Genomic DNA, 57,671 nt, shown 5'->3' with positions numbered 1-57,671 from the left:
GGTTTTACAGCGATGATGCAGCCTAGCTGCTCAATACTTCCCTCAAGCACTATCGGCATCATCGTTTTCCGGCTCTCTTCACCGCACAGCAGCCGATAGCGGGCAGTATCAGTCGCCTCAGCTACCGCACGGTGCATCAAAACTGGCGGCGATTGATTGTAGATGTGCCCGAGTTAGAAGGTGCGAGACTGCACGATCTGCGTCATACTTTTGCGACTGAACGTGTTGGCCTAATGGGGATTGAGGAGCTTAGGGCGTTGATGGGTCATGAATCCATTCTGACCACGCTGAGATATCAAAAGGTCACCTCAGCTAGAGCTGAAACCGTGGCTCAAAGTGCTCTCAAAAAGCTAGCAAATTAGCCTGCTTTATTATCGAGCCTTACTTTCTACTTTTCAAAGCATGCGGAGTATCAAGGGTACTCTGCCTCAGCAAACTATGGCTAAGACCATATGTACTATTTGCCTGGCTCAAAGCGTCCGTTAGTTAATACTTTTCTATTAAGTCAATTTTTCGATGGCTGTAACTCAACTATCGCAGCGCTTCTAGCCTATGGCCTATTTTTGCAATAGTCGGGACCATACCCCACATAGCCACACTCCATCGCAAACGCCAGCCACGTCTGCCATAGAAGCCACACCTATCACCGCCTCATTCAGCTTGTTCAAAAACGTCTCATAGCAGCAGCGCCCCTGCCAAGCCTCTGCCAGATCAGCGCATACCCGCCGAGACGTTTCTACAATCTTTTGACCCAACAAATCCTCTTCTTCTACCTGCATCAGCAGCATCAGCCAGTACAGCTGCATCGCTTCCTCAAAAGCCAGTTGATACAAATCTCATTCCCGATACAGCCCACTCAGTAACTGTTTCATCTCTTTCACATAGCCTCATCGCGTTGACGGCCCTATCCTGCCAACCCCGTACCTGAGGCCATACCTGAGTTGTTCTATGCCATGCCTGAGTTCGCACCTGAGTTACAAGGTATTAGGGTTAGCTCGCTGGTGATGCCTATCAGCGTCCCAGATTGGATCTAGCGTTAACTCTAAGCAAGAATCAGAGTAGCCTTCTACAGCACAAACCTGGGTGTTGGTATCGAGATAGATACGATCACGAAAGCACTTGAACGCCAATATCTTTGCGAACATCCGAAGATATGCTAGTGGCAGTGGAAAGGACCGGACTTATGCAGGGCGGTAAGCAAAGCCATGCCGTAGGCTTATCACTGAAGGCGATTGACAACAACCAACCTATGCGCTCCCATAGACTGTCGTGCAGGAAATCGCCTTGAGAGTGTTAACCCGTCGCTGAATCAAGCCTCAATAACTGATTGGGCGTTTATTTTTGCCTATTCTTCTAGTGGCCCAATGTCAGGAACAACAGGCTCTGGTGGTGCTACCGATTCCGGTGGCGGCAGAGGCGGTTCCATGGGTTGTGGGGCTGGTGCTAAGGGTTCCGGTAGAGCAATATCAGGTACGTCAGGCGCTGGCGCTGGCGCTTCTTGTTCCGGTAGAGAAGTGTCGGGCACGTCAGGCGCTGCGGCAGGTGCTGGCGCTTCTGACTCAGGCTCTGGAGACTCTTCACTCGCAGTCGGCTCAGGTGTTAAGGGTTCGGGTGCAGTTGGTTCGGGTGTAGTTGGTTCGGGTGTAGTTGGTTCGGGTGCAGTCGGTTCGGGTGCAGTTGGTTCGGGTGTAGTTGGTTCGGTGGCGGGTTCGGTGGCGGATGCTGGTGGGGCTGCGGTAGGTTCTGGACTTTGAACAACTTCGCTTTCTGGTTCGGGTGGGAGAGCAGGTGTGCTGACAGATTCTCTTTCGCCTCTTCTTTGAGCGGCGCGTGATCGCTCTGATCCTTCTATGCCAAAGTCAATCTCAACAGATACCGTCCCACTGCGGCCGCCGCTGTCCATTTCGTAGTTGCGGGCAGCTTCTAGGGCAGCTCTGTCTAGCGCAGCATTACCGCTCGACTGCTCTAGCACCGCACCGATAACATTTCCATCTTCATCATATTCTAGGTTTACGGAGGGAGAGCCTTCGACACCCTCTTCTAAGGCTTCTTCTGGATATTCTGGGCGATCGCATTGACGACAGCTCACTGTGGTTGAACCACTACTATCCCCATCCCCTTCGGCGGTCCCTGATCCCGATCCTTCAGAGGGACCGTCTCTGCGAGCGGTTTCTATATCTTCTCCCGTAGCAGCGGGCGTAGCGTCACTATCTTCTCTCGTACCTTCACGCGCCTGAGCCCGTTGTAATCTATCTCGCAAAGCGGTCAGGTCAGGCGCATCAGAATCATCTTCTGTGCTGTTCGCTGCCGTTTCAATTGAATCGCTCTCTTCTTCTGACTCTGCGACTTCAGGCTCTAATTCTGTTGGCTCGTCAGCGTCTGACTCAGCAGAAGGCTCTTCAGAGTCTGCGACCTCTGGATCTGAGGTAGCGGACTCTTCAATGTGTTCTTCAATAGGCTCGGGCTCAGACACTCCCGGATCTACTACTTCTGGTTCTACAGGCTCAGAGACGTCTAGCGGTCCGACTTCCGGCTGAGGCGGTGCCGGCTGAAAAGAAGAGATAGGCGCGGAGTAGCCGCCTGAGACTTGGGAAGCCGCCGCTAATTCGGCCTGAGCAATAGCTTCTGTTAATGCTTCAACGGTTTCTTCAGGCGGAATTTCTTCTAGAGGACCGTTTTCAACGACTGCTTCTAGTGGCTCGGTCGGACTAGTCACGACCAGTTCAATCCGCTCGGGTGGTGCAGCAACGTCTGCCGGGATAAAGGCCATGAGTGGAAAGAGCCCTAGGTGCGTCCCAGCTGCGACTAAAAATCCGCGCAATAACCACTTTTTAGTCATCGCGTTCTCTTTGTCATGCTGTTCCAGACAAGATTTAGAAAGACTCATAGTCGCCAAGCTCAGTAGCAGAAGGTTTAGAGAAAATACATATATAGAGACTGGTTCTCAATAATATTACAGTAAAGGCACATTATTGAAGCCAAATGCTTTTGATTTCTTTGACATCTTTTCATAGATAATGAAAGGCATTGAATGATTCAAATTATTGAAGCGCATCAATTTTTCCCAATGCGGTAACGAGATCTAATCTCACTAATAATATTGCAAATCAACTCTTTCGCGAGTACATCTTCGTCAAGATGTTTGGACTAGATAGCTGGATGGATATTAGAGCCTAGACCTGCCGGAACTCAATCGTGGATTAGATAAGATGACTTCTGCTTCTATCTAGTCGACCAGCTTTCATGACAATGATTTGATTAGCAAAATCTAGAACTGACTGTCGATGAGAAACTGCTAAGCAAGTGAACGATTGATTGTTACTGCTTGGCCTCAGAAAGTGGTTCCATAGCTGTTCTTCTGTCTTTATATCCAACGCACTAGAAAGATCATCAAAGACTAAAAGTTGAGGTTTTCTTAGGATCATGCGAGCAGCAGCAACACGCTGTTTCTGTCCACCGGAAAGTTGGAAGCCTTGAGTGCCCACAGGGGTATCAAGGCCGTTCGGCATTGTTGAGATATCTCTATCAAGAGCAGCTGTTGCGATCGCACTATCTATTGCCATCGCCATATTGGGCTCCTTCCATCCTATTTGGATATTCTCTTGCACAGAGGCGCTAAATAGATGAGGAATCTGAGGTGTGTAGGCAGCCTGGGGTGGTACGAAAAAACTAGCCGGATCGAGAATCTTTTGCCCATTCCAGAAAAGGCGACCGCGCTGCGCACTAAGCAGCCCTAACAATGCACGGAGTAATGTTGTTTTTCCAGAGCCGACGTCCCCTGTAATGACAGTTAGACTCCCTCGCTTTATACTGAAACTGATATCTTCGATACCGTTGACGCTATTGGGATAGCGATAGGTAAGATTTTCAACCCGTAGTTCTATCAGAGCATTGGCTGGGGCCGTTTGCTCCAGTGGTGGTAACAGCGGCGGCTGTTTGAATAATGGCTTGAGGTAGAGTGGGTAAGGATGTACAAGTGCTCGTACTGGGCTGGTTTTCTTTTTTTTCAAGGTGCTCTCTTCGATTAGCGCTGCCATTCTCTCAAACGACACTTCACTGTGTTTGGTAACGGCGATAAAGCTGCCAAAGAAGGCTAGAAAAAAGGTAATAAAGGAGAGATAGTAGACAAACAAAGCAAAGTCGCCCACGCTGAGACTGTTTTGAGCGGACGTTGACTGTGAGCTCTGAGCGGCTAGCAGCAGTAAAAGAGCAGTTCCAAGACTGACGATGCCTTCAAACCCCGCATCAAGAGAGGTGGTGAATATGCGATCGCGTATGGTCAGCTTTTGGCGGCGATCGCCTTTTTTCTTCAGTTCGCGCAGTATATCCGCTTCGGCCCCAGCGACTTTAATCGCCTGCAGCGCGCTAAAGGTTTCCGTAATCAGACCAGTCACCTGCGCAGTGGCTTGACGGCTAGCACGGCGATAGCGTTTCAATCGATGTTCGGCTTTGTGAACGAGAAGGGCGATGACACAGAGCGGGACAAACACAAACGCTGTTATTCTGGCATTGACGCTGAGCAGAAGACTGATAGAGGCGATCGCGAAGACAGCCTCTGCAAAGACCTCGTTGACGCTAGCAACTGTATCTTCTATCTGCTGAGCATCATCACGAAAATAGTTGAGAATTTCGCCGGGAGAGATCTGCTGACGGGCTGCGAGTTCTGCACCCGGTCGCTTGAACAGTTCTAATAGTAAATTATGGCGGATAAGCGCACTCATCAGAAATCGATGCTGCGTCTTGGTAATTCGTCCGGTAAAGATGGCGATAACTCTAGCTAGACCAACGGCAAGCAGGAGCGCGATCCAGAGCCATGGGGAGGCAGCGAAAGGGAGCAATTGAGTCTGGCTAGACGGCTGGGTCAAACTATTAAAAAATTCGCGAATGATCACGCCTGGAACAATGGGCAAGCCCGCAATGCATAGCCATAAAAGAGTGTCTGTGCAATACAGCTTTGGCGCATAGCGAATGAGCCGACCCAATACTTGCCAGATAGAAATAGAGGCCATCGCGAATCATGGCAAACGAATGCACACTGCTTGACAGCTTATCTCAGCAGATTGCATAAAAGGAGCCGCGAAGGGATCTTTTTGACCGTTCGACGGAGTATTTGCGGTGGGTTTTGACCCAACACCAAACCTCCCTGTTAGCTTGACGAATCCGTATTTATAGATAAGAATTATTCTCAACAGCTACTTTCGCTTCCTGTAGGGATATCCGTAGTCAATATGACGATTTCGCTAATACAAGAAGACTACTGGCATTTGGTCTATGAATCTGAGCACAAAACCTGCAACCGACAAAATGAAGCGTTTGAAACAGTTTGGCAGTATCCCGTGCAGTTAGGGCAGGGCAGCTATTGTTCTATAGAGCTTCGTGATGGGCTGGAGCTAGGCATCGAACAGCGTCAGCTACACGATGAGTTGGTAATTTGTTTGCCTGAGCGAACTCACCCGATTGAATATGTGTTCTGTGTGGAGGGAAAAGGAGAGTGCATTAGTTCAATCTCGTCGGGTCAGTATGCTTTATACGGTAGTGGGATAGCACCTAAAGAAACCTTGGTATACCTGGCTGATGAACCCTCTCTAGAAATCAATGTCCATATTGAACCCTCTGTGTTGAGAAGTTTCTTAGGAAGCTCTTTCGATCCAACAGAGACGCCTTTGCAGTATTTGTTTAGAGATCAAACGCAGATCTATACCGAGCGCATTGGTGTGACCACAGCAGCTATGCAGACGGCACTACACCAGCTGTTGAACTGTCCTTTTACTGGCGTGATTAAAAAGGCTTACCTAGAAAGTAAAGTGTGGGAGCTGATGACGCTGTTAATAGACCAAGAGCTACGTCAACATGACGTGAAACAACAGGCCAACCGATTAAAAACTGATGATATTGAGCGGATTCACCACGCTAAGAAGATTCTTTTGCAGCAAGTTAGCGATCCTCCTTCGCTGCTGAATTTAGCGCGGCAAGTAGGTCTGAATGACTGCACATTGAAGCGAGGGTTTCGTCAAGTATTTGGCGAGACGGCGTTTGGCTACTTGCACAATCACCGCATGGAAACCGCCCGTCAGCTGCTGATAGAGGGAGAGATGAATGTCTCTGAAGCTGCTCGCAGCGTCGGTTTCTCTAGCCGTAGCTATTTTGCCGCTGCGTTCCGCAGAAAGTACGGTTCTTCTCCAAGAGAGTATCTACGTCAGCACTAAAATCCACATCGCAAAATCCGCACAGCGTTCAAACTATTCCGTGTAGCACTTACTACTCACTATCTTAAGTCATCTCGCCTTTGATAAGCTCCTAATCAGGAATCGATTTCAATAAGGCGCTAAGCGCTGTGTGTGAGGAGAAATGCTACATAGAATACGGCAATTGCTAATGACGACTGTGTTATCCCTGTTTGCATTGACGGCAACTGGAGCTAAAGCCGAAATAGCTGACTCTCGAATAGGAGAAGCTAGTTATACAGTAACCGCCAATTGGATGGCTCAAACTGAAACAGCGCCAGTGCAGATTGTGGGCATACAGGTTGAAGAATCTGAAACGGGCTTGCAAATTACATTAGAGACTATCGAGACAGCGCTAAATATGCGGGTAACAACAGCATCGGGCAATGCGTTGATTGCAGAATTCTCCAATGCGGTGTTGGTAGATAACCCGTTAGAACAGTTTGAACCGGCAGAAGGCATTGCGTTAGTTCAGGTGTCGGCGTTGCCGGATGAGCGTGTAAGGGTCGTTGTGACAGGCTCCAATGCGCCGCCTATAGCTGATTTTGAAAGTACAGCTAGCGGATTAGCGATAAGCATTGCACCAGGTGCTGCCCAAGCTGACGATACGAGCGATACGATCAGGCTGGTTGTGACTGGCGAAGACGATGAAGGCTACAATCCGTCAAGTGCCAGCACTGCGATTGGGACAGATACACCGATACGCGATACTCCTTTCTCGATTCAGGTCATTCCCGAAGCAGTGTTAGAAGACCGCAATGTGACTGAGCTGGGCGATGCGTTAGAAACGGCTGGAGGTATTGTGGAAAATGGTGCGAGAGGAACCAGTGCGTTTGGCCCGAACCTCCTCATTCGCGGATTTCGACTCAATGACACTATCTTTCGCGACGGTATTTCAGCGTTTTCATTAGCGCCCCTAAGCACTAACGATGTAGAAAGAATCGAGGTATTACGTGGCCCTGCATCAGTCTTGTTTGGGCAAGGTAACCCTGGGGGTGTCGTTAATTTAGTGACCAAGCAGCCGCTAAGTAAGCCTTTTCATGAAGTTTCTGGCAGTGCTGGCAGTTTTGAATCATACGACGGAGCGCTTGATTTATCTGGGCCGCTGACCGGGGCGGGCGATGTCCGGTATCGACTGAATCTATCCTATGAGAACTATGGTAGCTTTCGCGACTTTGTAGATGGAGAGCGACTGCAAGTATCTCCTACCCTCGCCTGGGACATTAACGAGAATACGTCGCTAGATGTGTTTGGGCAATATACCTATGACCGCGAGACCACAGATGAGGGCATTCCCTTCGACAGTAATGGCGAGCCGATTGACGTTCCTCGAAGTCGCTTTCTGAATGAAGATTTTGGAGAGTTTACCCAGGACCAGTTTAGTCTTGGCTACCGGCTCAACCACGACTTCAATGATAACTTGTCTTTAAGGCATAGCTCACAATACTTTCAATACGAACCCGAGAGATATTACCCGTTTGTGAACTCTTTTGACGAAGTCACGGGTGAAGCAGAGCGAGTCGAGTACTTCGCAGAGGGCACATATCAGAGATTTTTTACTAATGCGGAACTCGTTGGCCAATTCAACACAGGCAGTGTTGAGCACGAGCTTTTGTTTGGACTCGAATATCGCCACGATGCGGAAGATCCGGCCTTTCAGTTCGATAATGAATTTCCACCGATCAACGCGTTTAATCCTGTTTATACGAACGAGCCGTTTGAGAAATCTCCCACATTTTTTCGTGACGATAATGTGGATACGATTAGCGCCTACATTCAAGACCAAATTACGATTATTCCTGAGCTGATACTCCTAGCAGGACTTCGATTTGACTACGTAGATGAATTTCGAACAGAACGGAATTCGGGTGAACCCAGACAAGAATTTGAAGATCAAAGCGAAGCCTTTACGCCCAGACTGGGGATTGTATATAAGCCCATCGAACCCATTACGCTTTATGCATCCTATACCACCTCATTTTTGCCGAACGGTGCGGGCTTCTTAAATGGAAATGGTTCTACGTTTGAGCCAGAAGAAGGCAGACAGTTTGAAGTGGGCATAAAAACAGACGTCACCGATAGGCTTAGCCTCACGCTAGCCGCCTTTGACATTCGTCGACAAAATATTGTTGTTTCCGATCCTGACGATCCTTTGTTGTCGATACAGACTGGAGAAGTGGCCAGTCGAGGCATCGATCTCAACCTCAATGGCGAGATTTTACCCGGATGGAATGTTACTGCTGCCTACAACTATCTTGACGCCTTTGTCAGCGAAGATACGACCGACATTCAAGGTAACCAGCTAGAAGGTGTGCCGGATAATCAGTTTAGCCTGTGGACAACCTATGAAATTCAGCAAGGTAATTTAGCCGGACTCGGTGCAGGCTTGGGGCTGCTATATGTCGGTGATCGTCCAGGAGATATAGATAATTCCTTCACGCTGCCAGACTATTTCCGTACCGATGCCGCGCTGTTTTACAAGCGAGATAACTGGCGAGCACAGCTCAACGTCGAAAACTTGTTTGACATTGATTACTTCCCATCAACTAGCTATGGTTCGTCATTATATGTCAACCCTGGGGCGCCCTTCGGTATCTCAGCATCTTTCGCGGTTGAATTTTAAGCTATGGTCTCTTTCCGCTTTAGATTATCTCGCACAATTTTATTTTTCTTGGTCGGATTGCTTTGGGCTTATCTCCTAATTGCCTGCCAACCAGAAAATAACCTAAAGGTCGCTCAATCCGTCACTGCCTGCTACCCAGTGGAGCATGTCGCGGGTGAGACCTGCATGCCTGAGCGAGTCGAGCGACTGGCGACCTTAGATGCCGTTTCTCTGGAAAATGCGATCGCGCTAGGCATACAGCCCGTTGCCAGTACTGACATTCAGTGGATCGGTAACGACTACCCGCTAGAGAAACTAGAAGACATCGTTGACCTGGGTGAATCAAAGCGTCCAAGTTTAGAACGAATGCTGCCACTAAAGCCAGATTTGATATTGGGCTCCGATTTTCCAGTTAGCTTGTACAGACAAACCTCTCAAATTGCGCCTACCGTATTCTTTGAGTTTGAGCATAGCGGTTTGTGGAAGGATGTTTTTCAAAAGTATGCTGAGACGCTCAATAGAGAGGAGTCCGCACAGCAGGTTATGGACAACTATTATCTGCGGCTAGAGAACTTTAAGCAGCAGTTCGAGGCAAAGTATGGCGCAGATAAGCTGTCTTCGTTCACAGTTTCTGTTGTGCGTGTCTATCCAGATTCGGTCTATCAATATTTTCGAGAGTCTTTTATTGGCACAATATTACAAGATGCAGGCGTCGCTCGCCCTGAAGGTCAAGACATTAGCGCTGATCAAGCATTGCAGCGTTTTCAAAACCAAATTCAGGCACCTATTAGCTTTGAAGCGCTCGACCAAATAGATGGAGATGTCATATTTGTCTGGACGGCAGAAGATGATGCAACTGCTCAAGAAGCTCAACAAAAACTAGAAGAGCTGCAGGCTAATCCCCTATGGCAGCAGCTAAAGGCCGTGCAAAATAATCAGGTCTATGTGGTTCCTCGCTACTGGATTGGTAGCGGTCCTATCGCTGCGGACGCAGTTATTGATGACCTGTTCAAGTACCTGATAGAGAAAAACTAAGTGAACACTTAACTCAAAGGAATGAGGGCGAGAGGATGATAGCTATCATTCAGCCTACTTTAAGGGGCAAAGCATTTTGAGAAGCTCGCAAAGAATAATGATTACAGTGTGAATCGTCAAGCTGGTTCCTAAATTGGTTCGATGATGTCTATCTGATAAAGCTGGCGTTAGCTTCGGTAGTAAGCACAGACTCAAACAACATTACCAGGCCACATTGGAGTAGAAATTTCTTATCTCTTTATCGGAGGTCACAAGCGAAGCCTGATAGCTATGAGCTAGCGTAACCACAACCCGATCTGCTGGGTCTCGATGCGACCACTCTAGTCTCACGCTCTCTATCCAAGTCTTTTCATCAACTGGAACGATCCGAACAACATCAGACTTTTTAAGCGCGGCCAAATAGATATCGAGATCTACACCTAAATCTAACTTTTTGTTCTTTATTTTGATTGCAATTTCCCAGAGCGAAATAGATGAAACCAGACCGCACTTGTCTTTCTCCATCTGCTCGCAGGATTGCTTCGCGTTATCTGAGAGCTTAACCGGATCCAGACTCCACCAAATGAGCGCGCAGGTGTCGAGTACGATACTCATAGCTCTTCCCATTCATCGCTAGTTGGCGCTGTCAGGTCTTCAAAATATTGGACTTTCCCTCTCATGTCACCAAAGAGCGCTTCTGTTGAAGGCGACTCGGCGTACTTCACAATCTTGACGACGGGGTTGCCTCTGTCGGTCACCACGAGTTCTTCGCCTTCCGATTCTACGAAGCGTAAAAACTCTAACAGCTTACTTTTGAGTTTGCTTTTGGAGATAGCTTTCATTGCGAACTTTTCAAGTATTTTAGCTTGCATCAAAGTGACCGTAGTCATGACTATAGCCATAGGATTAAATGATATCACGCCAATATCAATTTTCAATCGCTTTTATCTTGAGAAAGATAAGTTCATTTGTAACTACTCAGGCTATCTACGCTTGAGAATCGCCCCACGATTGGAAATCGAGGCTATCGAAATAAAGCCCAATAAAGGGGCTAGGAGTGACGTTCGCGCTTCGCTTTGATTTGGCTATGCTAAGCCAAGCTTACCTAGTTGCATGCCATCCTATGTTGATTCCCAAATTAAGCCGGTGATGTCTAGTCTGACTACCTTATACTTTTGCCTGCAAAGCCACACAGTCAATTCAGGCTCGATAGCTGATCGAGATAGTTTTCAAGGATTGCATTGGCAGCAAGCGGACCGCGAAGGGTAGAGAGTCGGGCATCTATAAAGTAAACGCGCCCTGCCTCAGATGCGGACATTCGCTGTAAGAGAGGCGATTGCTCCCACTCCCGCTGACGGGCTTTAAGGCCTTCTATATCACTGCTGACCTCATCATCCCAGCCTACGACCATTACGATGTCAGTCTCAACGCTAGGGAGCGCTTCAATAGAGATGACAGAATCGTCACTCAGCTTGTTTTCTGCTACCTGAACCACTTCAAAACCCAAATCTTCTAACAGCCTCGAAAATTCGCTGTTGTTATAAGTGAAGATCGCGCCTGATAACTCACCAGAACTAATGACTAAAACCCGAGAATGATCTTTTACAACAGATGCTAGCTGCTGACGAACGTCTTCGATTCGGGTATCGTATTCAGCATTGATTTGTTCTATCTGCTGTTCTACGTTTAATGCCTTGGCCAAAAAGGGAAGGGTTCTTTGCCAGCCACCTTTTTTATCATCGACAAGTACAGTCGGCGCGATATGAGAAAATAGCTCATATTTACCCAGCTCGCCCTGCCAAGCTTCACCCAAAATGAGATCTGGATTTAGCTGGGCTAAGGCTTCTAAGGAAGGGTTGTGGCGATCGCCCAAATTAACGGGCGTACCAATCATCAGCTCGCCCACGTATGGAATCTGTTGACTGGGTTGGTCAAACTTAGGCTGGCCTAGCATGGCCGGATCTAAGTCTGCCGCACTGTAGCCAGCAGGTTCTTCGCCTAGTGAGAGCATTATGTCGAGAATGTAAGGGCTAAGGGCTACAACCACTTCAGGATCTCCGCAGACTTCTGTTTCGCCTGCGTCATGATCAACGAGGCGACAATCTGATGAAGTGAGTGTGATCACAGACGAATCAGACGTACGATAGTTTCCACAGCCCCAACAAAGTAAAACAACAAGGCTAAATAACCCTATAAATCTTAGAGCGCGACGAATCGACATCGTGACACTTACCATGTGAATTTGTAGGAAAGACTTAGGCTAGTGCCTGAACCCGCATAGTTTCCAGGGTCGAAAAAGGGAGCGACTGCCTGAGCCTCCACTGGAAAATAAAGCGCATTAAAGAGGTTGCGAACGCCAAGGCTCACTTCTCCATTGCCCACATCTAGCGTACTCAGCAAATCTACCGTCAGATATGCGTCAATGGGTGCGCCATCGTTACCATCGTCAAAGCCGCGACTGCGATTGCCAGAATACAAAAGCTGAAGGCGATTTCGCCAGTTTGTTGTGGTCTGATTTTCAATATAGGCAGTTGCTTTTATCGGTGAAATTGTGAAACTATCAAACGCTAAAAACTCGCTGTCATTGTCTTCATCTAGTTCACCTTCTTGCCACGACAGCGTGCTACCTAAACGCCAATTTGAAGCTGGCTGCCAGTCTACCGTGCCTTCTACCCCATACACCCGGCGAGGCGCACGCACATTCCGTAGCGTACCGTCCTCATTGAACAACAGATCAAACCCTGAATCAGAATAGTTAAAAAAGCCTGCTAGCGAAGTTTGAACAGTGTTCCAGTTTCCTCTGATACCTAGCTCGTAATTATCTACTCTAACCGGCGAGTTGAGATCAATCGTGTCGGCAAAGCTATCAATTTCACCTGGAGGTCGCCTGAGCACACGACCTAAATCAGGAAAAGAAAAACCTTGTCCGAAGCTGGCAAATGCACTCACGTTATCCGCAAAGTCGTATACGGTACCGACATTAAAAACAAATCCGTCAGCATTGACACTGCCCCCTTCAATATCTCTCGGGGGGTCTTCGCTAAAGAGACTAATCGCCTGATAGTCATCGACGCTAGCCTGAAGATTCACATAGCGAGTGCCGCCGTTGAGAGTCCACCGATCCGTCGGCTCCCATTGCATCTGAGCAAATAGCCCCAAGTCACTAAAGTCGTATGGTGGAATAAAGGCGGCTTCTTCAGTCTGCCGAAAAATTAGGCCACCGCTGTTGTCAAATTCCTCTGTGTCAAAGAATACTGAGTTTTGAAAAATCCTGTCCTGGCTATAGTCTAAGCCCCACAGTAAGCTCAAAGTTTCTTCCTCATTAAAAGGCGTATCGACCTGTAGGCGTGTGCCAAACTGCTCTGTTTCGCCTCGCTGAAATGAGATAGTGGTCCCCCCAAACAACCGATTGTCGGACGGGAATCCACCATCTGTTGAATAGGAGCGGTAATACAGCTGTCCTAAAAACTCACTACCAAAGAGATTTTCATCACTGTAGCTGAGTGATATGTTCGTATTATCAAATCGGGTGTCGTCTTCCGCGCCAATAATTTGTGTTCCATCCGGGCGGCGAATCAGTCGCGCCTTTTGTATTCCTGGAATGTCAGCAATACTTTCGTCAGAAACAAAGTCGGATACTCGTCTGGACTGGGTGTAGTTTGCTCTAAGCTGTAGGCGCTCTTGCTCGCTAAGGTTGACCCCTATATTCAACAATCCATTCAGGCTGCGGGTGTTGTCAAAGCTGAAAGCATCACCAACGCGATCGCCCTCTGCATCATACGACTGTCCCACAAAGTCAAAGGTAACACCGCCCGTGAAATCAACGGCTCCACTTCTACCTGAAATCTGTTGAGATACGGTGTACCCCTGGCCTTCATTGGCATTCGTCAGCGCTGAGCTAATGCCGAGTTCTGTGGTATGAACAAGCTCATCTTCAGCAGGCTGACGGGTGATGATATTCACCACGCCGCCAATAGCCTGCCCGCCAAAGATAGCATTAGGACCACGCACCACTTCAATCCGCTCGATGGTAGAAGGATCAAGTCCTGCTAAGGGAGCAGAGAACGTTGCATTACTATTAGTATCCTGCGGGATGCCATCAATCAGAATGCTAACCTCTTGCCCTCGCAGATTGAACGTTCCTAACGTTCTCCCAGAAGGTGGGCTAGCCCCTGGAATGAGCCGAGACAAAATATCTTCAACATTGCGGCGGCTGAGTGCCGTTTGTGCTTCGAGGTCTTCTCGGGTGATAATGGTAACCGATCTTGGGATATCGTCTAGTGTTTCTTCTCGGCGGGTCGCCGTAACCGTTAATTGGATTTCATCTTCTGAAGACTCTTCCAAAGTGTTATCTGTGATTGCAACACCCGGAAACACGCTGACTGAGAAGCCTTGAGGCCCAGAGCTAGACTCTACAACAGGCGGCGCATCTGTGCCTGTGATGGCAATTTCAACACCACCCACTGTGTTCGACACTTGCACCAGCGCAACCCCTTCTGCGGGGCTAAACTCCTCAAAGCGATCGCCCTCTGACAATGCCAGCACAGCATCCGCAATCTCCAGCACAACAGCATTACCAACTGTAGAAACAGACGCTGCAGGCAAGCTTCCTTCAGTCACTAAAACAATCTCAAAGCCAGCGTCTGTCTCAAGAATCTGCAGACCAGTAATTTCTTGCGATGTTGGCTCGCTGATCTGTGCAAACCAGTCCCCCGGGTTTTGTTCGCTTGCCCAGGCAGACCGAATGCTTATAGCTTCAACGCCGATGCATAACATTGCCCCGAGCAGTGATCTCGTCACTAGATCTATTAATCTGCGAGCCGTTAAACGCTCTTTTCCTATTGTCAACTTCATTTCTCTTGCTCCACACACCTACGCTCAAAAGCGGAAAAGTGCCGCTATTGAGAATGCTTGCTAATAGGTTACAGACAAATGAAATATATCCAGTGCGTAAAATTCTACTCAACCGGATCGTTTTTCGCCCCAACCGGATCGGCGGCTAAGGAAATAAGCCTTAGGATTGATTCCAAACTCTCTGCGAAAAGCAACCGCAAATCGGCTTTGATTTGCATATCCTACGGCCCTAGAAACTTCTTTCACATTCATTCGCTGCTGGTCTAGCAACTGGCGAGCTTTTTCCATACGGTACCGGTGTAAGTAGCCAAATACGGTTGTGTCGAACACCTGCCGAAAGCCGACTTTGAGCTTATGCTCATTGAGTTTCACTCTTTTGGCGAGTAAGACTAGCGAAGGTGGATTTTCTATCTCTTGAGTGAGAATATTTTCGGCGAGATAAATACGTTCAATGTCATCTGGTCCTAGAACAGCGGCATTGCTTTGTGTGTGAATCCCTTGAATCTGTTCTAACTTGAGCGCAATCAGCTCCAGACACTTGCTCTCCAAATAAAGCTGCTTAGTTTTACCCTGAAAGGGACAGCAAAAAATCTGCTCTAAAGCCACTCGCATCGCGGGTGTGATTCTGTTGATTTCCTCAGTGTAGCTTCCTGTTGTAACTTTTTGAGAGATAGCCCTGGGTAATCGGTTTAATGTGTCCGAAACTGTCTGTGTTAAGGATTCGGACGAGTTTAAGTGAATGTCTACCTTTCGAATCTCGTCATTGGCATAGGTAACAGACGTCCATTCTGTATCGCTGTCATACTCATTGTGTCCCCACTCAATAAAGCTTTCACCTGTGTGTTTTCCGCAGCGATTACCGGATAGGTTGAACCCAATCTCGCGGCACGGATCGCTCGTGTGGTGCGCTTTTGTTTTTACAAACAAATCATCGTGGAGACGGTAATTAAAAATCATCAGCTCGATGCCGGACCACTGAATCTTTTGGATGTAGCCCTGACCTATCTGTTCGGGAGCAAGCGATCGCACCTCGAAAAAATCATTCTCTTCAGACATTTTGAGTGATGGATTTGCCTGTTGCCAAAGTAAATCGTAATCTGCACGGGAGATTTTAATGGCCATACGATTGCTAGCTTAGGTGAAGACAGGGTTGACTAGGGAGCTTCTATTGAGAATAGTTCCTGACTACAGCTGCCGTCAAGCAAATTGGTTTGGCAATGAGGCTGAATTAGCCTTGAGTAGCTGTGAGAAGCGCGAGTAAGGATTTTGCATGAGGACGATGCGATCACCATACTCAACCACCTGTCCCTGCTCTAGAATCAATATCTGGTCTGCTCGCATAATTGTTTTCAGTCGGTGCGCAATAATGATGCCAGTACGACGATGCGTCGCTGTAGTGGCTCCGCTAGTACACAAAAGTCTGTCCACAGCTTGCTCCACTAAAACTTCCGTTGTCGGATCTAACCTGGAAGATGCCTCATCTAATATCACCAGCCCGACATCTTCTAAGACATCTTTCAAGAAGACCCGCGCCAACGCCAACAGCTGAGCTTGTCCTGCCGATAGTCCACTGCTATCAGCTCCCAGCTCTGTATATAATCCTTGCGGTAGACTCTCTAACCATGGCGTTAAGCCCAGATAATCTAGCGTTTCTAATATTTGTTCATCTGAAACATGAGAATTGAAAAAGGTGAGATTGTTACGGACCGTCGTTTGAAAAAGCTGTACGTCTTGAGTGACTAGAACTACATAGCGAGAAAGTGAGTTTGGCGCAATCTCAGCGATATTGACGTCACTCAAACAAATCGCACCTTGCTGGATATCATATAGCCGTAATAACAGCCGAGCAATTGTACTTTTACCGCTGCCCGTACGTCCTAATATGCCTAGCGTCTGACTTGCCGGAAGTTCAAACGTTATGTTTTTTAGCGTTGGCTCTGTTCTGTATCCAAACTGAACGGCCTCAAACTTTACTGACAATGGGCCTTTCGGTAATACAGCCTGCTTGTCTAAACGTGAATAGGCCAAGCGCAAACGACTTCGTTGCTGAAACAAGTCTTGAATGCGTTCAAAGCTAGCTGCTGCTTGTTGAAACTGTTCTAGTTCTTCTCGAATGCTTTCTATGGGTTCTTCTAGCAACGTTGCGTAATAATACAACAGATAAACGGTGCCAATCGTAATGGCGCCGCGACTCCACAAATAGGCACCTAACGCGAGTGTGATCGCTGTCCCCATAGAGAACAAGCCCACCGTTGTCCCCCACAGTAGGGTACTTGTAAACCTAGCCCCGTGAAAAGCCTTCAGCCAAACTCTCAACATGCGATAGCAGCGCTGCATCACATAGCCCACTGCACCATTCGCGCGAATATCTTCCAATCCGCTCAGATACTCTCCTACAAAACCATAAAATTCAGCGCTGACCTGCCGATACTTACGCCAGGGCTCAACAGCTAGCGTTTGTAACCAGCTCAAAACACCTAATGCAACGGCAGCAAATACGCTAAGGCTCATACCTGCTCGCCAATCTTCTCGCCACAGCATCACTAAGACGCCGACGACCAACAGCAGGTTACCCACTATCTGCAGTACAAACTGAGAGAAAAAATGGGAGAGTGCATCTACATCACCATCTACTCGCTCAGTAAGTTCGCCGGGAGTGTGTGCGTGATTAAAGGCTAAATCAAGCTGAAGACAGTGCTGCACTAGATCGATGCGAAGTCGGTTGGTCGCGCTCCAGGCAATCGTTTCACTAAGAGCAGTCGCGACGATTTTCAAGCTTTGTTGGATAAGTGCGATCGCCATGAATCCCAACGCCGCTATGATCAAGCGTGATTGAGCGCCTCCACCAACCGCTGTATCGATGAAGTAGCGCAAGATTTGAGGATTGACGAGCTGTAGAGCAATGTTACTGAGCAGCGCGATCGCCAACCCAACCACCCGACCCCGCTGCGGCAACAGATAGGTAATCAAAAATTTTCGATAGCTCTGTTTTGTTGCAGCCACAAGGAGCATTGACTCACCCGAACCGCAGTGTAAATCAATGCTGTCACCCTGAAGGAATCATCGCCGGAGTATTTTGGCTCCTATACGGAAAAAGCTTGAATGTAGTAACAAGGTATCTGCATTGTAGAGAGGTTTCTTTTTACGAATTGCGGTTGAATGATGGCCTTGATAGAAAAGCGTGATCGTCATATCATTAGCGAGAATACTTATCATTAGTGAGAGTGAGCGCTTAGTGTCAGCTCAGACTATTTGGCGAAATTCGTCTCAGGCGCTGCTATCGGTGGGACTGCTCTTAGGAATCGTTCTTCTTTTAGGCTGCTTAGTCGCGAGCATTGCTCTGGGCGTTGCAGATATTGGCCCTGGGGAGGTCTATCGGGCGCTGATCGCACCGGATGGATCGACTGAGCACTTGATTATTCGCACGGTGCGAATTCCTCGGTCACTGACGGCGCTGCTTGTGGGTTCAGCGATCGCAGTAGCCGGCGCTCTTATGCAAGGACTCACTCGCAATCCACTCGCTGAACCGGGGATCTTAGGCATCAATTCAGGTGCTGCGTTTGCAGTGGTGCTAAGCGTTTTCTGGCTCAACACGAGTTCGCTCAGCTTGTATGCGGTGTTCGCCCTAGTCGGCGCGGCGGTGGCTGCTGTTACGGTCTATGTATTGGGATCTCTAGGGAGAGGTGGATTAACGCCACTGAATTTAACGATTGCAGGTGCGGCTTTAACGGCGCTCGTTTCTTCACTCACGACGGCGATGCTAATTCTCTCTCAGCGGACGTTGGAAGAGATTCGCTTTTGGCTAGCAGGGTCAGTGGCTGGGCGAGATATGGATCTCGTTGTACAGGTTTTGCCTTACTTAGCCGTAGGTCTCTGTTTGGGGTTAGTGATGGGAAAGCAGCTGACGACGCTAAGCCTGGGAGAAGAGACAGCGCAAGGATTAGGGCAGAATACGCTCTGGATAAAGGGGCTTGCGGCAGTGAGTATTGTGCTGCTGGCAGGTGGGTCGGTGGCGATCGCAGGGCCGATCGGCTTTCTAGGGTTGATTGTGCCGCACGTTGTGAGATTTTGGACGGGGGCAGACTATCGCTGGACGCTGCCCTATTCTGCCGTGGCAGGGGCGAGCTTGTTGTTGTTGGCAGATGTTGTTGCAAGGTTAGTTATTCAGCCGCAGGAGCTACCAGTGGGAATTGTGATGCCGATTTTAGGTGCACCGTTTTTTGTTTATTTGGTGCGTTCTCAGGTGAGGCGTTGATATGAATTCTGTAAAGCCTCAGGTTGAATACACTTCTTTGGACACTGCTGGAAAGAATAAGCAGTGGTTGGTTTTTCGCACTAATCAGCTCTCCTTACGATTAGACAAGCGGGTTCCCGGCATTTTGCTGGGGCTGATTGTTGTCACGCTGGCGGCGATGGTTTGGAGTGTTGGGCAAGGAGAGTATCCGGTGCCACCGCTGGATGTGGTCCGGACGGTGTTTGGATTGCCAACTGACAATGCTGACTATGCCTTCATTGTGAATACGTTGCGGCTACCTCGGACACTGGTGGCTTGGGGGGTCGGTGTCGGGTTGGCAATTGCCGGTACGCTCACTCAGGCGATCTCTCGCAATCCGCTGGCATCACCTGACATCATCGGCTTTAATTCGGGCGCGGCTTTGGCTGCGGTCAGCCTGATTGTTGTTTTTCCTGCTGTGCCGATTAGTCTGCTGCCGCTAGCTGCGATGGGCGGCGCGTTGAGCGTTGCCATTTTGATTTATCTGGTGGCTTGGCAAGGAGGGAGTTCTCCCGTCCGGCTTGTTTTAGTCGGGATTGGGTTGAGCTTTGTGGCGATCGCGCTGACAGATCTGATGGTGACTTTTGGCAATATCTACGATGTGAGTCAGGCTCTGGTGTGGCTGGCGGGTAGTGTGTACGGGCGCAGCTGGGCGCAAGTGATTGCGTTTGCACCCTGGCTAATTGTTTTTGGTCTGTTTTCTTTGGTGCAAAGCCGGGAGCTAAATGCTTTGCAGATGGGTGACGAGGTAGCCAAGTCGCTCGGTAGCCGGATTGAATGGCAACGAGGCTGGCTGTTGCTCAGTGCGGTTGCACTCTCTGGTGCGGCGGTGGCCACAGCCGGGACCATTGGATTTGTTGGACTGATGTCTCCTCATATTGCAAGGCAGCTGGTTGGCCCTTCTCATGAGGGACTGTTGCCTGTCGCAGCATTGACAGGTGGTCTGGTTGTGGTTATTGCAGATCTGATTGGCAGACTGTTGTTTGCGCCGATTGAGCTGCCTTGTGGCATTGTCACAGCGGTGATTGGTGCGCCTTATTTCTTGTATTTACTCATTCGCGATCGCCCATGACAACCTCTGCACTCACAACTCAGAAGCTCACCTTGGGCTACGACGGTAAAACCATTATCGACACGCTAGATATCGCGATTCCCTCTGGCAAGATTACGGCGCTTGTCGGACCCAATGGCTGCGGTAAATCCACGTTGTTAAAAGGACTCGGCAGACTGCTCAAGCCTGCACACGGGTTTGTTTATCTCGATAACACTTCTATTGCCAAGCTCTCGACAAAAGCGGTTGCAAGACAAATGGGACTCTTGCCCCAAGGCCCCTCTGCGCCTGAAGGATTAACCGTACGAGAACTCGTCGCACAAGGACGCTATCCACATCAGAGTTGGCTAAAACAATGGAGCCGGGAAGACGAACAACAGGTAGAAGCCGCGCTAGCGACTACTGAACTGCAAGATTTATCGAACCGGCCTGTAGATAGCTTGTCTGGCGGGCAAAGACAGCGAGCTTGGATTGCTATGATACTGGCTCAAAACACGCAAATTCTGCTGCTAGATGAGCCGACGACGTTTCTTGATCTCGCTCATCAAATCGAAGTATTGGATTTGTTATACGAACTCAATCAGCGAGAAGAACGCACGATTGTAATGGTGCTGCACGAGCTTAACCAAGCCTGTCGCTACGCGGATCATCTGGTGGCAATGAAAGCGGGTGGGATCTTCGCGCAGGGAGATCCTTACACGGTGATGACATCAACCCTCGTGAAGGAAGTATTCAATTTAGACTGTAAAATCATTGCGGACCCGGTCGCTGGAACGCCGCTGTGTATTCCGATTGGGAGAAAGGTCGCAGTGGGTGTAGGCGTATGATGAATGCCGAACAAAGCTGGTGGATTTTTGCGTTGTTGTCTGCGGTGTTTGCAGCGCTGACTACAATCTTTGCCAAGGCTGGCGTGGAGTCAGTCAATTCTAATTTGGCGACAGCTATTCGGACGGTGGTAATTTTAGCGGTGGCCTGGGGAATTGTTTGGCATAGAGGCGAGTGGCGAGGGTGGATGAATATTTCTCGTAAGTCAATGCTGTTTTTGGTGCTGTCAGGGGCTGCTACGGGACTTTCCTGGCTTTGTTATTTCAGAGCTTTGCAGCTCGGCCCAGCATCATTAGTTGCACCTATCGATAAGTCAGGGTTGGTTTTGATTTTAATTTTTTCGGCGGTGTTTTTCGGCGAGCCTCTAACGACGAAGTCTATTCTAGGTACAGGTTTGATGCTGGCTGGAACGCTGGTTGTATTACAGAAGTAGACACATAAAACATTACGTCTGAGATGCTCAATACGATCACCTCGCTCAAAGGCATCTCAATATCAGTGAATTTTCTATGTGGGCATGCAAGATACACAACATCATGCTCTATCCTGATGACAATGAATATCATTAGAGCTGCTTTCCATGACGTTGTCGATTTCTGTGCCTGAATTTTTGAGCCAGCATCCTGATGTTGATATCCAGACAGAAGCGATGCGATCGCCCTGGACAATTCCGCTGCAAGATCAAAGCGATCGCAGCTGTGGATATCGCCAAGAGGTCAACCTGCGCCCTGGCCTAAGCGTTCTTATAGACAACTACACCCTTCAAGATGACCTCTTGGTAGAAGTTGGCAGTGGCCAAGCCTGCGAACCTTCTTTAAGCATGGAACTCAGCTTCATGCTCATTGGCCACAACCGCAGCGAAGAAACCCCGGCCTACCACAACTTTTTGGAGGTTGACTGGGATAGTACAACGGGTGGCAAGTTCTTCTGGCAGGCGGGGGAGCGCGTGCTCAAGTTCGACATTCACATCAGTGCTCATCTCTTCGAGACGCTGATTGCGCCACAACAGTCCTCTCTCCCTCAGCCACTGGTCCAGCTTCTCCAGAGCACCCGACCCGGTTCACCGCGATTTTATCAGATGCAGCCTACCTCAGCAGCTACCGACACGGTGATTCAGCAGCTCTTAAACTGTCCTTACCAAGGCCCAACGCGGTGGCTGTTTTGGGAAAGCAAAGTGCTAGAAATCCTGGTTCTACAGCTAGAGCAGCTTAGCCACTGTCGGCCGTCTAATCCAGCCACATTCTCTGCCACTGATATTGACCGTATTTACTACGCCTGTGAGATTTTACAGAAACGCCTAGTCAATCCACCCTCGCTCTTGGAGTTAGCTCACCTCGTTGGACTAAACGACTGCACCCTCAAACGGGGATTTCGACAAGTGCTAGATACTACTGTGTTTGGCTATCTCACTGAGCAGCGCATGAAAAAAGCGCGGCGGCTGCTTGCTCAACGGCAATCTGTCGCGACCGTTGCCACAGCAGTCGGGTATGCCAGCCCAACTGCCTTTAGCGGCGCGTTTAAAAAGTGCGTTGGTCTCTCTCCCAAACGCTACCAGACCAGTGGTTGCAGGCTGCCGATTAATGCTTGAGAGCAGACCACACCGAAAAATTCCGCTCCAAAGAGCAAAAATTCCGTTCTGAAGAGAAATGTGATTCCAAAGCAGCGTAACTTATTGGACATGCACAGTTGAGAATAATTCCTGTCTGAATCGACGACAAGGCTGTTGAAGTTTCACGGCTGATAGTTGTCTGTGAGAAGAGTTTACGGTGTGAGAAATGGCGATTGCAAAAATAATGTGGTTGGGCCTTGTGTCCATGAGTTGGTTATCTGTGACGATGCCTGTGCTGGCCAGTGGGCAAGTAGATGGAATAAGTCAATCAGAAGCTATCAGTGACTTATCTGAGCGTGAGACTTGGCTTGTTCAGACTGATTTGCCGACCGACTCAGCCGCCTCAACCGACTCAATTGAGGCGCCGACTGAGGTGTCAGAAATTACAGATATCCAGATTAGTGCAGCAGAAACAGGGATTACGCTCACAGTTGTGTCATTAAATCCGCTTTCAGTAGAAAACACCCAGGTCAGCGGTAACGCACTCATCATTACCCTGCCTGAGGCAACGCTTAACCTATCAGACGCTGCAGCAGCAGACCAGTTTGCCCCAGCCGAGGGCATTGCGCTAGTGCAGACCACGGCTAGAGCAGATAACAGCATACAAATTGCCATCACTGGAACAGACGCTCCGCCCGATGTGCAAGTCGGCGTGGTTGGAGAGAATTTAGTCCTCAGTGTGGTGCCTGGGATGGCGCCGTCCGCCAACGCTGAAGACGCTATTCAACTAACGGTCATTGGAGATCAGGATGAAGGCTACAGCCCAAATAGTGCTTCAGTTGGCACTAGAACAGATACCCTGCTGCTGGATGTGCCTGCTTCGATTCAGGTCATTCCCGAAGCGGTGATTGCTGATCAAGGCGCCCTCGATTTACTCGACGTGCTCAGAAATACCCCTGGCATCAATACCAATTCTTCTCCGAGAGATATCTTTTCTGATTTTACGATTCGTGGATTTAATACTGGCAACACGTTTCTGCGCAATGGCGTTGCCGATAATGATCTTGGCCGCACTGGGTTAGATCTGTCCAATGTAGAGCGTGTTGAGGTGCTAAGAGGACCCGCCTCAGTGCTGTATGGCCAGATAGCACCAGGGGGCGCGGTCAATGTTGTTACTAAAAAGCCGCTTTCTGTGCCCTTTTACGATGTCGAAGTTACCTATGGCAGCTTCGACACCTATCAGGGTGCGGTCGATCTATCTGGCCCGCTGACTGAAGATGGTTCAGTCGCCTATAGATTGAACGCATCTGCATACAGCACTGACACCTTCATTGATGAAATTGGTCTTGAACGCTACTTTGTTGCACCTGTTCTCTCCTGGGATATTAGCGACGATACTAACCTGATCTTTGAGGCGGAGTATATAGATGCCCGCTATCCGAATGAGCGCGGGTTGCCAATCGAAGGAACAATCCTGCCGAATCCAAATGGTGAACTGCCTCGCAGTCGGTATCTGGGAGAACCTAGTTTTGATCGCAATGATCGCACGACCTTGCGATTGGGATACGAACTAGAGCATCGCTTTGGCGAAGACTGGCGCTTGCAAAACACCTTTCGCTTCTCATGGGAAGAAGACTATCAAGACTCTGTAGGGCCGGGTAGCCTTGAGGCAGATTTTCGCACCCAGCCGCGTACTGCCTTTATTACCAGTCCTGGGGCGGGCTATTCCTTTGCCCAGAATAGCTATGAAGCCACGCTGGCCGCGATTGGAGAATTCAAAGCCCTAGGAGCAGAGCACGAACTGATCATGGGCGTAGACTTTGCTTATGAAGTAGGAATTAGTCCGTTCTACCTACAGCAGGAAATTGGTTCTATCGATATCTTCAACCCTGTGTACAATCAGCCGCTAGGCGAGATTACAGATGTATTCGATCCTTCTCGAGATACGGCAACTAGTATCGGTGGCTATGTGCAAGATCAAATCACGTTATCAGATGAGTTTATTCTTTTGCTCGGGGGACGGGTTGATTATGTAAATCAGTCGAGCCTGGATGTTTTAAACGATGATCGCAGCAGTCAGAGCGATACGGCCTTTAGTCCGCGAGTGGGATTAGTGTATCAGCCAACCGAGGATGTCTCGGTGTACGGCAGCTTTGGCCGATCGTTTGAACAGGCGGCAGGGCGCAGCTTGGACGGTGAGCTATTTGACCCATCACGCGGCACTCAGTACGAAATTGGGGCGAAAGCCAATTGGCTAAACGATCGGCTCTCTACGACGCTATCGCTCTATAACCTAACGCGCACCAATGTACTGACTACCGACCCGCGAAATGTTGACTTTGAGGTACAAACTGGCGAACAGCGCAGCCGCGGCATTGAGCTAAACGTGGCAGGTGAGATTTTACCGGGATGGGAGGTAATTGCGGGCTATGCCTATACAGATGCCGAGGTGACTGAGGATAATGACATTCCGGTTGGCAATCAATTGATCAATGTGGCTGAAAATACAGCGAATGTCTGGACAAGATACACTCTCCAATCGGGTGACTTTGAAGGACTTGGATTTGGCTTGGGTTTGTTCTATGTCGGTTCGCGCCCAGGCGACCGGGAAAACACATTTGATGTGCCTAGCTACCTGCGCACAGATGCGGCTGTTTACTACAACCGAGATAGCTTCCGCGCTCAGCTTAATTTCAAGAATCTCTTTGATACGCGCTATTTCGAATCAGCGAACGGGCGAGATCGTATCTTTCCTGGATCGCCGTTTGAGGTGCTTGCAACCGTAGGATGGGAGTTTTAATGTCATTATTCAACCGCAAAAGCATTTTTGCTGTCTGTTTAGGATTGTTGCTTAGTCTTGCGATCGCAGCTTGCCAGACCCAGATTTCATCTGATGCCTCTGTTAATGAAGCGGGCTCGACGGATTGTCGCATGATACAGCACACTAGGGGAGAGACCTGTGTGCCCGAAGCGCCCAAAAGATTAGTCGTGCTAGGGACATCTACGCTGGTAAATGCGATGATTTTGGGCGTAAAGCCTGTGGGAACAATTGTTTATTACGAGGAAACGCCGCCCTATCTGCAGGGAAAAGTAGAGGATATTACGCTGGTTGGCAGAGGGGACGAACCAAACTTAGAAACCATTGTGAGCTTGCAGCCGGATCTGGTGATTGCAATGTATGACGATGGGTTCTCTTACGAGCGTATGTCTCAGATCGCGCCTACTGTTGTTGACGATTGGATAGGCTATCCTTCTTGGAAAGAACATTTTGACTTTGTTGCTGAAGTCTTGAATAAAGAGTCAGAGGCTGAGCAGGTATGGGCGGACTATGCGCAGCGAATTCAATCACTAAAAGAGGCCCTGGGCGATCGCTATCAAGCCACAGAAATATCGATTTTAAGAGTTTGTTGCGACTCGTGGGCGAGCGATGTACAAAACTCATTTAGCGGCACGATCCTAGAAGATGCTGGTCTTCGTCGCCCGCCCAGCCAGAAAGCAGAAGAAGATGGCCTAGTCTTTTTCCCAGAAGAGCTGATTACAGAATCTATAGACGGCGACATTATTTTTGCCATTGTGGATGAAGATGAGGCGTCAATACAAGCGTTCAATCGACTGCGAGAAAAGCCTCTGTGGAGCAAGCTGAACGCCGTGCAGCAAGGGCGGATTTACCCCGTCAACTTAGCCACCTGGCGCGGCGGCAATCCGCTGGCCGCAGATGCGGTGATTGACGATTTGTTTAAGTATCTGGTGGAAGATTCGCCGCCGCAGTCTGTGAGCGAGATTTCTGTGAGTGAGGCTTCCTGACACTTGCGAACTTTTGTTTTAGTGTGGTTTGGCCAGCTCGTCTCGACGATTGGCAATCACATGACCGATTTTGCCCTGGTGCTGTGGGCCTGGCAGCTCACGGGCTCAGCTACGGCGCTGGCACTGGTTGGTTTTTTCTATGAGGTCGCCCAACTGCCGACTGCGCTATTTGCAGGCGTGATTGTGGATCGGTGCGATCGAAAACAACTCATGATTCTCAGCGACGCGATCGCTGCTCTCTGCACCCTTGCTATTGGCGCACTCTATCTCACCGACACTCTCTTAATTTGGCACATCTACCTTACCGCTGCCATCAACGGCGGCTTTGGCCAAATTCAGCGCCTCGCTTACCAAACATCCGTCTCTCTCATCGTTGCACCGACGCAATACACCCGCGCTAACAGCATGAATTCAGCCGTCCACTACGGCTCATCCATCGTCTCGCCTGCCTTTGCCGGATTTCTCTATCCGCTGATCCAGCTACCCGGCATTTTACTCATTGATTTAGCAACTTTTGGTATTGCCATCATTACTCTTCTGTTTGTTTATATTCCGCAACCGCCATATAGCGGAGAATCTGGCTCCATTATCCGCCAGCTCACCTTTGGCCTACGTCACGTATGGACTCGCAGCGAGTTAAGATCGCTCATCGTCATCACTGCATTGTTCTGGTTCTTTCACGACTTAGGCGAATCTATCTACGACCCGATGATTTTGGCCCAGACAAATGGCGATGCTAGAGTCCTAGCAAGTACCGCAACCGCAGCCGGTATCGGCGGTGTCACGGGCGCGATTATCCTCAGCGCTTGGGGTGGGCCAAAGCAGCGTACAAAAGGGCTGTTGATTGGGTTTATCGGTGCAGGACTTAGTAAACTTGTGTTTGGGTTGGGGCGATCGCCTCTTGTCTGGCTACCAGCCCAATTCTGTTCATCCTTCAATTTTCCCCTACTGGGCAGTTCTCAAACTGCGCTCTGGATGGAAGCTACAAAACCAGACATTCAAGGCCGCGTGTTTGCCGCCAATGATCTCATCATACAAATCGTGAGCGCCCTGGCAGCTTTACTTGCAGGCCCATTGGCCGATCGAGTCTTAGAACCAATGATGACATCACCTGCGCAGCCGCTTGGCTATATTTTTGGCACGGGTGCAGGTGCGGGCAGTTCGATATTGTATGTGGGGTGTGCAATCGCAATGCTGTTTGTAGGTGTTGTCAGTCGCTCGCTGTACAAGCGCGTGCAGTAGGAAGGAAAGATATAATCCCCAAGAAATAGCATGCTAGATGGAATCACTTCATTGAAGCCCGGATTGTGAGGTCCAATCACCAATCAGATAAAAGTCATAGTTTGAGATGCTTACTGCTTTCACAGCCAGTCTACTACTCATCACCGTTTCAGAACTCGGCGATAAAACCTTTTTTATCGCCGCTATTTTGGCGATGCGTCATCCCCGCCGTTGGGTGTTTGTCGGTGCGGCTTCAGCGCTAGCGGCGATGACGACATTGTCTGTGCTGATGGGGCAGGCGGCTACTTTTCTGCCGCCACAGGTGTTGAAATGGGCTGAGATTGGGTTGTTCTTGCTCTTTGGCATCAAGCTGCTCTACGAAGCGAGCCAGATGCCTGCGGTGAGTGACCACGAAGAAAAACATGAAGAAGAAAAAGCGGCTGCCCAAGCGGTCGCGAAGGCTGAGCAAGGGTTTACTCAAAAGCACCAGAAGGAAACACCTTTGGCAGTGGTGAGTGAAGCCTTCGGGCTGATATTTGTCGCGGAGTGGGGCGATCGCACTCAGATTGCCACAATTGCGCTGGCAGCGGCTAATCCGCCCGTGGGTGTCGTCCTTGGAGCAGTGTTGGGTCATGCCATATGCGCGGCGATCGCGACCCTATGCGGTCGCTGGCTCTGCGGAAAACTATCGGAAAAAACATTGACTGTGCTAGGTGGTACCCTTTTTATCTTCTTTGCTGCAAGCGCATTATTTGCATAGAAACGTTGTCATTTAAACAGACGCGCTTTCTAGAAAATCCTTTAAAGTTAGGGTTTCTAGTCTATGCAAGGCAATCAATAACGTAAAATATTTATTTTACTATTGATATTTGTTCCCGATTAGGATTAGATAGGTAAGAACCTCTTTCAATCGGTTTGTATGTCTTTGAGCGAAATTTTTGCAGCGGGTGGCATCGTCATGTGGCCGCTGCTAGTGTTTTCTCTTTGTGCGATCGCTGTTACCGTTGAGCGCAGTCTATTTTGGTACCGCATCAAAAAACAAGAACGCAAAATTGTAAAAGACGTTTTGCAGCTCTACAGAGCGAATCCCCCTGCTGTTTTTTCCAGGCTAAAACAAAATATCAATCTGCCAATATCTCGAATCTTTTTGGAAGCGCTGGAGCTAGAAGGTGCTTCACCCAATCAATTTCGGCTGGCTTTAGAGAGCGCAACTCAAGCAGAGCTACCGCTATTAAAGCGGTTTAACACAGTGTTCGAAACTATTGTTGCTGTTGCGCCACTGTTGGGTTTGTTGGGCACTATTTTGGGCTTAATCCGCTCGTTTTCCTCGCTAAATCTGGGTGGGCTAAGTGGTGCAAACACGGGTTTGGTGACTGGTGGTATCAGTGAAGCCCTGGTATCTACCGCTGCCGGAATGATCGTCGCAATCTTCACGTTGTTGTTTGCAAATCTCTTTCGTGGCTTTTACAGACGACAGATTGCTCTGTTACAAGAGTATGGTGGTCAACTAGAGATTTTGTACGAATGGCACCATCAGGCGCTAAATACTAAGGAGATGGCTTATGCAGGTAGTCGATAATGAAGTAGACGAGCCTTTGACGATCAATATCTTGCCGATGATTGATGTCATTTTTGCAATTCTGGCATTCTTCATCATTTCAACCTTGTTTTTGACCCGCGCAGAAGGATTTTCTGTAGATTTGCCAGAAGCTGAAAGCGCTCAGTCTCAACAAGAGGCTATCATTACGGTCACCGTTGAAGGCAATGGCAATATCTCTATTGACAAAGAACCTGTTGAACTAGACGAGTTGACTGATACAGTTCAAGCACAGATGGGAGATAGTTCAGAAGCGTTGGTGACTGTGCAAGCAGATGAAACTATTGATTACGGTCGGGTTATTGCTGTGATGGACAAGCTACGCATGGTCGAGGGAGCAAGCCTGGGCATGGCTACCCAGCAACCGGCTACAGCAGACAGCGATCGGTAATACCGACTGTCTTCCTTAACGGTGAAAAGCTTGCTGTTTTGTTAATATAAGCGCTCACTCTATAGAGCCCATTTGGCCTACGACCCCGACATTACAGAAAATGGGCCATAAGGCTGAAACCATTGTGAAGACTACATTATAGCCATCGATTTCAAGCACCTTCAGAAAAAGTACTAACTAACAGACATTTCAAGGGTCATTAGCAGTGCGAATGAACTACTGGTGCCAGCTTGAGTGATATAAATTTGACCTCATCAAGACGCGTCCTTTTGGGACCACAGGGCTCAGAGTGGAGAATTTCTCTATTCAAGCTCCTATCCAAAAGGACTCACACATGCCAGGCGTTGAAGATACAGCCTATCCCCAGCTCAAAAGCAATGGAGTAACCGTTTTGACATGGTCTAAGCCCCAGTAGCATGGGCATAGGCGCAGCATGTTGTCTATGCTCCAATCGCGCCCAAAACCTGTAATGTTGCTTTCTGAGCATCAGTTAGTCCGCTAGCTCCAGTAATATCCATGCCTTCGTAGGGGCGATCGCCCCTCAGCGTTTTGAAGCAATTGCCTGTTTTAACATCCCAAAGCTTTATCGTTTCATCTTCGCTGACACTGGCCAGATAATCTCCTTTTGGGCTGAAGGCCAGCGATCGCACCACATTGCCATGTCCCAGCAAAGTCTTTAGACACCTGCCATTATCGACATCCCATAGCTTCACAGTTTTATCAGCGCTACCACTCGCCAAGAGATTCCCTTGTGGGCTAAACGCGATCGACCAAATCCAATTTGTGTGCCCTTCCAATGTTCTAAGACAGTCTCCGCTCTGGGCATGCCAAAGACGTAGGGTTTTATCCGAACTCGCACTCGCTATTGTAGGCTCATCAGAACCATCAGTCTTAGAATTAACAGTCTTGGAGTCAACAGTCTTGGAACGATAGGCAACCGTCCAAACCATGCCGCTATGCCCTGACATTACCCGCAGGCACTGACCACTTTCTACATCCCAGAGCCGAACTTGCTTATCAGAAGAACCACTGACCAACGTTCGTCCATCCGGGCTAAAGGCCACCGATCTTACCTGACTGGGGTGTTTCAGAATCGCCAAACGGTGACCGTCTTGAATATCCCATAGGTGAATGCTGCCGTCATGCCCTCCACTTGCGAGGATCTGACGATTGGGACTAAATGCAACAGACCAAACGGTATTGGTGTGCCCTGGTAGTGTTCTCACACAGCGGTTGCGCTGGATATCCCAAATTTTCACAGTTCGGTCCGCGCTGCTACTCGCAATTAAGCGACTATCAGGATGAACAGCAACAGATAAAATCCAGTTTTTGTGACCTGTGAGCGTTTGTAGACACTGTTCTTGTTCTATGTCCCAAAGCTTAACAGTGTAATCATCGCTGCCACTCACGAGGGTTTGCCCATCGGGACTAAAGGTAATTGCCCGAATAGCGTTAGCATAGCCTGTCAACGACTTCAAACAGTGCCCCGTTTGGATGTTCCAAATTCTGACCGTTTGATCCTCACCGCCGCTGACGAGCAAACTGCCATCCGGACTGTAGACAATCGACCAAATCCAATTCCTATGACCAGAGAGAGTCTTTAGGCAACGACCAGTCTGCACATTCCAAATTTTTATCGTTTGATCACCACCGCCACTCACCAGCTCCTGACCGTTAGGGCGAAAGGTAACCGAGCGAACAGCATGGGTATGGCCTGTGAATGTTTTCAGGCACTGTCCGGTGTGAACATCCCACATTCTAACGGTTTCATCCGTACTGCCAGTGGCGAGCATCTCACCATCTGGACTAAACGCAATCGACCAAAAACTGTTTTTATCATCTACGGTTTGCAAGCATTCCCCGCTTTCTACATCCCAAATATTGACCCTTTGATCCCAGCCAGCGGATGCTATCAACTGACCATCCGGGCTAAAGGAGACTCCTTGAACGTAGTTCGTATGCCCCTTCAGCGTTTTAAGACAACAACACCTCTCCACATCCCAAAGTTTAACCATCTGATCGGAACTGCCGCTGGCAACTATCTTGCTATCAGGGCTAAACACAACGGATCTCACCCAATTCGTATGTCCTTTCAAGGTCAGCATGCAGCATCCAGTGTGAACATCCCAAATCTTCACGGTTTGGTCGGCACTGCCGCTGGCTAGCCACTGACCATCTGGACTAAACGCAATCGACCAGATCCAGGCATCGTGCCCTCGACAACAACCATATTCTTCGCCATTGGACATTTGCCAAAGTTGAATAACACCGCTGGTACCAGCGGCTGCAAACAGGCTTCCATCTGGACTTACGGCAACAGTATGAATACCACTAAAGGCATCATAAAAAGTTGTTTGTGAAAAGGTGGCCTGTGAAAAATTGGCTTTATGTAGGTTGAGGCCCTGTAGATAACCTTGCCAAATAGTGAGATTGGAGAAGTCATAGTTTGTCATGTCAATCTGTAGTTGGCGCATCAGATTGAGCACGTTGCCGCCCGCATAACCTGATTGTGAGGGCAGGCGTCCGCGTAAAGAGGTTAGGCACTGAATAAGCGACGCCGCAATAGCTTCGGCGCTACCAAGATGGATTAAAAGTTGGTTCGAAATCGGCTCTAGGATAAGATTGAGTTGTGTTTGTTGAACAACGTCATTTGCTGTTGTTTTAAGTAAGGCATGTTGGATTAGTCGTGCTGGTTTTTGATCTGTTATTTCAGCAACAATCTGTTCAATTAAACGTTCTGTGATGTACTCCATCACGACAGGTTGTTGGGTGTAGCGTCCAGATTGTAGCTCAATCAGCGATCGCCAGCCCAAGGATTCGAGGGCTTCGAGTAGGCTAGCTCGGGCAACTGGAGGCACCATATCGCTGGCCAGCGTTTGAATAGAGGTCCACTCACGGTTGATGGCTAACCAATACATGATGGTTTTCTCTAGGGCTGAGAGTCGCTCAAACTGTTGATCAAGGAGCCGTTGCGTGCCATTAAAGAGAAATATGCCCTCATCCAAAAAGGGAGCGATCTCACCGTTAAATAAGGAATGAATAGACCCAGCCACAATTTTTAATGCTAGTGGGCTACAGCCATAGCGTTCACAAAGTTGTTGTTTTTGCTGGAGGCTGCCCACTAAATCTTTGTTCTCAATAACACCTAAGGCGCTTGTGAGGGAACCGCGTAGTTGGAGCGATCGCACTGCTAGCTCCATCCCTTCAAATGTAGCAATTTCAGCCGGTTTCTCGCGACTAGTGATCAGTACACAGCTTTGGTGCGGCGATTCACCCACCATTCGAAACAGATCTCCATAGGGTTCATAGCCAACTCGATAGTGCCCGGCCCGATTGCCTGCCTGAAGAATGGTCTCGACATTATCTAATAATACCAGGCAGCGAGAGGCTTGTAGCCAATGCCTGAGACGATTCGGCGTCGCCTCCATATCCTGTTGTTCAGATAAAAATAGCACCAGATCCCGTAACAAGTCATCTAACGGGGGAGCGTTCCGTAGCGATCGCCAGATCACATAGTCGAACTCATTCTGAAGTTGCTGGGCCAACTTCACTGACAAGGCACTTTTTCCAATGCCCCCCATACCCAATATTCCTACTAGTCGACAGCGGTCAACCTGTATCCATTCTGTTAAAGTGGCTAGTTCTTCGCTGCGACCATGAAAAATAGAGACATCTGGGGCTTCGCCCCAATCAACTTGTACGTTGGCGATTTGTACATTGGCGATCGCATCCTTTGGGTCTGAAAGGAGATCATTGCCTGCTACGGCATCCGGAATAGCATAGTCTTCAGCCGTAGGCATCAGGCCAAAGGCTTCAAAGTAGGCTGCAATCGTCTGACGATCAACCGGTGCCTTGCCGGAGCGGACCTTCGTCAGGGTATTAATGCTCAGGCCAGTAATTTCAGTGAGCGCCTCTAATGTATAGGGTTGGCGATTGTTGTCTTTAGCAGCCTGCTGAGCTTCAGCTATTTGCAGTCGCCCCCATCCCTGGGCAGAAAGTCTCACTCCACGTCTACGTTTTCCTCTTCTCGACTTTTTTTCCATGGAGATTCAGATTAGATGCAGTACTCAAGAGTGCATGACAGTCTCGAGCAATCCAGCTTTAGGTCTCTTGCCACATGATAGGGCACTTAAGTTGTGATAAAGATTCAAACTTTAACTTGTGACCATAGCCTCCAATCAAGAAAAGGGGCTGAAAGTCTCATCCTGTCCATTTTCTGACGCACGATGCCAGCGCTAGCTTAAGTTGTGGCTTAACTTGTGAGCCTAAGCTGTGAACTTGACTGGTGCGCTCTAGTCAGCTACGGCAAGCTAAGACCGTGCCCGAAAAGATTATTTTCACGCACTCCCTAAGTCAGCCCTAACTTAGCGATTTCTAGTCTTTAAGCTAGCCTCTCGCTCGGTTTACTGGATCGCATAGAGCGGTCATCCGGAGCGGTCAACCGGAGCAACCAATTGCAGGCTTGCTTTAGATTTTCTAACGCTGACTATCTCTTAAAGACATCAATTGTCTCTTGAAGACATCAATTGATGTCCAACAACATTTTAATTTAGCAAGGCTATATCAATGACACAGCAATCAAAACGCAGACCTACCAGCTCTAGACCTAGACCTACCATCTTTAGACCTAGACCTACCAGCTCCAGACCCAAGCCTACCACCCGGCCTACCCCCCAGCGACCACCCATCGCAACCCCCATCGCCAGACCCATTGACATTAGCGAACCGCCCTCAGGCTCCCCACCAGCCGTTGATCTACCTTCCGAGGCTGAACAGATAACCACACGCTTAGAGGCTGAAACCTATAGGGAGATCGGCAGCACCCTTGGCAACGGCTACGAACAATCTCCTCCAGAGGATATTCCCGGTCAACCCCTGTCGCAGCTCGTGTCGTCCGGCGCGTTGCCACAGTATGATCTGATGCTGCGGCTGCAATCACAGATTAAAGAGGGATCTCTTACCCTAAATAAGTCAATGCTAGGGGACTACGGCATCATGGCCGATCTGGTTAGCTCGATCTTGGATGTTCTTACCCCTATCCGCAATCCCAAAATTGAATTTGTTCAAGGGTCTCCAGGCATCGTCGGCATTCCGGGTATGGAGGTTTCAGAAGATCCCTCGACAAACGACAATTTAGCAACGCCCGAAGACCATGCCTTAAAGATTTCAGGAGACGTAACGCTCTTTGGCTCAGAGGCCGCAAAACTAGAATATGCTGACTTCTTTCACTACAAGGGGAGACCCCACTGCGTCTTTAAATATATTCTCTCTAAAGAGTTGGGAATTGGGACGTTTTTGCCAGGCGTGCCCCTACTTCAGGGCCTAAAACTCTCTGGGCCAACTTTGATTGCAGCGACAGCCAGTACCCTATACGATCCGAGTCTCGACTCAGGAATTAACGAAGGATTCAACTTCTTCGGCAATCTGAAAATTGCTGAATCGGATGATCCTGGCATTCGCTTTATTGGTGATTTGCTCAAAGTGCGAGAGCTCGCGTTACATGCGGCAGTAGATACCGCGGGTGCAACACCTGAATATTTACTAGAAGGTGCGATTCAGCGAGATATCACGCTCGTAGATGGTGCCAATTTTAAGCTGCGCTTTACTCGCTCGGATGTGGGTATCTCCGTGAAAGGAAAGCCACCAGAACCTGCTATTTCCATGTCTAATGACTTGGTGGTTACGCTCAAAGAGAAAGGAGAAGACACTCACCTAGTCTTTACTGGCGGCGTGAAGGTTGAGCTGGAATCTATCACAGGCTCATTTACCATGAATGGGACAGGTCGCAGTCCGCAAGGTGATCTCTCTGGATCTATTCAGAACACAGGAGAGTGGAAAGACCCCTTCGGGATTCCTGGCATCACGATTCGACAATTTGCACTGCAGGTTGGGTTTACCTATTTGTTTCCCTTTGTGGACAACGTAGGCATTCATGCCAACATGAAAATTGGCGACGTGGATGGTCAAATTTCTATCCTGGTAGATACCAACGATCCGGATCAGTTCGTGCTGGCAGGGGCAACCGAGCAGATTACGATGATCCAGATTATGACTGCCATGACCCCGGCTACGTTTATTGCGTATCAGGCACTGCCAGGCAACCTCCGGCGGGCAATGAACAAAGCGCTGGATGTGGCCCTAGAAGATGTCAAGCTCAGCATTGTGCCCAGTGCAACCTCAATTGGGGGCGTCCATTTTCGAGATGAAGGCGTCACCATTGCAGGCAAACTAGCGGTCTTTGGCTGGCAGGCGAGCATGTATCTAAACGTGGATACCTTTGATGGCATCACGGCTGCTGCAGACATGGACCCACTCAACATTGCAAATGTGTTGAAGATAACGGGCGCGCAAGGAGAGGCCGCGCCGAAGATGCGTTTGCGGATTTCACCCACTGAAACGCCCGACCTCTATATTTCTTCGAAAATTGAGTTTCTGGGCCTCAGTCAAGAACTGTTCGTAGACGTGGGCGAAGACGGGATGTTGTTCATCCTCAATCGCAGGTTAGGTAAGTTGCTCTCTACAAACTTACGCTTCTCGTACGGCGATGGCGACTTTGAAGCTCTCGGTAGCATTGACTTTAACCTGAATTTGAGCCTGAACACATTGCTCGGTGAGATTACCCTCATAGATGTTGGCTTTAATGCTAGTGCCACCTTCCGGTCAGGCGAGTCGGCAGGGTTCTACGCCTCCATTGAAGGAGACTTCCGGCTCTATGGGAAGACGGTTACTTTCCCGACCCTGACCTTAGAGGCTGCGCCTAAAGACTTTGATGCCGTGTACAACCATGTCGTTGATCAAATTAAAGGTAATGCCCTAGACCTTTTGGGTGGTGTCTTTGAGACGCTCGAAGAGTGGGCTAATGCCGTCAAAGACGGGCTGGTTGACTTTGGTGGAGAAGTGGCAGTGGTTGCTCATGATGTTTACAAGGCATCAAAAGAAGCGGCTGCCAAGGCCTATAGAACCCTTGGTAAGGGTGCGACGGCAGCCGCGAATGGTCTTGCTGCTGCATATGACCTTTCCGCTGAAGGCGTGGCCCAGGTACTCGAGGGTGCCAACTATGCGGCAGAGGAAGTGGCAGAGGCGATGGAAAATGCCTTTAATCTCACCGTGGAGGCGGCAGCCGAGGTCTTGGAAGCCGCGGGCTATGCTGCGGAGGAAGTGGGTGATGCCCTCAAGAGTGCCTACGATGCCTCAGCAAGGGTAGCCGCCGAGGCCCTGAATCATGCGGGCTATGCTGCAGAGGAAGTGGGTGATGCCCTCAAGAGTGCCTACAATGCCTCCGCTGACGTTGCCGCCGATGCCTTGAAATATGCCGGATACGGCGTGGGAGAAGTCGGTGATTTTCTCCAGGACACCTATGGCCTAGCCGGGGATGGTCTGAAGACTGTTTTGCGGGGCGCTGGCTATGCAGCAAAGGAAGTTGAGAAGTTCTTGAAGGATGTTGGACAATTTTTCGAGGACAACTTGAATCCGACAAAGTGGTAGACAAAAAAGAACAGAGTACTCTCTAAGAGATTCTCTCCTAGAGAGTACTTGAAAGAAACCAAAAAACTAAGGAGAACGATCATGTCAGTATCAAATGTTCATAGCTTTGTAGAGAAACTGAAAGACTCAGCGTTTCGGGCGCAGGTTGCTCCAGATCTGTTGTTTGTAAAAGAAGGAGACTGGACGGCGGTTAGCCAACTAGCGGCCCAACATGGGTTTGAGTTTACTGAAGATGAATTAAAGTCCCAAATGAAGATCTACTGGGGATTTTTCAAAGGTGCAGGCCAAAACCCTGAGTTAGGCTGGAGTGATTCTACGCTATCGGAGGCTTGAGGTTAAAATGATGATGTTGTCCTCCGCTACGATGCCAGCTTCTCCTAAGAATCTGTCTTTGGCGAAGCTGTCTTTGGATAGTTTGCTGGCACAAATAGGCATATTCCTGAAAGCTTGTCCAAAGGTGACTTTGGAATGGTCGCTGAGAGTTGGAGCGGGGACAATGTCTGATGGCGATCGCATGACCTGTTGGGTAGAGAAAAGCGAAGAAGCGGAAAGTCAGGAGTCGCTAGAGAGCTTTGCCAGCGTTGCCCAATTGCTGAAAGCGATCGCAGCCCCACCTTCTGTTCAAACCATACAGGAAACGCAATCACCCATCTCCGTGAGACAGGGCATCAGCGTTGCTCTAACAGATCATGGGACAGAGCATGGAATTGAGTGGCGTCTCTATTTACATACTCGCGAGCCAAACGCCACAGACCGTTACCGATCATGGCGATGGCGATCTGTAGCGTCTGGCTCAGACTCGGGCTCAGACTCTGAGCAGACAGCCGTGCAGACGGATCACTATGGGTTTTATTTTTTGCCCGCAACCCCCACCGGAGAGACCCCTGTAGAGTTAGTGCATCCGCTCTTTGTGGATGCGGTGCAGCAATTAGTACAACACGAACGGCTACGAAGCATGTCGGGATTCTGGCTACGCCACCGGGGTGATCAGGTACTACAGGTGGATTTAATTTATCCCTGGTATCCTCGGGTGTCTGAGTTTGATTCGACATTGCGATCGCTTGTCACTGCTATAGGTGGATCAGACGCTTGGATAGCAACATACGCAGACTATCCGCTTCGGCATATTGCCTTTAACGGAAAAGACCGAGGGCCAGGGTTTACGCTCTATTTTTCAGCGCCTATGGATATAGGTTCCAACATGGGTTGGCCCCATACATTGCAAACACTAAAAGAGCGAGTATGCACTCACAGTCAAAAAATACAGCAGCATATGGAACAGACCTTATTCTCTAGGCTACCAGCTAGAACAACAGGGTTGGCTAAAACAACAGATCCTCGGATATCGGTAGGGAAATTTTACGATACACAGCACATCGATCTATGGCGTCAGGTGTTAGGTCACAAGATGCATTATCACTTTGGCCTTTTTGAGGATTGCCAACAGTTGCCCCACGAGGATGATGCTATTGATGCAGCATTTAATCGGGCAGTGAGCGAGCTGTATCCTTTTATCCCTAGAGGTAGCCGCGTTTATGACATTGGCTGTGGTTGGGGTGGTCCCGCCCTGCAGCTGCAGGTAGAACGAGGCTGCCAAGTGGAGGGCATCACTATCAGCAAAACACAAGCACAGTACTGCACAGCACAAGGGCTACAGGTGCGTCATGAGAACGTAGAAGAGACATTGCCGCCAGGATATTTTGACTGCATGATTATGATGGAGTCCCTCTGCCACATCCAGAATAAGCTGCGTTTATTGAAGAGCCTACGGCTGTTTGGCAAGAAATTAGTCATTCGAGCACATTGTCAGGATCGTCACCCTACAAGTCGAAACTTTGGGGGGACGATGCTAATGAACAGTTCACCGCAGCTGCGCTCTTTGGTAGAGCAGGCAGGGTGGAATATTGTCCATTGGCAAAATCGTCGCCTGGAATCAATGCCGTCAGTCTTAGTCTGGCAGCGACGGCTACGGTCAATCCCCCCGAGCGATGATCGACATTTGGAGACATTACGAGATTTTTGTAATCGGGTCGTGACCCATTGGGATAAATGGGGTGAGTCTAATCCATTGATTGAGCTGGTAGCTGAGTAATGAACAGAAGTCAGCCATAAGTCAACCTTTCGTAGCCTATAACGTAGCCTCTCAGACTGTGTAATAGAAACAAGCAAACGCGGCAAGCGAGCGTTCTGCGGTTACTCAGTCGTAACACAAATCAACGCTTTCTCTCACTAAAACGCTTCGTATAAACCGTCCTGATTTTTCGTCAGGATTGTTAGCATGCGTCGTTTTTCGAGAGTGTTTTCAGTCCTCTAAAAACTAAAGGAAATCCAAAAATGAACAGCTTTCTAACGCTTCTGGTAAACGAAATTGTAGGTAGCCTGTTTAAAGACGCCCCTACAATCGACGATCTCGGTGACATCTTTATTGGTGGCAACGGAGATGATAATCTTCAAGGTGGCGATAGAGACGATATCTTCCTGACGAGCGGCGGTGACGATACTGTCTTAGGTGGCGATGGCACCGATGTCGTTTTTGCCGGCAATGGCAACGATATTGTGATTGGTCAAACTGGCGATGATGTCGCCTTTTTAGGGAGTGGTGATGACCGCTTTATTTGGAACAACGGTGACGGTAGTGACTTCATCAAAGGTGGCGCAGGCTTTGACATTACCGAAGTGAACGGTGCCGACGGTGCTGGCGATGAGTTTGACTTGCGCGCAGTTGACGGTCAGGCCATTTTTAATCGACTCAATCTAGGACTTTTCACCCTGACTAACGAAAAGATTGAGCAGTTTGAGATTAATGGCCAAGGCGGTGATGACTCACTGACAGTGGGCGACCTCAGCGGCAGCGGGGTTAAAAAAGTTGTCTTCTCAGGCGGCAAAGGCAACGATGTATTAGACGCCAGAGAAAGTTCTACCACTCTCAAGGCTTTTGGGGGGAAAGGCGACGATTTGTTGCAGGGTGGCTCTGCCGAAGATACGTTTCTTGCAGGTGGTGGTGATGACCTCGTTGTAGGTCAACGGGGGGATGATACTGCTTACCTACAAGGTGGTGATGACCGCTTTATTTGGAATAACGGTGACGGCAGTGACTTCATTAACGGTGGTAGAGGCTTTGACATTACCGAAGTGAATGGTGCCGACGGTGCTGGCGATGAGTTTGACTTGCGTCAAGTTGGCAGACAAACCATTTTTAATCGACTCAATCTGAGGCTATTTACCCTAACCAACAATAAGATTGAACAGTTTGAGATTAATGGCCAAGGCGGTGATGACTCACTAACAGTGGACGATCTCAGCAGCAAGGTTCAAAAAGTTATCTTCTCGGGCGGCGACGGCAATGATGTGTTAGACGCCAGAGAAAGCTCGACCACCCTTGAGGCTTTTGGGGGTGAAGGTGACGATCTGTTGCAGGGCGGCTCTGCCGAAGATACGTTTTTCGCAGGCGGCGGTGATGACATCGTTGTGGGTCAACGGGGGGATGATACCGCCTACTTAGAAGACGGTGATGACCGCTTTATCTGGAATAACGGTGACGGTAGTGACTTCATCAACGGTGGCGCAGACTTTGATGTTACCCAAGTTAACGGTGCTGACGTTGCTGGCGATGAGTTTGACTTGCGCGCAGTTGACGGTCAGGCTATTTTCAATCGATTCAATCTGGGGCTATTTACCTTAACTAACGAAGAGGTTGAGCAGTTTGAAATTAATGGCCAAGGCGGTGATGACTCATTTACAGTGGGTGACCTCACTGGCGGCGGGGTTCAATCCGTTCTCTTCTCAGGCGGCGACGGCAATGATTTTCTGAATGGTAGTGGTACGGCCACACCGATTACTGCTGATGGGGGTGCTGGTGACGACATTCTTATCGGCGGTGACGGTGACGATATTCTTATCGGCGGCGACGGTGCTGACTTGTTGATTGGTGCTGGCGGTAATGACATTCTTATTGGCGGTGGTGGTTCCGATTTGTTTGGCTTTGATACCGGCGCGGCCTTTAATGCAGCAGATATTGGGACAAATATGATCCAAAACTTCGAGAGCACTGACAGCATTGTGCTCGATGCCACGATCTTTACCGCGTTGACCAGCAAAATTGGCGGGGGGTTATCCGCCAGTGAGTTCGCCGTTGTCGATAGCGTAGAAGCCGCTGCCGTAAGCGATGCCCTAATTGTTTATGGCGCAAATACGGGTCACTTGTATTACAACTCGAACGGTGCTGACGCAGAATTTGGCGGCGGTGCTCAGTTTGCCACTATCGAAGGCGCGCCCACACTGGATGCTAATAGCTTTGTTGTTCAGGCATAAACAAACTGGCTTAAGTGGTGACTTAACTAGTAAGCCTAAATTGTGAACTTGACTGGTGCAATCTAGTTAACTACGGCAAGCGAACACCTTGCGTCGAGCAAGAAGATACTTCAAAAGAGGGACAGCTCTCTGGCCACCTCTCCAGCAAATGCATTAGTACAACAAAGAAGTGACCAGAGAGTCCGCTTTATCTCTCGAAGACATCAACTTATTTCCAACAACGTTGGCTATCAGAGGCGATCGCAACAACTTAGTCCTAAGTTAAATCCAAGTTAACTCTTCTTGGATCTGAACGGAGGCAGCTGAGGTTTCTGATGATTCAAAAACTGTCAGTTTTAGCTAACACTTGCAGCACAAAATAGACCGTCATTGGGTCTTGCACCCACTAGCACAGGTTTGTCCGATTGAAATATATTCGTCGTGAAGGCCAACATCTTATGGAAAACCCCATTATTTATCCCGATTTCTTCCCTTTTGAGCGCTAACTTGTCAAGCATAGAAGGCCTGATTGAGGCGACGCTATAGGGCCTAACAAAAACATAAATCAAGGAGGCTACTTACGATGTCTTGGTTAAAACTAACCGAAAAAAGTCTTTACCTAATGGAAGGTGGGAAATACCTGAAAAAGGTAGACTTACGAGACCATAACGGTGAACAAGCTTTAGATATTCCGTTTGATTGGTTTAAAGGGCAAGGTGATAATGTACCAATGGTCGTTTCAATCACTCATAATGCTACTGCAACAGAGCCTGCTCCGAAGTCAAAAGCGGTCTCGCCCCGATTTTCCGGTAAGGACTTAGCTAGCCGAATTCTCTCCTACATGGACAGTAAGGGGTATACGATTTTTGAAGGTTTGCGCAAATACAACATTGTATATATAGAGGGTATGAACCCTAATGGTAGCCTCAACAGTGATTCGGATAACGTGTTTAACGATATTCGTCTAGTAATTGAGATGATCGATGGGCACCCCAAAATTGTCGGTGGTCCTTGGCTAGCAAGCACAGAACCTGGTAGTTACTATGTGAAATACCCCATGAATTCTAAGGGTGCTGCTCGCATCCAGTTTAGTCAATATACTGCTTGGCAAGTGGGGATACATGGCAATAGTGAGCCTCACGAGGCTTTAGTCCAGACAGGTGGAGTCGTGACTGTCCATCGTGATTTCGATAAAAATGGCATCCGGACCGGCGACAAGCTAGATACAGGTTACTTTGGGATTAACCAACACAGTGGTTATGACAATCCAGTCAGTCATGTGGGGAAAGCCTCGGCAGGTTGTTTGATAGCACGCTCTCGGGCTGATCACAGGCAATTTATGGCCCTAATTAAGCAAGACTTGCGTTATCAGAAGGATAAAAAGTTCATTTTTACATCAACAATTATTCCTGGGGACGACTTAGTAAAACAGATTCCTGCCTGATAAAGGATAAAAAGTTAAGTGCTACCCAATGATTGACCATCCCTAAGTTGTAACTTGACTTGTGAGCCTAAGCTGTGAGCTTGAGTGTTCAGTAGCGACATCTTTCTCGATGTGAAGTCTCAAAAAGTTTATTTCGCTTTCCTAGGAAGCAACAAGCAGAAAGAAAGAAATAGGAAATAACAAACATGACTGCAATGAGCAATCCAACACCTAAGCTCTCACAAATACGTCGCAATCTAGGTTATCAGATCGGCATGCTTGGATTTCCCCGGCTGCGCAACCTTCTGCGAGTCGCCCACTATACGGTTGGGATTCACCCCAAGTATCTGTTGCGTTTGCTATGGATGATAACGTCTAGCTTCGTGAGCTGGCCACTGCGGCTCGCTGAAAAACTCTTCTACGGCCGTAAGATCGCTCAGACTCAGATAAAGCACTCACCTATTTTTATGATTGGCCACTGGCGTAGCGGCACGACCTATCTGCACAATCTCATGACCCAAGCTCCTCGCTTTGGATACTTCTCAATGTATCAAGCTATTGCGCCCGATTGCTCTCTGATTGGTCACCAGTGGCTGCGGCAACTCCAATAACACTATGCAGAATGTTATTCTTCAGGCCTTTAACTAGTGTTACAGCGACATCATCGAAAATCTGGAGACCATTCGCTCAGCGGGTTATGGCGCTATTTTGATTCCGCTTCCGCTCTACTCTGATCCTAACAAAGATTCAGTGGTGGCAGCGCTATCAGCTCAAAGATTATCGGGTTTTACTTTCTCACTTCGGTGGGAAACGAGAGTTAGAGAAACTGATTGCAACTTGCCGTGCAGACATACGCAAACTGCGGTGTATACAGGTTTGTGCTAGCGAGTACTGCAACCGCAGCAAGTATCGGCGGTGCTACTGGCGCGATTATCCTCAGCGCTTAGGGTGGGCCAAAGTAGCGTACGAAAGGACTATTGATTGGGTTTATCGGTGCAGGGCTCAGTAAATTCGTGTTTGGTTTGGGGCGATCGCCTCTTATCTGGCTACCGGCCCAATTCTGTTCATCCTTCAATTTTTCCCTACTAGGCAGTTCTGAAACTGAGCTCTGGATGGAAGCCACAAAACCAGACATTCAAGGCCGCGTGTTTGCCGCCAATGATCTCATCATGCAAATTGTGAGCGCCCTGGCAGCTTTACTAGCATACCCCTTAGCTGATCGAGTTTTAGAACCGATGACGGCATCATCTCCGCAGCCGCTTGGCTATATGTTGACATGGGTGCGGGTGCGGACAGTTCAGTGCTGTATGTGAGCTGTGCGATTGCGATGCTGCTTGTAGGTGTTGTCAGTCGCTCGCTGTACAAGCGAGCAGTAGGAAAGAAAGGTATGAACGCAAAAAGGCATGCTAGACGGAAGCACTTCACTGCAGCTTGAATTGCAAAGCAGCGTTACAAGTTGGACAAAAAGTTTTATTTCTTGATAAGAATTCTTATCAATAGCAGCGTGATTACTATGCTCTAATGAGCTTGGCTCTATTTTGCTTCTAGCAGATTTGTTTCTGTAAGCCTAATCTCTGGCCAAGGACGAACCCCAGAGAGAAATGAGCTTATGAGCTGTTAGAGCCTTTCTGTTTTGCAGAGCTTATGCTGCTAAGATTTAATTCTCGCTAGCAAAGACAGTCACAACAGAGCGTATCTCAGCTACATGATTGCCCCATTATCTCTGTTGATAACCATTCTCTGATTGATTATGCCTCTTCAATCGCGCTTCCCTCATTTCGGTATTGCACTTATTGTCTCTGCATCCCTGGCTGTAGCAGTTTCTCCATCTGTAAAGGCAGTGACGCCTACCGTCGCCCCTACCGTCGCCCCTGCCGCCGACCCTCTGCTTGCTCAAGCGGGTGACCTCACGCCTTACATCGAGAGCTACGCAGAATTGGTCTACCGCACTTACAGGAGCTCTAAGGCCGATGCTGTGATGATGCAAAGGGCGATCGCCACATTCCTAGACAATCCCAACGTCGACACTCACCAAGCTGCCAAAGCCGCTTGGACAGAAGCTCGCCAAAGTTACCTACAAACCGAAGCTTTCCGTTTCTATGAAGGGCCTATCGACTTTATCGATCTCGAAACGGGCGAAGAAGGCCCAGAAGGTCGCATCAATGCTTGGCCCATGAACGAAGCTTTTATTGACTATGTGCAGGGCAAGGCAGATAGCGGTGTGATCAACGACCCAAGCTTTGAGATTTCTACCGCTAACGTCCTAGAAAACGATCAGGTCTCTGACGAAGCCGACGTCACCACCGGCTGGCATGCCATCGAATTTTTACTTTGGGGTCAAGATTTCAATGCTGACGGCCCTGGGCAGCGCAGCTATGAAGACTTTGTCGCAGGCAAAGGCAATAACGATCGCCGCCGCGAATACCTCAACCTGGTCACTGATCAGCTAATTGAAGATTTAACCTTTCTCGAAACGGAGTGGCAGCCGGGTAGTGATAACTACCGGGCCGAATTTGTCGCTCAAGATCCCCAAGAGACGTTAGGGAAGGTTTTAACATCCTTAGCTACTTTGAGCGCCTTTGAAATGGCTTCGGAACGGATGGCTGTTTCTCTAGATAGCGGCGATCAAGAAGATGAGCATTCCTGCTTTAGCGATACCACTTACCAGGACTTTGTGTTTAACGCGGCTGGCATTCGCAATGTCTACTTCGCTGACTATGGCGATTATCAGGGCATCGGTCTTGATGAGCTGCTAGCGAGCGTCGCTCCCGAGCTAAATCAACAGATGATCGCAGCCTTAGATCAAACTCAGACGACTATCGCTCAAATCTCTACACCTTTCGACCAAGTGCTGGTCTCCCCCCCTGGCAGCGAGGAGCGTGCTGTAGTGGAATCAGCGATAGTCGCTTTAGAAGATCAAGCTGAGCTGATTGTAGAGGTTGGCTCTGCGCTCGGTGTAGAAGCGGAGATTCTGGCTGAGTAATGAGGAGAAGACACCTGTGGCAATGGGGCTTGGCGCTATTTACGATTTGCGTTGTTATTATTTTTCCCTTGCTTAGCATGGCGGAAGATGGTCTAGATCCCCGGTTAGAAGCTCAGATTTTAGAAAACCGGACAGAACTCTCCGCTGGTGAATATGCCACTAGCTTCAAGTTCACCAGAACAGCGTTTGCACAGCCCATTCCAAATCTGGATCGACGGCGGCGGCGGGTGTTTTCCTTTGGCGATCGCCTATTTAATACCCAGTGGGTACAAGCGCCGGGGTCTGTCGCCAGTTTGGATGGCCTCGGTCCATTGTTTAACCGCAATTCTTGCGCGGGTTGCCACATTCGCGATGGTCGAGGCAGGCCCCCGATTGCGGGCGAAACGCGCATGCTCTCTAAGCTCATTCGGCTGAGTATTCCGGGTGAGAATGCGCAAGGGGGTCCCCTACCGCACCCCGTTTACGGCGCTCAGCTACAAGAGCAAGGCATTTTAGGCGTGAGCGCCGAGGGAAAAACTCAAATCACTTGGACGCAAGAGACGGGTCAGTTTACCGATGGCACGGACTTTTCACTACGCAAACCGAGCTATAAGTTCACCGAGTTGGGCTATGGCCCCTTGGGAGACGATGTGCTGTTTTCTCCGCGGGTTTCGCCTGCTGTCTTCGGATTGGGACTCTTAGAAAACATTCCAGAAGCAGATATTGTGCAACAAGCTGATCCCGAAGATCTAGATGGAGATGGCATTTCTGGGCGACCCAACTATGTTTGGAGTGAAGAATCTCAAACTAAAATGCTCGGTCGCTTGGGCTGGAAGGCCAATGAACCCACACTAAAACAACAGATTGCCGGTGCCTTTAATGGAGATATTGGTCTCACGACGCCGCTATTCGAGAACAATAGCTGTAGTGAGTCACAAGCAGACTGTCAAGAAGCAGCAACCCTTGGCGACCCGCCAGATGTGAGCGGCGAATTTCTCGATAAAATCACCACTTACCTCAGTTTGCTGGCTGTCCCGGCTCGGCGCAATGTCGAGGGTGCCCTAGAGCAACAAGGTGAACGCTTGTTTTACCAAGGGCAGTGTGCGAGCTGCCACTTGCCTCAGCAGTTGACTGGCAACAGTTCTGTTCATGAGGAACACAACAACCAAACCATTCACGCTTACACCGATCTGTTGCTTCACGATATGGGCCCGGCGCTGAGTGATATGCGCCCTGACTTTGAAGCGAGCGGGCAAGAGTGGCGTACGCCACCACTGTGGGGCATTGGCTTGGTCGAAACTACGAATAACCACACCTTTTATCTGCACGATGGCCGGGCCCGCAACCTTTTGGAAGCTATCCTCTGGCATGATGGTGAAGCTCACGAGGCAAAAGAATTTGTACGTCAGCTCGACGAGGATGATCGCGACGCGCTAGTAGCTTTTGTGGCTTCGCTCTAGCGTAATTTGGCGATGCTTATTGCTTTCACGGCCAGTTTATTACTCATCACCGTTTCAGAACTCGGTGATAAAACCTTCTTTATTGCCGCTATTCTGGCAATACGTCATCCCCGCCGTTGGGTAACAGAATCAATGACAATCAAATTTGATGGTAGCTCGCTAATGACAAGCTCTCCAATAGGCTCGCTCAAAATTTGCCCATAGTCCAAATCACTAACTGCCAGGTAGAGACGGTGATCTAGGTCAACTTGATCGAGCAGTAGACGATAGAGCATATACCGACCGATTGCCTGCTCGAAGGATACAGTCGCCGACTGGCCGCGAAATTCCTTAATCTCTACAGCAATCGTCTAAGCAAATAAAGGGCTTTGAAAAAGCGGGTAACGCGATTCGAACGCGCGACATTTTGCTTGGGAAGCAAACGCTCTACCACTGAGCTATACCCGCATGAGGTCTATTGTGGCGCTTATACAGAACACTGTCCATGCTAGCGCTATGAAGCTTTACATCTTAAAAACGAAGCAACTAGAAATGAAAATTATTCGTCTTCCTCAGTGTCCTCTTGAATGTAAAAAGAGCGAGCCATGGTTTCGCCCTCTTTCTTGACGGCGACATCTGCACCCGGAAATTCGTAGATACCACGTTCGCCACTATCAATATGTAAGAGTACCCATAGCTTTTCCTCTGGGTAGGGCGCTTCCCAAAGATCGACAATGATGTTCTCACTGTCGCCAGAATCCACGCGAGCCTGCCCAAGACTATCAGGAAGCTCTATGTCGCCGGCTTCGTTACTTTTGTGAATAGAAACCCAACCATCCCTTGCAGTGGCGACTTCTTCAACGACGATCTGGCCCGCTGTGGGCTGATCTTTAATCACAAGCTTGACGTTCTTTTGATCAACACCTTCTTCATCTTCAGTCGGCTGAGCATCTTTTGCCGTGTCTTCGTCTGCTGTGTCTTTATCTGCTGTGTCTTCGGTCGTTGCGTTCTCAGCGGCTGCGTCTTCGGTCGTTGCGTTCTCAGCGGCTGCGTCCTCGCTAGGTTCAACTGAGGATTCTATCTGACTCGGTCCGTCAGCAGCCGAGCAGCCTGCTAAAACGAGGATCACGGCGAAGAGGTTAAGAAAACGAGTCATGACTCAGCAAAAAAATCAAAAGTGGTTGTTCGTTCAAATCATTATTATGCGAAATTCTAGGTTACATGACTAGAGCTACCCAAGTAGAGCACTCGAAAATTACGATTTATCAGAGGAAGTGTGTGCCAAGCGCTCGGATGTTTATGCTTGGTTTTAAATCTGAGCCAAGATCAGGAGGTAGAGATTGAACAAGCGGATAGGAAGAATTCTCCAGTTTGTAGCGATCGCACTACTAGTCGTGATGGCGGTCGTGCTAATCAATCAGTACGGCATGGCAACGCTACGAGCCCAGGTTGAACGGATGGGCGTTTGGGCACCAGTAGGCTTGTTCGTACTGCGATTTAGCAGCGTCGTCATTCCAGCGCTGCCTGGAACGGCCTACTCAATTGCGGCAGGTGGACTGTTGGGCTTTCAGCAAGGATTATTTGTGGTTTGTCTGTCTGACCTACTTTCTTGTTCGCTAAGCTTTTGGCTGTCTCGTCGCTATGGGCGATCGCTAGTGAGTCGTTTAGTTGGCAAACGGTTCATGGACAGGGTCGATAGACTAAGTCAGCGACATCTAGAACAAAACTTCTTCTTGATGACAGCTTTTCTGATGTCGGGCTTTTTTGACTTTGTAGCGTATGGGGTAGGCTTAGCTAAGGCACCCTGGAAAAAGTTTTTCCCGGCCCTAGTACTCAGTATCGCTATCTCGAACCCACCTATCGTAGCGGTAGGTGCGAGCGCTTTAGAAGGCGGAAAGATTCTGTTGTTTCTTGCTCTTTTGGGTGTGTTTGGGCTAGCGCTGATTGCTGGATGGGTAAGGCGACATGAAAAACCTGTTGAGATTGAACAGCGGTAAGCCATCCCAAGAAGCCTTGCTAGAATGGGGATCAAACATCTGAAGTTCTGCGATCCTTACCGAGACTCGCTAATTAACAAGCTATTCGACTGGTATAGACAATTCAATAATCTCAACTCCTCTACTGTCCTCATAGCGGTCTGATTCTAAATTAACAAAATCGATATCTGTTCTAGGACGAGGTGCACTAAGTAGCTCGGCATCCACTTCTCTGCCTTCAAAATCAAGTGGATCTAGCTTAATAACTGCATCATCGCTTTCACTAAGCGTATAGCTGTAGTTGCTTTCAATATCTTCCAAGGTTTCTTCTTCAACGGCTTGACTAGGCATAGCAGAGAGCCCTATTCCCACACAAAACAAAGCCAGCGTAATCAATACTTTGAACAGTCTCATATAGGCTCCAACTTGGCTTAGATGTCAAATAGATGCAACCTTATAATAGCTTCTGTAAACAGGATAGAGCCTACTAGTAAAGTCACTATTTGTTAATAATTGAACACTTCATTGCACACTCTAAAATGGCAGCCCTTTTCCAAAGTTGTGACTCTTGCATTATTCAGCTGAAACTGTATGGTGATAGTTGAGTGCGCCTTTTCAATCAGCATTCATATCACGATAGACCAATCGTAAAGTAAAGGAAGCCGTATTCTCTCAATTTGTATGGTCTAGTTGGCTCTAATCTCTAGTGACTACCTTTGGGATCAAGCGCGTCTCTAAGTCCATCACCTAGCAGGTTAAAAGCTAGCACAGTCAAGGTGATGAACAATCCTGGGAACACAATCGTCCAAGGGGCCGAAAGCGAATATCCTCCCTTAAACGCATCTGAAAGCATGGTGCCTAGCTCAGGAGTGGGAGGCTGCGCACCCAATCCCAAAAAGCCCAGTCCGGCTGCCTCAAGTGTAGCCGTACCAATCGCAAGGGTGGCTTGAACGACCAGAGGGGCCAAGCTAGCAGGTAAGATATGTAGAAAGACAATTCGCGGGGGTTTAGCGCCAAAAGCACGAACGGTTTGAACAAACTCCTGCTCACGCAAAGACAACACCATGCTGCGAGTAAGTCGAATAAACTTGGGGATTTGAACAATACCAACGGCCACCATAACGCTGATGACGCTAGGGCCAGTGACGGTGACCACGGCGATCGCTAGCAAGATAGACGGAAACGCCAGCATTACATCGGTCACCCAGCCAACGACCGTTTCTATCCAACCCCTAAAGTAGCCAGCAGCTAGCCCTAAACCCACACCAATCAACAAACCAATAAGAACCGAAACAAGACCAATCACAAGTGAGGTTCTAAGCCCGTACCAAACCAGCGTCAAAATATCTCGACCTAGCCCATCTGCGCCAAACCAGTGCGCCATACTCGGACCTTGTAACCTAGCAGCGTAATCTCTAGCAGAAGCCGCATCGTAAGGGTTAAGCACAGGTGCCAAAAGCGCTGCCAAGACAATGAACACGGTAATTCCCAACCCAATCAACCCAGAGGTCGATTCGAGAAATCTTTGCACCGCCCGGTTCCGAAGAAGTTTGGATCGACGTTTTGTTACCGTGGGCGCAGGAGGAGGAGCGATCGCCATAAGAACACACAAAAAGGGAATGAAGTCACAAAAAACAAAGTCAAGCGCTTATGTCGAGCGGACTTACTTAGGTGGGCCTACTTATACTGAATACGAGGGTCTAATAGCGCGTAGGAGAGATCAACTAGTAAGTTAATCAACACAAACACAAACGCTACAAAAACAACGCCGCCTTGCACAACCGGGTAGTCCCTTTGCAAAATACCGCCATAGATCCAGCTACCAATACCTGGCCAAGAGAAAATTGTTTCTGTTAAGATAGCGCCGCCTAGCAGTGTCCCAAACTCTAAGCCAACGATGGTAACGACTGGTAGCATGGCATTCTTCAAAGCATGTTTGCCAATGACAATCAATTCCTTCAGTCCCTTGGAGCGAGCGGTGCGAATGTAGTCTTGCGACAGCACCTCTAGCATGGCACTCCGAGTAATTCGAGCAATAATGGCTAAAGGAATGGTGCTTAGAGTAATAGCCGGTAGCACTAGGTGAGCCAACACATCCCCTAGTGCTTTGAAATCACCTTGAATAATTGAATCAAAGATAAAAAAGCCAGTAACAGGTCGAAAGACAGTGCTGATGTCAGTGCGGCCGCTAGGGGGCAGCCATTGCAAGTTTACTGCAAACAGATAAACCAGCAGCAAACCTAGCCAGTAGACCGGCATTGACACGCCTAACAAAGAGCCAGTCATGGTCAAATTATCAATCCAACTGTTCTTTTTAACAGCCGCAAGTACACCTGCTGGGATGCCGACTAGCAGAGCAATTAGCATAGCGATAACAGATAGCTCAAACGTAGCAGGCCAGCGCAAACGAATTTCTTCGGCAATGGGCACCCCGGTAAAGATGCTGTTGCCTAGATCAAAGGTCAGTAGATTCCCTAAAAACGACAGATATTGAAGTGGTAACGGTTCGTTTAGACCCATACGCTCTCGCAGCTTTTCAACTGCCTCCGGCGTAGCGCGATCGCCCAGCATAGTCACCGCCGGATCGCCTGGAATGAGATGCAAGAAGATAAATACGAGCAGTGAGATGCCTAGTAAGACCGGCACTAATTGGAGCAATCGTCTAAGAATATATCTGCCCATGATGATCTCTAAAGAGTGACTTGCAAGCTAGAAGTTGATTGGTCTTTAGGTGGCCTTTGACTGGCTCCTGACCGGTCTTAATTCTCGACTGTGTGCTTTTCGTGTGATAGCAGAATGTTCTATTCACAAGAGTGAGATGAGTGTTTACCCTTTCTCAACTGCGACAAATGGCTCAGAGCTAAACGGACTAGGTTCCCAACCATCAACCTCGGCGCGTTTGGCCAACAGAGGCTGGGAATGTACAATCGGAATTCTCAGGGCTTCTTCAAAGATGAGCGCATCTGCTTGCTGGTATAGCGCTTCTCTTTCAGCTGGATCGCTGTTTATCCGTGCCTGTTCGAGCAGATCGAACAGCTCAGGGTTCTGATAGTCGCCTAAATCTTGAGTTGCGCCAGGACCAAAGTGAGCATAGAGGAAGTTATCTGGATCGCCGTAATCACCTGTCCAGCCCAGCATGAATGATTGGAAGCCAGGGGCTACGTTGCGATCAGCTAGGTACGCACCCCAGTCTTTGGTCTGCAAGTTGACATTGATCCCAATCTGGCTTAGCTCAGCGGCAAAAGCCTCGGCAATCGGCTTGGGATTTGGGAAATAGGGACGGCTGACAGGCATATACCACATGTCTAGATCGAAGCCATCAGGATAGCCCGCTTCAGCGATCGCCTCTTGTGCCGCTTCTATGCTGTATTCGTAGTCATCTATACTGCTATCTCTATAGTCTTCTAGTGAAGGCGGAACAAAGTGGCCATCAGTTTCGCCTAGCTCGCCCCAGAAGGCATCAACAATGGCAGGCTTATTAATAGCCTGAGCGATCGCCTGCCGCACTTCCTTGGTCGCTAGCGGTTCATAGCTAGGATTCAACGCTAGATAGCCGACATTAAACGAAGGACGATAGACCGCTTCTAGGTTTGGATCTGACTCAATCTCAGTTAGCTGATCGGGCGTAAGATCCACCGTGAAATCTAGCGTCCCGGCTCGTAGCTGAGCCAGTCTAGCTGCTGGATCTTCAACAAAACTGAAGACGAGCTGGTCGACTTTAGGCATCCCATCTTCCCAATAGTCTTCGAACTTGGTAAGCGTGACGCGATCACCGCTGATCCAAGAATCAAACACAAATGGTCCAGTACCTACGGCCGCACCAGACGGGGTGCCGTAGTCAGTACCAGCCTGCACTGCTGTCGGGCTAGCGATACCAAAATAACCTGACGAAATCGCAGCTGGAAAGGCGGCGAATGGTTCAGCGATCTCAAACTCAACCGTTAGCTCATCAACTGCTCTCACATCGACTAGCGTCGAAGCTTCATCACCTTTAAACCCGCCGAATAAGTCCGTCCAAATCTCATATAGAGCGCCTGCATCACGGTAGCCAAACTCAAATTCTGGATCCCACCAGCGATTGACATTAAAGACAACGGCCTCTGCGTTGAAGTCCGTACCATCGTGAAACTTTACGCCTTCTCGCAGATTAAACGTCCAGGTTCTCCCATCCTCAGACGCGCTCCATTCGGTCGCTAGCTCCGGTGCTAGCTCTGTGCTGCCTGGCTCATTACCAATCAAATAGTTGTAAATTTGCTGCTGAACATAAATTGAATTGCCGTCGGTAATATCTCCGGGTGTGAGATTAACGGGTTGGCCAACCGAGCCGAACACAAGCGCCCCCGTAGGAGCCTCTATGCCATCACCGTCAGCCGTTGATGGATCTTCAGAAGCGCCCCCACAATTAGCTAGAACAACTGCCAGCGTCAGCGCCATCACCGCTAGAAGGACTCGTCGCAGTCGCTGCCTGAAGAAAAAGTGTAGACGCATAGCTTCTGAACTCCCAATATTGTTTCTACAGGGTTCTATCCCTGAAGGCCTAGTTAGAGAGGATTATAGGAACCTACGCGAAAATTTCTAGATAAAATGCGTAAATCGATACATTTGGAACATTTATGCCGTTCAACTCAGAATAAAGATCTATCTATTCTCGATATAGAGATGACAATGTGTGAAAACAAATGTGTAGGAATATATGTGCCAGAGATATGCAACAAAACATATTGCCAAAAAGGCTCATGAAAGGCTTATGTCAGGGCATGTGAACAAAAAGAGGCAGAGAAATAAACAAACTAAATCAGCGAAGACATCATAGTTTCCTTACGGGCTCGGCTTTATAATGCTCCCCTTCGCTGCCCCAAAACATTATCAAAACAGCGATAGAGACCAAGATAATAGAAACACTTTCGTTCAACTAGCTACAGTCTATTGGTTCTAGTGCTGTATTGTTACATCTATAGTGCAGTTACCAGTGCAGTTACCCGTCGTTTTGTAGTCTTAGAGCTTGAAGATGACTTTCCCGATTCTTGACGTTCGCAATCTTTCAATCGCCTTTCCAACCAAAACAGGCGCAATTGACGCGGTAAAGTCAGTTTCTTTCTCTATTGACCCTGGGCAAACGCTGGGACTGGTAGGCGAATCGGGTTCAGGAAAATCAGTGACCTCCTTGGCATTAATCGGTCTGCTAGAAGAAAGTACTCAGGTTTCAGGTGAAATTTGGTTTTGCGATCCGAATACGCCCAATGCCGAGCCAGTCGATCTGCTCAAGCTTTCACTTGAAGATCGCCGTCGGTATCGAGGTCGGCTGATTTCAATGATCTTTCAAGAGCCACTCACTTCGCTCAATCCAGTTTATACCTGCGGCGATCAGCTCATAGAAGCCCTTAAGCTCCATCAGGATTTGACCGGAAGCGCCGCAGAAGCTAAGGCGATCGCCCTTTTTGAAGAAGTCAAGCTACCCAAACCCAAACAAGTCTTGGGCCGCTATCCCCATCAGCTTTCGGGCGGGCAGCAGCAGCGGGTAATGATTGCGATCGCGCTAGCTGGCAATCCCGCTGTCCTCATCGCTGACGAGCCCACTACTGCGCTCGATGTCACCATCCAATCCACCATTCTCGATCTGCTTAGAGACTTGCAGACAGCAAGAGGCACCGCCATTTTATTCATCACTCATGATATGGGTGTCGTTTCCCAAATCGCTGATCGCGTCGCTGTGATGTACAAGGGTGATTTAGTTGAGATTGCGCCTGTGTACGAGTTGTTTGCTAATCCACAGCATCCCTACACGCAAGGGTTGTTGAACTGCAGACCAAGACCCAACAAGCAGCTACGCAGACTGCCTACCGTCAGCGACTTCATGAACGTGGATGAAAACAAAGAGATTACAGCAACTGTTCGCACGGAAGCTGAAAGAGCTGAGCTACTCGCAGAAGTCAGTCCTACTGAGATTGAGCAGCATCGCACCGAGCTTCTACAACAGCAGCCACTACTCACAGTAAATGAGCTAACCAAAGGTTTTCCAGTTAGACACGGCTTTTTCTCTAAGAAAACGGTATTTCGAGCTGTAGACAGCGTCAGTTTCGATGTTTATCCAGGCGAAACGTTAGGGCTTGTTGGTGAGTCAGGCTGCGGTAAATCCACTCTTAGCCGTTGTTTGCTTCGCTTGATCGAGCCTACATCAGGTTCAATTAGCTTCGATGGTCAATCTGTTCTAGCGTTGAGTAGTGACGAAATGCGACGACTGCGCCGTGAGATGCAAATCGTCTTTCAAAATCCCTATGGGTCGCTAGATGCTAGACAAACAATCGGCTCAGCGATTATGGAACCCATGCGGATCCATGGATTGGGAGGGGATGAAAGACAGCGGCGATCGCGCACAGCCGACCTATTAGAGCGAGTTGGGCTTAGTGCTAGCGCTATGAGCCGGATGCCCTTTGAGTTCTCAGGTGGACAGCGGCAAAGGGTCTGTATCGCTAGAACGCTAGCCTGCGAGCCTAAGTTTATTATCTGTGATGAATCCGTTTCTGCTCTAGATGTATCTGTACAGGCTCAGGTGCTAAATCTACTAAAAGATTTGCAGCAAGAATTTAATCTCACGTATATCTTTATCTCTCACGATTTAAGTGTTGTGAAATTTGTTAGCGATCGCATTATGGTGATGAACAAAGGTCGGATTGAAGAGATTGGACCTTCCGAAGCGATCTACAACTCACCCCAAAGGCCCTACACACAAGAGCTGATCGCCGCCATTCCTGACGCCAAGCTCGAAGATATTCGTCGGCGCCAAACGGTTAGCGCCTAGCCAAATGGTTAACGCCTAACAAGAAAGAAGAGATTGAGCTATCCCAGCGTCTCTACAAAAAAATAGATTGACAAGATAGTTCCTGTCACAACTACAAAACGTCTGAGTAAAACAGCCGGGACGCTTTTGGCAAAGTAAGCGCTACTATACCCGCCTATCGATGTACCCATAGCGACTAGACCAGCGTAGGGCCAGTCAATAACGCCCACAAAAACAAAGTAGCTTAAGGCCGCAGCATTGATACACAGCGCCATCCAGACTTTGACAGCCTGAAGCGTTTGCAAAGGGCCTGAGTTGGTAAGCCTTAGCAAAGTCAACATCAAAATGCCCGCGCCGCCGCCGAAAAAGCCACCATAGAGAGCAACTAGGCTCTGTCCCAAGAGTAGCAGGGGCTGATTGAGCATAGGCAACTTAGCTGTGTTACCTCTAGATCTTTTTGATAGACGAGCAATATCAGGAGAAAATGCAAACAAAAGCGTACCGATAGCCACTAGATAAGGAACAACAACCGCGAAGCCTTCATCCGAAAAATTGAGCAGTAGCCAAGCGCCTAGTGCCCCACCCGCCAAGCTGGCAACAGTCACTGGCCATAAACGCCTTGAAACACTTCGCAGCTCCAGACGATAGGCAAAACTACTGGCCAACATACCGACCCAAATGCCAGCAGCGCTAGTCGCGTTTGCGCTGATAGGAGCAATGCCAGATAGTATCAGCGCAGGAAAGACCAACAGACCACCGCCGCCGGCGATCGCATTAATCGCTCCAGCCGCGATCGCCGCTGCCAACAAGAACGCCGCCTCAAGCTCCATCTAGCTGTCCTGTTATAGCAATCACGCTCATACCATCACAATTTCCAACAAATACAAACTTCAAAAGCGTGATCGCTATATCTTGAGTGCAATCACTCTTAGCCGTCTGTAGTCAGCAATCCAAATTCCATCCTGATATAGCTGAGGTACTGCCGCTTCAACCTGATGCACTAGATCGCTCCACGCTTCAGTAGATAGATGCTGGAAGAAACGCTGAGCAAACATATCTAACCAACCTGTCAAACCGGATGCACCTAGTGGCGTAGGCCGATCAAAACTATGCGCATACGTTACACTCAAACCAGCCGCCTCCAGAATAGCAACATACTCACCCAGCTTTGGAAAGTACCAGGGGTTAAGGTTATGCTTGCCGCTAATCGCCTCTAACGCCGTTAGAATAGTCTGCATATTGCCCTGGCTACCTAGTTCCACAACTAGTCTTCCGCCCGGCTTAAGAGCATTTGCCATGCAGCTAGCGGCGGCTTTGGCCCTAGGCACCCAATGCAGTACAGCGTTAGAGAAGATCGCGTCTACCGGAGTCAGAAGCTGAAAACTATCGGCACTATCGGTTCTAAAAGAAAGCGTAGGATAGTTGGCTTTTGCCTGGGAAATCATCGCGGGGTCGCTATCGATACCTAACGCAACAGCACCGTGATCGGCGATCGCGTTCGTAAGCTGCCCAGTGCCGCAGCCTAGATCCAGGATCCGTTCTCCCGGCTGAGGAGCAAGCTGTGATATTAAACTTTCACCGAACTGCCAAACGTAGCCGAATTGGTCTTGATAGTTTGCAGCGTTCCAAACAGCATCTGGCATAGGTAGATTTTCCCAGAGATTTTCCTTGGCAAACTTTCATAGTGTATTGATAGCGTTCATTGCAGGCGGTGGTAGTGCCTATTCATAGCGCGCTATTAACAGCCTAGCCACAGTTCATATAACTGTCTAATATATTTATTATCCAAATTTGATACTCTAAAAGTATTATTCGTCGACCTTATGAACCTGCGACAGCTAAATTACTTTCTAGCAGTGGCCAATGAGCTTCATTTTGGACAGGCCGCCAAGCGGTTAAACATGGCTCAGCCG

44 protein-coding genes, 1 tRNA gene and 2 pseudogenes (2 of these 47 cut by a window edge) are annotated in these 57,671 nt (G+C 48.9%); 28 read left to right on the top strand and 19 right to left on the bottom strand.

Going from position 1 to position 57,671, the window contains the following annotated elements; translation table 11 throughout:
- Positions 1-362: pseudogene (locus S7335_RS14005) on the top strand (tyrosine-type recombinase/integrase) (it extends 166 nt beyond the left edge of the window).
- 195 nt (positions 363-557) lie between these two features.
- Here the strand turns inward: S7335_RS14005 and S7335_RS14000 are convergent.
- The 3 genes from S7335_RS14000 to S7335_RS13990 all read right to left on the bottom strand — a co-directional run bounded on the left by S7335_RS14000 (position 558) and on the right by S7335_RS13990 (position 5,009).
- Positions 558-806: a hypothetical protein gene (locus S7335_RS14000; RefSeq protein ID WP_006456148.1), complete on the bottom strand. Its 249-nt coding sequence runs from the start codon at positions 804-806 to the stop codon at positions 558-560.
- A 539-nt stretch (positions 807-1,345) separates the two neighbouring features.
- The gene (locus S7335_RS13995; protein ID WP_006453443.1) at positions 1,346-2,839 is read right to left on the bottom strand and encodes an energy transducer TonB; all 1,494 of its coding nucleotides are present in this window, start codon (positions 2,837-2,839) and stop codon (positions 1,346-1,348) included.
- A gap of 361 nt (positions 2,840-3,200) precedes the next feature.
- Positions 3,201-5,009: an ABC transporter ATP-binding protein gene (locus tag S7335_RS13990; RefSeq protein ID WP_006453931.1), complete on the bottom strand. Its 1,809-nt coding sequence runs from the start codon at positions 5,007-5,009 to the stop codon at positions 3,201-3,203.
- A 219-nt stretch (positions 5,010-5,228) separates the two neighbouring features.
- Here S7335_RS13990 and S7335_RS13985 point away from each other — a divergent pair, with 219 nt between their 5' ends.
- From S7335_RS13985 to S7335_RS13975, 3 genes are all read left to right on the top strand, one after another.
- On the top strand, positions 5,229-6,206 hold the full coding sequence (locus tag S7335_RS13985) for an AraC family transcriptional regulator (protein ID WP_006454226.1): 978 nt from the start codon (positions 5,229-5,231) through the stop codon (positions 6,204-6,206).
- Positions 6,207-6,375: 169 nt separating this feature from the next.
- Positions 6,376-8,847 carry a TonB-dependent siderophore receptor gene (locus S7335_RS13980; protein WP_006454149.1) on the top strand — a complete coding sequence of 824 codons (2,472 nt, stop codon included), beginning with the start codon at positions 6,376-6,378 and terminating at the stop codon, positions 8,845-8,847.
- A 3-nt stretch (positions 8,848-8,850) separates the two neighbouring features.
- The gene (locus S7335_RS13975) at positions 8,851-9,861 is read left to right on the top strand and encodes an iron-siderophore ABC transporter substrate-binding protein (protein ID WP_006455211.1); all 1,011 of its coding nucleotides are present in this window, start codon (positions 8,851-8,853) and stop codon (positions 9,859-9,861) included.
- Between the two features lie 201 nt (positions 9,862-10,062).
- Here S7335_RS13975 and S7335_RS13970 read toward each other — a convergent pair whose 3' ends face one another.
- From S7335_RS13970 to S7335_RS13945, 6 genes are all read right to left on the bottom strand, one after another.
- The gene (locus S7335_RS13970; RefSeq protein WP_038016248.1) at positions 10,063-10,455 is read right to left on the bottom strand and encodes a type II toxin-antitoxin system VapC family toxin; all 393 of its coding nucleotides are present in this window, start codon (positions 10,453-10,455) and stop codon (positions 10,063-10,065) included.
- On the bottom strand, positions 10,452-10,682 hold the full coding sequence (locus tag S7335_RS13965) for a type II toxin-antitoxin system Phd/YefM family antitoxin (RefSeq protein WP_038018394.1): 231 nt from the start codon (positions 10,680-10,682) through the stop codon (positions 10,452-10,454). The genes S7335_RS13970 and S7335_RS13965 overlap by 4 nt, the downstream gene beginning before the upstream one ends.
- Before the next feature lie 353 nt (positions 10,683-11,035).
- The gene (locus S7335_RS13960) at positions 11,036-12,076 is read right to left on the bottom strand and encodes an iron-siderophore ABC transporter substrate-binding protein (protein WP_050765891.1); all 1,041 of its coding nucleotides are present in this window, start codon (positions 12,074-12,076) and stop codon (positions 11,036-11,038) included.
- A complete protein-coding gene (locus S7335_RS13955) occupies positions 12,070-14,694 on the bottom strand; it encodes a TonB-dependent receptor (protein WP_157620239.1) in 2,625 nt (874 codons plus the stop codon). The genes S7335_RS13960 and S7335_RS13955 overlap by 7 nt, the downstream gene beginning before the upstream one ends.
- A gap of 108 nt (positions 14,695-14,802) precedes the next feature.
- Complete coding sequence (locus tag S7335_RS13950) at positions 14,803-15,816, bottom strand: helix-turn-helix transcriptional regulator (protein WP_006455752.1); 1,014 nt, start codon at positions 15,814-15,816, stop codon at positions 14,803-14,805.
- A 75-nt stretch (positions 15,817-15,891) separates the two neighbouring features.
- Positions 15,892-17,706 carry an ABC transporter ATP-binding protein gene (locus S7335_RS13945; protein ID WP_050765890.1) on the bottom strand — a complete coding sequence of 605 codons (1,815 nt, stop codon included), beginning with the start codon at positions 17,704-17,706 and terminating at the stop codon, positions 15,892-15,894.
- A 223-nt stretch (positions 17,707-17,929) separates the two neighbouring features.
- Here S7335_RS13945 and S7335_RS13940 point away from each other — a divergent pair, with 223 nt between their 5' ends.
- From S7335_RS13940 to S7335_RS13890, 11 genes are all read left to right on the top strand, one after another.
- A complete protein-coding gene (locus S7335_RS13940) occupies positions 17,930-18,949 on the top strand; it encodes an iron ABC transporter permease (RefSeq protein WP_006453512.1) in 1,020 nt (339 codons plus the stop codon).
- 1 nt (position 18,950) lies between these two features.
- On the top strand, positions 18,951-20,039 hold the full coding sequence (locus tag S7335_RS13935; protein ID WP_006456126.1) for an iron ABC transporter permease: 1,089 nt from the start codon (positions 18,951-18,953) through the stop codon (positions 20,037-20,039).
- A complete protein-coding gene (locus S7335_RS13930) occupies positions 20,036-20,845 on the top strand; it encodes an ABC transporter ATP-binding protein (RefSeq protein ID WP_006454390.1) in 810 nt (269 codons plus the stop codon). The genes S7335_RS13935 and S7335_RS13930 overlap by 4 nt, the downstream gene beginning before the upstream one ends.
- The gene (locus tag S7335_RS13925; RefSeq protein ID WP_006453839.1) at positions 20,845-21,276 is read left to right on the top strand and encodes an EamA family transporter; all 432 of its coding nucleotides are present in this window, start codon (positions 20,845-20,847) and stop codon (positions 21,274-21,276) included. Before S7335_RS13930 ends, S7335_RS13925 begins: the two co-directional genes overlap by 1 nt.
- Before the next feature lie 147 nt (positions 21,277-21,423).
- Complete coding sequence (locus S7335_RS13920; protein WP_006456899.1) at positions 21,424-22,431, top strand: AraC family transcriptional regulator; 1,008 nt, start codon at positions 21,424-21,426, stop codon at positions 22,429-22,431.
- A 226-nt stretch (positions 22,432-22,657) separates the two neighbouring features.
- On the top strand, positions 22,658-25,192 hold the full coding sequence (locus S7335_RS13915) for a TonB-dependent siderophore receptor (RefSeq protein ID WP_038018381.1): 2,535 nt from the start codon (positions 22,658-22,660) through the stop codon (positions 25,190-25,192).
- Entirely contained in the window at positions 25,192-26,196 is a 1,005-nt protein-coding gene (locus S7335_RS13910) for an ABC transporter substrate-binding protein (protein ID WP_006454990.1), read from the top strand. Before S7335_RS13915 ends, S7335_RS13910 begins: the two co-directional genes overlap by 1 nt.
- Before the next feature lie 3 nt (positions 26,197-26,199).
- A complete protein-coding gene (locus S7335_RS13905; protein WP_038016246.1) occupies positions 26,200-27,438 on the top strand; it encodes an MFS transporter in 1,239 nt (412 codons plus the stop codon).
- Between the two features lie 106 nt (positions 27,439-27,544).
- A complete protein-coding gene (locus tag S7335_RS13900; protein ID WP_006453787.1) occupies positions 27,545-28,177 on the top strand; it encodes a TMEM165/GDT1 family protein in 633 nt (210 codons plus the stop codon).
- A gap of 159 nt (positions 28,178-28,336) precedes the next feature.
- Positions 28,337-28,996, top strand: a complete 660-nt coding sequence (locus S7335_RS13895; protein WP_038016244.1) for a MotA/TolQ/ExbB proton channel family protein — start codon at positions 28,337-28,339, stop codon at positions 28,994-28,996.
- Positions 28,980-29,405 carry a biopolymer transporter ExbD gene (locus tag S7335_RS13890; RefSeq protein WP_006456200.1) on the top strand — a complete coding sequence of 142 codons (426 nt, stop codon included), beginning with the start codon at positions 28,980-28,982 and terminating at the stop codon, positions 29,403-29,405. Before S7335_RS13895 ends, S7335_RS13890 begins: the two co-directional genes overlap by 17 nt.
- 440 nt (positions 29,406-29,845) lie before the next feature.
- Here S7335_RS13890 and S7335_RS13885 read toward each other — a convergent pair whose 3' ends face one another.
- A complete protein-coding gene (locus S7335_RS13885; RefSeq protein ID WP_006453665.1) occupies positions 29,846-33,409 on the bottom strand; it encodes an NB-ARC domain-containing protein in 3,564 nt (1,187 codons plus the stop codon).
- 562 nt (positions 33,410-33,971) lie between these two features.
- On the opposite strand from S7335_RS13885, the gene S7335_RS28445 reads away from it, so the two are divergent.
- The 10 genes and pseudogenes from S7335_RS28445 to S7335_RS26845 form a co-directional block, all read left to right on the top strand.
- Complete coding sequence (locus S7335_RS28445; protein ID WP_050765887.1) at positions 33,972-36,890, top strand: hypothetical protein; 2,919 nt, start codon at positions 33,972-33,974, stop codon at positions 36,888-36,890.
- An 81-nt stretch (positions 36,891-36,971) separates the two neighbouring features.
- Positions 36,972-37,223 (top strand): Nif11-like leader peptide family natural product precursor, encoded by a 252-nt coding sequence (locus S7335_RS13875; RefSeq protein WP_006456573.1) that lies wholly within the window; start codon positions 36,972-36,974, stop codon positions 37,221-37,223.
- Between the two features lie 13 nt (positions 37,224-37,236).
- Positions 37,237-38,982 carry a methionine biosynthesis protein MetW gene (locus S7335_RS13870; RefSeq protein WP_006456544.1) on the top strand — a complete coding sequence of 582 codons (1,746 nt, stop codon included), beginning with the start codon at positions 37,237-37,239 and terminating at the stop codon, positions 38,980-38,982.
- Positions 38,983-39,224: 242 nt separating this feature from the next.
- On the top strand, positions 39,225-41,201 hold the full coding sequence (locus tag S7335_RS13865) for a calcium-binding protein (protein WP_006457361.1): 1,977 nt from the start codon (positions 39,225-39,227) through the stop codon (positions 41,199-41,201).
- A gap of 562 nt (positions 41,202-41,763) precedes the next feature.
- On the top strand, positions 41,764-42,624 hold the full coding sequence (locus S7335_RS13860; protein WP_006455195.1) for a hypothetical protein: 861 nt from the start codon (positions 41,764-41,766) through the stop codon (positions 42,622-42,624).
- A gap of 185 nt (positions 42,625-42,809) precedes the next feature.
- Positions 42,810-43,214 (top strand): sulfotransferase, encoded by a 405-nt coding sequence (locus tag S7335_RS13855; protein WP_006455572.1) that lies wholly within the window; start codon positions 42,810-42,812, stop codon positions 43,212-43,214.
- Between the two features lie 366 nt (positions 43,215-43,580).
- A complete protein-coding gene (locus S7335_RS13850) occupies positions 43,581-43,916 on the top strand; it encodes a hypothetical protein (RefSeq protein WP_050765882.1) in 336 nt (111 codons plus the stop codon).
- Between the two features lie 437 nt (positions 43,917-44,353).
- The gene (locus S7335_RS13845) at positions 44,354-45,586 is read left to right on the top strand and encodes an imelysin family protein (protein ID WP_006455360.1); all 1,233 of its coding nucleotides are present in this window, start codon (positions 44,354-44,356) and stop codon (positions 45,584-45,586) included.
- A gap of 77 nt (positions 45,587-45,663) precedes the next feature.
- On the top strand, positions 45,664-47,025 hold the full coding sequence (locus S7335_RS13840) for a di-heme oxidoredictase family protein (protein WP_157620235.1): 1,362 nt from the start codon (positions 45,664-45,666) through the stop codon (positions 47,023-47,025).
- Between the two features lie 12 nt (positions 47,026-47,037).
- Positions 47,038-47,148: pseudogene (locus S7335_RS26845) on the top strand (TMEM165/GDT1 family protein); the annotation flags it as partial.
- Here the strand turns inward: S7335_RS26845 and S7335_RS26840 are convergent.
- The 3 genes from S7335_RS26840 to S7335_RS13825 form a co-directional block, all read right to left on the bottom strand.
- Positions 47,130-47,312: an element excision factor XisH family protein gene (locus S7335_RS26840; protein WP_255346478.1), complete on the bottom strand. Its 183-nt coding sequence runs from the start codon at positions 47,310-47,312 to the stop codon at positions 47,130-47,132. The pseudogene S7335_RS26845 and the gene S7335_RS26840 overlap by 19 nt on opposite strands.
- 88 nt (positions 47,313-47,400) lie before the next feature.
- A tRNA-Gly gene (locus S7335_RS13830) sits at positions 47,401-47,472 on the bottom strand.
- 91 nt (positions 47,473-47,563) lie between these two features.
- Positions 47,564-48,160, bottom strand: coding sequence for a hypothetical protein (locus tag S7335_RS13825; RefSeq protein WP_006454840.1), 597 nt, complete (start codon positions 48,158-48,160; stop codon positions 47,564-47,566).
- Positions 48,161-48,344: 184 nt separating this feature from the next.
- Between S7335_RS13825 and S7335_RS13820 the strand changes: the two genes are divergently transcribed.
- Positions 48,345-49,001, top strand: a complete 657-nt coding sequence (locus S7335_RS13820; RefSeq protein WP_006456540.1) for a TVP38/TMEM64 family protein — start codon at positions 48,345-48,347, stop codon at positions 48,999-49,001.
- 81 nt (positions 49,002-49,082) lie between these two features.
- Here S7335_RS13820 and S7335_RS13815 read toward each other — a convergent pair whose 3' ends face one another.
- From S7335_RS13815 to S7335_RS13800, 4 genes are all read right to left on the bottom strand, one after another.
- Positions 49,083-49,394: a hypothetical protein gene (locus S7335_RS13815; protein ID WP_006454696.1), complete on the bottom strand. Its 312-nt coding sequence runs from the start codon at positions 49,392-49,394 to the stop codon at positions 49,083-49,085.
- A gap of 289 nt (positions 49,395-49,683) precedes the next feature.
- Positions 49,684-50,580 carry an ABC transporter permease gene (locus tag S7335_RS13810; protein ID WP_006453898.1) on the bottom strand — a complete coding sequence of 299 codons (897 nt, stop codon included), beginning with the start codon at positions 50,578-50,580 and terminating at the stop codon, positions 49,684-49,686.
- A 77-nt stretch (positions 50,581-50,657) separates the two neighbouring features.
- Positions 50,658-51,662, bottom strand: a complete 1,005-nt coding sequence (locus S7335_RS13805; protein WP_006454277.1) for an ABC transporter permease — start codon at positions 51,660-51,662, stop codon at positions 50,658-50,660.
- Between the two features lie 144 nt (positions 51,663-51,806).
- Positions 51,807-53,468 carry an ABC transporter substrate-binding protein gene (locus tag S7335_RS13800; protein WP_006455454.1) on the bottom strand — a complete coding sequence of 554 codons (1,662 nt, stop codon included), beginning with the start codon at positions 53,466-53,468 and terminating at the stop codon, positions 51,807-51,809.
- 520 nt (positions 53,469-53,988) lie between these two features.
- Here S7335_RS13800 and S7335_RS13795 point away from each other — a divergent pair.
- Positions 53,989-55,779 carry an ABC transporter ATP-binding protein gene (locus S7335_RS13795; RefSeq protein WP_006457239.1) on the top strand — a complete coding sequence of 597 codons (1,791 nt, stop codon included), beginning with the start codon at positions 53,989-53,991 and terminating at the stop codon, positions 55,777-55,779.
- 38 nt (positions 55,780-55,817) lie between these two features.
- Here S7335_RS13795 and S7335_RS13790 read toward each other — a convergent pair whose 3' ends face one another.
- Entirely contained in the window at positions 55,818-56,588 is a 771-nt protein-coding gene (locus S7335_RS13790; protein WP_006456069.1) for a sulfite exporter TauE/SafE family protein, read from the bottom strand.
- Between the two features lie 75 nt (positions 56,589-56,663).
- Positions 56,664-57,401: a trans-aconitate 2-methyltransferase gene (locus S7335_RS13785; protein ID WP_006454938.1), complete on the bottom strand. Its 738-nt coding sequence runs from the start codon at positions 57,399-57,401 to the stop codon at positions 56,664-56,666.
- Positions 57,402-57,581: 180 nt separating this feature from the next.
- Between S7335_RS13785 and S7335_RS13780 the strand changes: the two genes are divergently transcribed.
- A protein-coding gene (locus S7335_RS13780; RefSeq protein WP_006455944.1) for a LysR family transcriptional regulator crosses the window boundary here: on the top strand, positions 57,582-57,671 show its 5' end (the start). The gene runs 780 nt beyond the window's last position; 90 of the gene's 870 nt are visible here — the first part of the coding sequence; it begins with the start codon at positions 57,582-57,584; the stop codon falls past the right edge of the window.

This window comes from Synechococcus sp. PCC 7335 (assembly GCF_000155595.1).
Taxonomy (GTDB): domain Bacteria; phylum Cyanobacteriota; class Cyanobacteriia; order Phormidesmidales; family Phormidesmidaceae; genus Phormidesmis.
Note: the sequence above shows the minus strand (reverse complement) of the source record. Positions and strands in the feature narration are given on the sequence as shown.

What these genes read in the sequence shown, in the direction of transcription:
- S7335_RS14000 (WP_006456148.1), bottom strand. Translation starts at nt 806, where the DNA reads ATGCAGCTGTACTGGCTGATGCTGCTGATGCAGGTAGAAGAAGAGGAT.
- S7335_RS13995 (WP_006453443.1), bottom strand. Translation starts at nt 2,839, where the DNA reads ATGACTAAAAAGTGGTTATTGCGCGGATTTTTAGTCGCAGCTGGGACG.
- S7335_RS13990 (WP_006453931.1), bottom strand. Translation starts at nt 5,009, where the DNA reads ATGGCCTCTATTTCTATCTGGCAAGTATTGGGTCGGCTCATTCGCTAT.
- S7335_RS13985 (WP_006454226.1), top strand. Translation starts at nt 5,229, where the DNA reads ATGACGATTTCGCTAATACAAGAAGACTACTGGCATTTGGTCTATGAA.
- S7335_RS13980 (WP_006454149.1), top strand. Translation starts at nt 6,376, where the DNA reads ATGACGACTGTGTTATCCCTGTTTGCATTGACGGCAACTGGAGCTAAA.
- S7335_RS13975 (WP_006455211.1), top strand. Translation starts at nt 8,851, where the DNA reads ATGGTCTCTTTCCGCTTTAGATTATCTCGCACAATTTTATTTTTCTTG.
- S7335_RS13970 (WP_038016248.1), bottom strand. Translation starts at nt 10,455, where the DNA reads ATGAGTATCGTACTCGACACCTGCGCGCTCATTTGGTGGAGTCTGGAT.
- S7335_RS13965 (WP_038018394.1), bottom strand. Translation starts at nt 10,682, where the DNA reads ATGAAAGCTATCTCCAAAAGCAAACTCAAAAGTAAGCTGTTAGAGTTT.
- S7335_RS13960 (WP_050765891.1), bottom strand. Translation starts at nt 12,076, where the DNA reads ATGGTAAGTGTCACGATGTCGATTCGTCGCGCTCTAAGATTTATAGGG.
- S7335_RS13955 (WP_157620239.1), bottom strand. Translation starts at nt 14,694, where the DNA reads ATGAAGTTGACAATAGGAAAAGAGCGTTTAACGGCTCGCAGATTAATA.
- S7335_RS13950 (WP_006455752.1), bottom strand. Translation starts at nt 15,816, where the DNA reads ATGGCCATTAAAATCTCCCGTGCAGATTACGATTTACTTTGGCAACAG.
- S7335_RS13945 (WP_050765890.1), bottom strand. Translation starts at nt 17,706, where the DNA reads ATGCTCCTTGTGGCTGCAACAAAACAGAGCTATCGAAAATTTTTGATT.
- S7335_RS13935 (WP_006456126.1), top strand. Translation starts at nt 18,951, where the DNA reads ATGAATTCTGTAAAGCCTCAGGTTGAATACACTTCTTTGGACACTGCT.
- S7335_RS13930 (WP_006454390.1), top strand. Translation starts at nt 20,036, where the DNA reads ATGACAACCTCTGCACTCACAACTCAGAAGCTCACCTTGGGCTACGAC.
- S7335_RS13925 (WP_006453839.1), top strand. Translation starts at nt 20,845, where the DNA reads ATGAATGCCGAACAAAGCTGGTGGATTTTTGCGTTGTTGTCTGCGGTG.
- S7335_RS13920 (WP_006456899.1), top strand. Translation starts at nt 21,424, where the DNA reads ATGACGTTGTCGATTTCTGTGCCTGAATTTTTGAGCCAGCATCCTGAT.
- S7335_RS13915 (WP_038018381.1), top strand. Translation starts at nt 22,658, where the DNA reads ATGAGTTGGTTATCTGTGACGATGCCTGTGCTGGCCAGTGGGCAAGTA.
- S7335_RS13910 (WP_006454990.1), top strand. Translation starts at nt 25,192, where the DNA reads ATGTCATTATTCAACCGCAAAAGCATTTTTGCTGTCTGTTTAGGATTG.
- S7335_RS13900 (WP_006453787.1), top strand. Translation starts at nt 27,545, where the DNA reads ATGCTTACTGCTTTCACAGCCAGTCTACTACTCATCACCGTTTCAGAA.
- S7335_RS13895 (WP_038016244.1), top strand. Translation starts at nt 28,337, where the DNA reads ATGTCTTTGAGCGAAATTTTTGCAGCGGGTGGCATCGTCATGTGGCCG.
- S7335_RS13890 (WP_006456200.1), top strand. Translation starts at nt 28,980, where the DNA reads ATGCAGGTAGTCGATAATGAAGTAGACGAGCCTTTGACGATCAATATC.
- S7335_RS28445 (WP_050765887.1), top strand. Translation starts at nt 33,972, where the DNA reads ATGACACAGCAATCAAAACGCAGACCTACCAGCTCTAGACCTAGACCT.
- S7335_RS13875 (WP_006456573.1), top strand. Translation starts at nt 36,972, where the DNA reads ATGTCAGTATCAAATGTTCATAGCTTTGTAGAGAAACTGAAAGACTCA.
- S7335_RS13870 (WP_006456544.1), top strand. Translation starts at nt 37,237, where the DNA reads ATGTTGTCCTCCGCTACGATGCCAGCTTCTCCTAAGAATCTGTCTTTG.
- S7335_RS13865 (WP_006457361.1), top strand. Translation starts at nt 39,225, where the DNA reads ATGAACAGCTTTCTAACGCTTCTGGTAAACGAAATTGTAGGTAGCCTG.
- S7335_RS13860 (WP_006455195.1), top strand. Translation starts at nt 41,764, where the DNA reads ATGTCTTGGTTAAAACTAACCGAAAAAAGTCTTTACCTAATGGAAGGT.
- S7335_RS13855 (WP_006455572.1), top strand. Translation starts at nt 42,810, where the DNA reads ATGACTGCAATGAGCAATCCAACACCTAAGCTCTCACAAATACGTCGC.
- S7335_RS13845 (WP_006455360.1), top strand. Translation starts at nt 44,354, where the DNA reads ATGCCTCTTCAATCGCGCTTCCCTCATTTCGGTATTGCACTTATTGTC.
- S7335_RS13840 (WP_157620235.1), top strand. Translation starts at nt 45,664, where the DNA reads ATGGCGGAAGATGGTCTAGATCCCCGGTTAGAAGCTCAGATTTTAGAA.
- S7335_RS13825 (WP_006454840.1), bottom strand. Translation starts at nt 48,160, where the DNA reads ATGACTCGTTTTCTTAACCTCTTCGCCGTGATCCTCGTTTTAGCAGGC.
- S7335_RS13815 (WP_006454696.1), bottom strand. Translation starts at nt 49,394, where the DNA reads ATGAGACTGTTCAAAGTATTGATTACGCTGGCTTTGTTTTGTGTGGGA.
- S7335_RS13810 (WP_006453898.1), bottom strand. Translation starts at nt 50,580, where the DNA reads ATGGCGATCGCTCCTCCTCCTGCGCCCACGGTAACAAAACGTCGATCC.
- S7335_RS13805 (WP_006454277.1), bottom strand. Translation starts at nt 51,662, where the DNA reads ATGGGCAGATATATTCTTAGACGATTGCTCCAATTAGTGCCGGTCTTA.
- S7335_RS13800 (WP_006455454.1), bottom strand. Translation starts at nt 53,468, where the DNA reads ATGCGTCTACACTTTTTCTTCAGGCAGCGACTGCGACGAGTCCTTCTA.
- S7335_RS13795 (WP_006457239.1), top strand. Translation starts at nt 53,989, where the DNA reads ATGACTTTCCCGATTCTTGACGTTCGCAATCTTTCAATCGCCTTTCCA.
- S7335_RS13790 (WP_006456069.1), bottom strand. Translation starts at nt 56,588, where the DNA reads ATGGAGCTTGAGGCGGCGTTCTTGTTGGCAGCGGCGATCGCGGCTGGA.
- S7335_RS13785 (WP_006454938.1), bottom strand. Translation starts at nt 57,401, where the DNA reads ATGCCAGATGCTGTTTGGAACGCTGCAAACTATCAAGACCAATTCGGC.